General features: G+C 72.0%; 45 protein-coding genes and 1 pseudogene. 19 read left to right on the top strand and 27 right to left on the bottom strand.

Going from position 1 to position 57671, the window contains the following annotated elements; translation table 11 throughout:
* Positions 1 to 174 precede the first annotated feature (174 nt).
* Positions 175 to 585, bottom strand: a complete 411-nt coding sequence (locus tag ACH4LD_RS36680) for a winged helix-turn-helix transcriptional regulator (RefSeq protein ID WP_398058489.1) — start codon at positions 583 to 585, stop codon at positions 175 to 177.
* 151 nt (positions 586 to 736) lie between these two features.
* Between ACH4LD_RS36680 and ACH4LD_RS36685 the strand changes: the two genes are divergently transcribed.
* The gene (locus ACH4LD_RS36685) at positions 737 to 1459 is read left to right on the top strand and encodes an alpha/beta fold hydrolase (protein ID WP_398058491.1); all 723 of its coding nucleotides are present in this window, start codon (positions 737 to 739) and stop codon (positions 1457 to 1459) included.
* A gap of 82 nt (positions 1460 to 1541) precedes the next feature.
* Here ACH4LD_RS36685 and ACH4LD_RS36690 read toward each other — a convergent pair whose 3' ends face one another.
* The 8 genes from ACH4LD_RS36690 to ACH4LD_RS36725 all read right to left on the bottom strand — a co-directional run bounded on the left by ACH4LD_RS36690 (position 1542) and on the right by ACH4LD_RS36725 (position 9473).
* Positions 1542 to 2690 (bottom strand): homoserine O-acetyltransferase, encoded by a 1149-nt coding sequence (locus ACH4LD_RS36690; RefSeq protein WP_398058530.1) that lies wholly within the window; start codon positions 2688 to 2690, stop codon positions 1542 to 1544.
* Positions 2687 to 4048 (bottom strand): bifunctional o-acetylhomoserine/o-acetylserine sulfhydrylase, encoded by a 1362-nt coding sequence (locus ACH4LD_RS36695; RefSeq protein WP_398058492.1) that lies wholly within the window; start codon positions 4046 to 4048, stop codon positions 2687 to 2689. Before ACH4LD_RS36695 ends, ACH4LD_RS36690 begins: the two co-directional genes overlap by 4 nt.
* Positions 4049 to 4778: 730 nt before the next feature.
* A complete protein-coding gene (locus ACH4LD_RS36700) occupies positions 4779 to 5279 on the bottom strand; it encodes a hypothetical protein (protein WP_398058493.1) in 501 nt (166 codons plus the stop codon).
* 165 nt (positions 5280 to 5444) lie between these two features.
* Positions 5445 to 6467: an LLM class flavin-dependent oxidoreductase gene (locus ACH4LD_RS36705; protein WP_398058494.1), complete on the bottom strand. Its 1023-nt coding sequence runs from the start codon at positions 6465 to 6467 to the stop codon at positions 5445 to 5447.
* Between the two features lie 100 nt (positions 6468 to 6567).
* Positions 6568 to 6966 carry a MarR family winged helix-turn-helix transcriptional regulator gene (locus ACH4LD_RS36710; protein WP_103812069.1) on the bottom strand — a complete coding sequence of 133 codons (399 nt, stop codon included), beginning with the start codon at positions 6964 to 6966 and terminating at the stop codon, positions 6568 to 6570.
* A gap of 127 nt (positions 6967 to 7093) precedes the next feature.
* Entirely contained in the window at positions 7094 to 7954 is an 861-nt protein-coding gene (locus ACH4LD_RS36715; RefSeq protein ID WP_398058495.1) for a TIGR03620 family F420-dependent LLM class oxidoreductase, read from the bottom strand.
* Positions 7955 to 8001: 47 nt separating this feature from the next.
* Positions 8002 to 8751, bottom strand: a complete 750-nt coding sequence (locus ACH4LD_RS36720; protein WP_398058496.1) for a glucose 1-dehydrogenase — start codon at positions 8749 to 8751, stop codon at positions 8002 to 8004.
* Positions 8752 to 9026: 275 nt separating this feature from the next.
* Positions 9027 to 9473, bottom strand: coding sequence for an anthrone oxygenase family protein (locus ACH4LD_RS36725; protein ID WP_398058497.1), 447 nt, complete (start codon positions 9471 to 9473; stop codon positions 9027 to 9029).
* 90 nt (positions 9474 to 9563) lie between these two features.
* Between ACH4LD_RS36725 and ACH4LD_RS36730 the strand changes: the two genes are divergently transcribed.
* Complete coding sequence (locus tag ACH4LD_RS36730; protein ID WP_398058498.1) at positions 9564 to 10142, top strand: TetR/AcrR family transcriptional regulator; 579 nt, start codon at positions 9564 to 9566, stop codon at positions 10140 to 10142.
* A 322-nt stretch (positions 10143 to 10464) separates the two neighbouring features.
* Here ACH4LD_RS36730 and ACH4LD_RS36735 read toward each other — a convergent pair whose 3' ends face one another.
* The 3 genes from ACH4LD_RS36735 to ACH4LD_RS36745 form a co-directional block, all read right to left on the bottom strand.
* Positions 10465 to 11034, bottom strand: coding sequence for a DUF3291 domain-containing protein (locus ACH4LD_RS36735; RefSeq protein WP_398058499.1), 570 nt, complete (start codon positions 11032 to 11034; stop codon positions 10465 to 10467).
* Positions 11035 to 11352: 318 nt separating this feature from the next.
* A complete protein-coding gene (locus ACH4LD_RS36740) occupies positions 11353 to 12303 on the bottom strand; it encodes a CU044_5270 family protein (protein WP_398058500.1) in 951 nt (316 codons plus the stop codon).
* Positions 12304 to 12334: 31 nt separating this feature from the next.
* Positions 12335 to 12880, bottom strand: coding sequence for an RNA polymerase sigma factor (locus ACH4LD_RS36745; RefSeq protein ID WP_398058501.1), 546 nt, complete (start codon positions 12878 to 12880; stop codon positions 12335 to 12337).
* Positions 12881 to 13364: 484 nt separating this feature from the next.
* Between ACH4LD_RS36745 and ACH4LD_RS36750 the strand changes: the two genes are divergently transcribed.
* Positions 13365 to 14588, top strand: a complete 1224-nt coding sequence (locus ACH4LD_RS36750) for an MFS transporter (RefSeq protein ID WP_398058502.1) — start codon at positions 13365 to 13367, stop codon at positions 14586 to 14588.
* A gap of 151 nt (positions 14589 to 14739) precedes the next feature.
* Here the strand turns inward: ACH4LD_RS36750 and ACH4LD_RS36755 are convergent, their stop codons facing one another.
* The 5 genes from ACH4LD_RS36755 to ACH4LD_RS36775 are packed head-to-tail and all read right to left on the bottom strand — an operon-like array spanning position 14740 to position 19270.
* Positions 14740 to 15384, bottom strand: coding sequence for an HAD family hydrolase (locus ACH4LD_RS36755; RefSeq protein ID WP_398058503.1), 645 nt, complete (start codon positions 15382 to 15384; stop codon positions 14740 to 14742).
* Complete coding sequence (locus ACH4LD_RS36760; RefSeq protein WP_398058504.1) at positions 15381 to 16529, bottom strand: hypothetical protein; 1149 nt, start codon at positions 16527 to 16529, stop codon at positions 15381 to 15383. Before ACH4LD_RS36760 ends, ACH4LD_RS36755 begins: the two co-directional genes overlap by 4 nt.
* Before the next feature lie 60 nt (positions 16530 to 16589).
* On the bottom strand, positions 16590 to 18197 hold the full coding sequence (locus tag ACH4LD_RS36765; protein ID WP_398058505.1) for an amino acid adenylation domain-containing protein: 1608 nt from the start codon (positions 18195 to 18197) through the stop codon (positions 16590 to 16592).
* A gap of 35 nt (positions 18198 to 18232) precedes the next feature.
* Positions 18233 to 18970 carry a thioesterase II family protein gene (locus ACH4LD_RS36770; protein WP_398058506.1) on the bottom strand — a complete coding sequence of 246 codons (738 nt, stop codon included), beginning with the start codon at positions 18968 to 18970 and terminating at the stop codon, positions 18233 to 18235.
* Positions 18971 to 19021: 51 nt separating this feature from the next.
* Positions 19022 to 19270, bottom strand: a complete 249-nt coding sequence (locus ACH4LD_RS36775; protein ID WP_398058507.1) for an acyl carrier protein — start codon at positions 19268 to 19270, stop codon at positions 19022 to 19024.
* A 318-nt stretch (positions 19271 to 19588) separates the two neighbouring features.
* On the opposite strand from ACH4LD_RS36775, the gene ACH4LD_RS36780 reads away from it, so the two are divergent.
* From ACH4LD_RS36780 to ACH4LD_RS36815, 8 genes are all read left to right on the top strand, one after another.
* Positions 19589 to 20833: an acetyl-CoA carboxylase biotin carboxylase subunit family protein gene (locus ACH4LD_RS36780; protein ID WP_398058508.1), complete on the top strand. Its 1245-nt coding sequence runs from the start codon at positions 19589 to 19591 to the stop codon at positions 20831 to 20833.
* A gap of 144 nt (positions 20834 to 20977) precedes the next feature.
* A complete protein-coding gene (locus tag ACH4LD_RS36785) occupies positions 20978 to 24163 on the top strand; it encodes an amino acid adenylation domain-containing protein (protein WP_398058509.1) in 3186 nt (1061 codons plus the stop codon).
* Positions 24160 to 27345, top strand: coding sequence for an amino acid adenylation domain-containing protein (locus ACH4LD_RS36790; RefSeq protein ID WP_398058510.1), 3186 nt, complete (start codon positions 24160 to 24162; stop codon positions 27343 to 27345). Before ACH4LD_RS36785 ends, ACH4LD_RS36790 begins: the two co-directional genes overlap by 4 nt.
* The gene (locus ACH4LD_RS36795; protein ID WP_398058511.1) at positions 27332 to 30337 is read left to right on the top strand and encodes a type I polyketide synthase; all 3006 of its coding nucleotides are present in this window, start codon (positions 27332 to 27334) and stop codon (positions 30335 to 30337) included. Before ACH4LD_RS36790 ends, ACH4LD_RS36795 begins: the two co-directional genes overlap by 14 nt.
* Positions 30334 to 31479: a MupA/Atu3671 family FMN-dependent luciferase-like monooxygenase gene (locus tag ACH4LD_RS36800; RefSeq protein ID WP_398058512.1), complete on the top strand. Its 1146-nt coding sequence runs from the start codon at positions 30334 to 30336 to the stop codon at positions 31477 to 31479. The genes ACH4LD_RS36795 and ACH4LD_RS36800 overlap by 4 nt, the downstream gene beginning before the upstream one ends.
* A 2-nt stretch (positions 31480 to 31481) precedes the next feature.
* The gene (locus tag ACH4LD_RS36805) at positions 31482 to 34511 is read left to right on the top strand and encodes a condensation domain-containing protein (protein ID WP_398058513.1); all 3030 of its coding nucleotides are present in this window, start codon (positions 31482 to 31484) and stop codon (positions 34509 to 34511) included.
* Positions 34508 to 35812: an MFS transporter gene (locus ACH4LD_RS36810; RefSeq protein ID WP_398058514.1), complete on the top strand. Its 1305-nt coding sequence runs from the start codon at positions 34508 to 34510 to the stop codon at positions 35810 to 35812. The genes ACH4LD_RS36805 and ACH4LD_RS36810 overlap by 4 nt, the downstream gene beginning before the upstream one ends.
* Before the next feature lie 82 nt (positions 35813 to 35894).
* Positions 35895 to 36869: an LLM class flavin-dependent oxidoreductase gene (locus ACH4LD_RS36815; RefSeq protein ID WP_398058515.1), complete on the top strand. Its 975-nt coding sequence runs from the start codon at positions 35895 to 35897 to the stop codon at positions 36867 to 36869.
* Positions 36870 to 37137: 268 nt separating this feature from the next.
* Here the strand turns inward: ACH4LD_RS36815 and ACH4LD_RS36820 are convergent, their stop codons facing one another.
* The 3 genes from ACH4LD_RS36820 to ACH4LD_RS36830 are packed head-to-tail and all read right to left on the bottom strand — an operon-like array spanning position 37138 to position 39958.
* Entirely contained in the window at positions 37138 to 38358 is a 1221-nt protein-coding gene (locus ACH4LD_RS36820; RefSeq protein ID WP_398058516.1) for a cytochrome P450, read from the bottom strand.
* On the bottom strand, positions 38355 to 39734 hold the full coding sequence (locus ACH4LD_RS36825; RefSeq protein WP_398058517.1) for an NAD(P)/FAD-dependent oxidoreductase: 1380 nt from the start codon (positions 39732 to 39734) through the stop codon (positions 38355 to 38357). The genes ACH4LD_RS36820 and ACH4LD_RS36825 overlap by 4 nt, the downstream gene beginning before the upstream one ends.
* Positions 39731 to 39958 carry a ferredoxin gene (locus ACH4LD_RS36830; protein WP_398058518.1) on the bottom strand — a complete coding sequence of 76 codons (228 nt, stop codon included), beginning with the start codon at positions 39956 to 39958 and terminating at the stop codon, positions 39731 to 39733. The genes ACH4LD_RS36825 and ACH4LD_RS36830 overlap by 4 nt, the downstream gene beginning before the upstream one ends.
* Positions 39959 to 40810: 852 nt before the next feature.
* Here ACH4LD_RS36830 and ACH4LD_RS36835 point away from each other — a divergent pair.
* Positions 40811 to 41221, top strand: coding sequence for a hypothetical protein (locus tag ACH4LD_RS36835; protein WP_398058519.1), 411 nt, complete (start codon positions 40811 to 40813; stop codon positions 41219 to 41221).
* Positions 41222 to 41296: 75 nt separating this feature from the next.
* Here the strand turns inward: ACH4LD_RS36835 and ACH4LD_RS36840 are convergent.
* Positions 41297 to 41482: pseudogene (locus ACH4LD_RS36840) on the bottom strand (IS5/IS1182 family transposase); the annotation flags it as partial.
* A 142-nt stretch (positions 41483 to 41624) separates the two neighbouring features.
* Between ACH4LD_RS36840 and ACH4LD_RS36845 the strand changes: the two are divergent.
* Positions 41625 to 42275 carry a hypothetical protein gene (locus ACH4LD_RS36845; RefSeq protein ID WP_398058520.1) on the top strand — a complete coding sequence of 217 codons (651 nt, stop codon included), beginning with the start codon at positions 41625 to 41627 and terminating at the stop codon, positions 42273 to 42275.
* Between the two features lie 308 nt (positions 42276 to 42583).
* On the opposite strand, the gene ACH4LD_RS36850 is transcribed toward ACH4LD_RS36845, so the two are convergent.
* Positions 42584 to 43063, bottom strand: a complete 480-nt coding sequence (locus ACH4LD_RS36850; RefSeq protein ID WP_398058521.1) for a winged helix-turn-helix transcriptional regulator — start codon at positions 43061 to 43063, stop codon at positions 42584 to 42586.
* A 97-nt stretch (positions 43064 to 43160) separates the two neighbouring features.
* Here ACH4LD_RS36850 and ACH4LD_RS36855 point away from each other — a divergent pair, with 97 nt between their 5' ends.
* A complete protein-coding gene (locus tag ACH4LD_RS36855; protein ID WP_398058522.1) occupies positions 43161 to 44582 on the top strand; it encodes an MFS transporter in 1422 nt (473 codons plus the stop codon).
* Positions 44583 to 44821: 239 nt separating this feature from the next.
* Here ACH4LD_RS36855 and ACH4LD_RS36860 read toward each other — a convergent pair whose 3' ends face one another.
* Positions 44822 to 44956 carry a hypothetical protein gene (locus ACH4LD_RS36860; RefSeq protein WP_398058523.1) on the bottom strand — a complete coding sequence of 45 codons (135 nt, stop codon included), beginning with the start codon at positions 44954 to 44956 and terminating at the stop codon, positions 44822 to 44824.
* Between the two features lie 49 nt (positions 44957 to 45005).
* A complete protein-coding gene (locus tag ACH4LD_RS36865; protein ID WP_398058524.1) occupies positions 45006 to 45476 on the bottom strand; it encodes an enoyl-CoA hydratase-related protein in 471 nt (156 codons plus the stop codon).
* A 63-nt stretch (positions 45477 to 45539) separates the two neighbouring features.
* On the opposite strand from ACH4LD_RS36865, the gene ACH4LD_RS36870 reads away from it, so the two are divergent.
* Positions 45540 to 46244: a TetR/AcrR family transcriptional regulator gene (locus ACH4LD_RS36870; RefSeq protein ID WP_398058525.1), complete on the top strand. Its 705-nt coding sequence runs from the start codon at positions 45540 to 45542 to the stop codon at positions 46242 to 46244.
* Positions 46245 to 46283: 39 nt separating this feature from the next.
* Here ACH4LD_RS36870 and ACH4LD_RS36875 read toward each other — a convergent pair whose 3' ends face one another.
* Entirely contained in the window at positions 46284 to 47921 is a 1638-nt protein-coding gene (locus ACH4LD_RS36875; RefSeq protein ID WP_398058526.1) for an amidohydrolase, read from the bottom strand.
* Positions 47922 to 47971: 50 nt separating this feature from the next.
* Complete coding sequence (locus ACH4LD_RS36880; RefSeq protein WP_398058531.1) at positions 47972 to 49390, bottom strand: APC family permease; 1419 nt, start codon at positions 49388 to 49390, stop codon at positions 47972 to 47974.
* Between the two features lie 670 nt (positions 49391 to 50060).
* Here ACH4LD_RS36880 and ACH4LD_RS36885 point away from each other — a divergent pair.
* Both ACH4LD_RS36885 and ACH4LD_RS36890 read left to right on the top strand, forming a co-directional pair.
* Complete coding sequence (locus ACH4LD_RS36885; RefSeq protein ID WP_398058527.1) at positions 50061 to 51242, top strand: adenosylhomocysteinase; 1182 nt, start codon at positions 50061 to 50063, stop codon at positions 51240 to 51242.
* 1281 nt (positions 51243 to 52523) lie between these two features.
* Positions 52524 to 52694 carry a DUF5670 family protein gene (locus ACH4LD_RS36890; RefSeq protein ID WP_011113206.1) on the top strand — a complete coding sequence of 57 codons (171 nt, stop codon included), beginning with the start codon at positions 52524 to 52526 and terminating at the stop codon, positions 52692 to 52694.
* 896 nt (positions 52695 to 53590) lie between these two features.
* Here ACH4LD_RS36890 and ACH4LD_RS36895 read toward each other — a convergent pair.
* Positions 53591 to 54634 carry an SMI1/KNR4 family protein gene (locus ACH4LD_RS36895; RefSeq protein ID WP_398059107.1) on the bottom strand — a complete coding sequence of 348 codons (1044 nt, stop codon included), beginning with the start codon at positions 54632 to 54634 and terminating at the stop codon, positions 53591 to 53593.
* A 291-nt stretch (positions 54635 to 54925) separates the two neighbouring features.
* On the opposite strand from ACH4LD_RS36895, the gene ACH4LD_RS36900 reads away from it, so the two are divergent.
* Positions 54926 to 55252 carry a hypothetical protein gene (locus ACH4LD_RS36900; RefSeq protein WP_398059105.1) on the top strand — a complete coding sequence of 109 codons (327 nt, stop codon included), beginning with the start codon at positions 54926 to 54928 and terminating at the stop codon, positions 55250 to 55252.
* 398 nt (positions 55253 to 55650) lie between these two features.
* Positions 55651 to 56913: an alpha-L-rhamnosidase C-terminal domain-containing protein gene (locus ACH4LD_RS36905; RefSeq protein WP_398059104.1), complete on the top strand. Its 1263-nt coding sequence runs from the start codon at positions 55651 to 55653 to the stop codon at positions 56911 to 56913.
* Positions 56914 to 57671: the final 758 nt, after the last annotated feature.

A 57671-nucleotide genomic window follows, 5' to 3' on the forward strand; every position in this document is an offset into this window, starting at 1 on the left:
GTCCCCCCCCGCCCCGGCCCCCCCCCCCCCCCCCCCCCCGGGGGGCGGGGGGGGGGCCCGGGGGGGGGGCGGGGCCCCCCCCCCCCCCCCCCCCCCCCCCCCCCCGCCGGCGTGTCCTGCGACGACCGGTGCGCGGTACGGCCGTCGTTGCGGTGACCGGCAGCGCGGTACCGATCAGATGCCCGGCAGAGGCTGGGCGGGCGGCGCGTCGGGGCGGGCGTCGTACGCGGCGCGGGCGGCGTCGATGTCTGCCAGGTGCGTGACGCTCCACTCCAGCAGGGGTGCGGTGGCCTGCCGGAGGGTCTTGCCCATCGGAGTGAGTTCGTAGCTGACGTGCGGCGGCATGACGTTGCGGACCGTCCGTGTGAGGATTCCGTCGCGTTCCAGGCTGCGCAGGGTCACGGTGAGCATGCGCTGGCTGATTCCGTCGGTGGCCCGCTTGAGTTCGGTGAAGCGGCGCGGCCCCTGGCTGAGGTTGCGCACGACCAGCAACGACCATTTGTCACCGACGATACCGAGCACTTCGCGGGTCCGGCACGGCTCCTCCTGCCGGCCCGGCCGTGACTCGCTGCCTGCTGCGCTCATGGTCACCTCCAGGGAACCGGGGCACCGGAATGTGCCTTATTGCTCGGGGCATCGTAGGTGCACCACGATGATGTCGGTTCTCGAAGAGTACCGAGGCACGAATGGGAACCGCTCGTTCCCGCGCCTGCGCAGCCCCGAGAGGAAGACTGACATGCCGACATTCCTGCTGGTACACGGTGCTTGGCACAGCGGCCGGTGCTGGGAACGGGTGGTCCCGCTGCTGGAGTCGGCCGGACATCGCGTGTTCGCACCCTCGCTGACCGGCTGCGGCGACAAGGCACACCTGCTCAGTCCCACGGTGGGGCTCGACACACACGTTGAGGACGTCGTCAAGCTGATGCACGAGGAGGACTTGACCGACGTGATACTCGTGGGGCACAGCTACGCGGGCCTGGTCATCTCGTCGGTCGCAAACGAGGTCCCTGAGCGGGTCGCGCAGTTGGTGTACCTGGACGCGATGGTCCCCGAGCACGGCGAGTCCGCCGTCGACGTCCAGCCCATCACCCAGCACCTGATCGACCAGGCCGCGCAGTCCGGCAGCGGCTGGCGCATTCCGCCGCTGCCCGAAATGCCCGCGCCCTACGGTCTGTTCGGTGTCACCGACCCGGTGGAAGTCGCGTGGCTGCGCGCGCTGCTCTCCGACCATCCGGTGCGCTGCCTGCAGCAACCGGTCCGCCTGGACAATCCGGCGATGGAGTTGATCCCGCGTTCGCACATCCACTGCGTCGGTGCGCAACCGGAAGGCATAACGCGCAGGCCCGTCCCCGCGATACAGCCCAATGGTTCTCCCGCACGGGTGTGGGAACTGCCGACCGGGCACGACTGCATGGTCACCATGCCGGCAGAGCTGAGCGAACTGCTGCTCAAGCTCTGATCAGCCAGGCGATTCGCCCTGCTGCCCCCCAATTCGGACTGATCCTTGCGTCCTCCCCTCCACGGCCGGCCACCAAAGGCGCCTACCGAGGGACGAGTTCGCGTACGAGCGCGGCGACCTGTTCCGCTTCGATCAGGAAGCCGTCGTGACCGTAGGGGGATTCGATCACCCGGAGGTGATCTCCCGTGCGGATTCCGGCGGCCAGCTCCGCCTGCTGGGCGAGGGGATACAGGCGGTCCGAGCGCACCCCGGCGACCAGCGTCCTCGCGGTGACACGGCGCAGAGCGGCGCGCGTACCACCGCGACCGCGGCCGATGTCGTGCGTGTTCATGGCCTCAGCCAGCACGACATAACTGCCGGCGTCGAAACGGCGCACCAGCTTGGCGGCATGGTGGTCGAGATAGGACTCGACCTGGTACCGGCCTCCGTTCCACGGATCCTCCGTGCCCTGGGGCGCGCGACCGAAGCGGATCTGCAGCTCCGCCTCGCTGCGGTACGTGACGTGGGCGATACGGCGGGCCAGGCCGAGCCCCGCGTGCGGACCCCGGCCCGTGTCGTGATAGTCGCCGCCGTGCCAGTGCGGGTCGCTGCGGATGGCGTGGAGCTGGATGCCGGCCCAGGCGATCTGCTCCGCGCTCGCCGCCGCCGCGGTGGCGAGCAGCAGGAGTGCGCCCGTGCGCTCCGGATACGACACGGCCCACTCCAGGGCACGCATGCCGCCCATGGAGCCGCCGACCACCAGGGCCCAGCGGTCGATGCCGAGCGCGTCGGCCAGGCCGGCTTCCGCGGCGACCTGGTCCCGCTGTGTCAGTGCGGGGAAGGCGCCGCCCCAGCGCCGTCCGTCGGGACGCTTCGAGGACGGCCCGGTACTGCCCTGGCAGCCGCCCAGCACATTGGGGGCGACGACGAACCACCGGTCGGTGTCCAGGGCGAGACCGGGCCCGACGAGCCCGTCCCACCAGCCGGGGGTGGGGTGACCGGGCTCGGCCGGTCCGGCGACATGACTGTCGCCGGTGAGCGCGTGGAGCACCAGTACGGCGTTGGAGCGGTCCGGTGCCAGGCGCCCCCAGGTCTCGAACGCCAGCCGGACACCGGGCAGTTCGCCCCCTGCTTCCAACGGCAGCGGTTCCTTGCGCACGTGCCACTGGCGGCGACCCGGAGGGTCCCCCTCCCGCCAGGCCCCGGAGGGCGACGGGAGGGGGATCTCGGAGGTCGCCAGTACGGCGCTCAGGACGCGCCCTTCGCCGCGCGGAAACCCGCCTCCAGGTCCGCCTTGAGGTCGGCGAGGTTCTCGATGCCGACCGACAGCCGAACCAGGCCGGGCGAGGCGCCGGTCGCCGCCAACTGCTCCTCGTCCAGCTGGCTGTGGGTGGTGGACGCCGGATGGATGATGAGACTGCGTACGTCGCCGATGTTGGCGAGGTGGCTGAACAGCTCGACGGCGTCGACGAACCGCTTGCCGGCCTCGACCCCGTCCCGCAGTTCGAAGGCCAGCACCGCGCCGGCGCCGCGCGGCAGATAGCGCTGCCCCGCCTCGTACCACCGGTTGGACTCCAGCCCCGGGTAGTGGACGGCGGCGACCTCGTCGCGCTGCTCCAGCCATTCGGCCAGGGCCTGGGCGTTGGCGGAGTGCCGTTCGACGCGCAGGCTGAGCGTCTCCACGCCTTGCAGCAGCAGGAAGGCCGAGTGCGGGGAGAGCGCGGGGCCGATGTCGCGGAGCAGCTGCACGCGCAGTTTGACGGCGAAGGCACCCGGGCCGAGCGCGGGCCAGTACCGCAGGCCGTGGTAGCTGGGGTCCGGTTCGCTGAAGTCGGGGAAGCGCTCGATGTGCGCGCCGAAGTCGAAGGTACCGCCGTCGACGACGACACCGGCGATGGTGGTGCCGTGCCCGCCGAGGAACTTGGTCGCGGAGTGGACGACGATGTCGGCGCCGTGCTCGATCGGGCGCAGCAGATACGGGGTCGGCACGGTGTTGTCCACGATCAGCGGGACGCCCGCCGCGTGGGCGGCGTCGGCCACCGCCCGTACGTCGAGGACGTTGCCGCGCGGATTGCCGAGCGTCTCGGCGAACAGGGCCTTCGTGTTCGGCCGGACCGCCGCGCGCCATGCTTCGAGGTCGTCCGGGTCGTCGACGAAGGACACCTCGATGCCGAACTTGGGCAAGGTGTGGCGGAACAGGTTGTACGTGCCGCCGTACAGGGACGTGCTGGAGACGATGTGGTCGCCCGCGCTCGCCAGAGTCAGGACGGCGAGGGTCTCCGCGGCCTGCCCGGAGGCCACGGCCACCGCGGCGACGCCGCCTTCGAGCGCGGCGACGCGCTGCTCGAAGACGTCCTGGGTCGGGTTGTGGATACGGGTGTAGATGTTGCCCGGCTCGGCGAGCGAGAACAGGTCGGCGGCATGCTGGGTGTCGCGGAAGACGAACGAGGTGGTCTGGTAGATCGGCACCGCCCGCGCCCCGGTCGTCGGATCCGGCACGGCGCCGGCGTGGATCTGCTTGGTCTCGAACGACCAGGCAGAGGTGTCGGGGCCCACCGGTTCGTCCTCGGGGGTGTGGCCGGCGGTGACGGAATCGAGCGGCTGGCTCATGGTTCTCCCTTGTGCGGGGCGTTCAGGGTGCGTGAAGACACCGCGCGGCTGCTGTCCGGGCCGGAAGACGGCAGGGCGGAGGACAGCGCGGTGCGCAGGTGAAGAGGGGGAAATCAGATGCCGGAGCGCGAAAGTCAGCTCACGGCGCGACAACACATGGTGGTGACACGCACGTAGTCAACGTGGCGGCGAGTCACAAACCCGGTCATGCGCTCAGGTAACCACAGATGGTGACGACGCGCCAGTACGTGAGTACACGGCCTCCATGGAAGTCCTGGACCGATTGCGGGACAGCCCCCAACGAGCTCGTCAGTGCTGCGATCGGGTGGGTTTCGCCGGGTCTGTCGACGAGAAGCGGACCGTGGCGGGGACGGGACGGGGGCGGGTGATGAGCGACAACTACCTGACGGTGATCCCGACGGATCCGCACTGGCAGCCCAGTGAGGACGCGGCGGACCGTGCCGTGACCGTGCTGCGCGGAATGCTCCCGGACGACGACGCCCGCCGTGGTCTGGAAGCCAAGTGGCACGACAGCGTGGAGGTGGTCTCCTGCGGCACCAACCTGGAGACGGTCTCCGGCCCGCACCGCGGTGGGGAGTTCGCACTCGACTGGTGGGCGGAGGCCGTCTCGGAGCTCCATGCCCAGGGCTTCCCGACGCTCATGCAACGAGGAGCTCGCCTCCCTCACGGGCGCGCTCGGACACCCCCTACGGCAGATCCTCATCCATATCTAGTGCCGGACCGGTTGCCGTGCCACGCGCCTTGCCTCATCGGCCACCGTGAGTCCCAGGGCCCACCAGCAGTACAGCCGTCGGTCGGAAGCCTGAGCGCGCTGAGCCAGTCCGCCCAGGGCTTCCAGAACCGCGGCCGTGTCCTCGACGCTGATCCCCGTCTGCCGGAGTCCATCGGTCATGCACCACGGTCCGGCAAACCGAACGAGGTCGTCCCGCGTCGCCGTGGCGAGGGCATCGGTCAAGGTGTCCGACAAGCTGACCACGAACGGCGGGCCGTCCTCCGGTTCCGACAGCAGCTGCCCGGACCGCCGGCGTTCGCCGGCCTCCTCATAACCGCAGCCGGTCACGGTGGCTTCGAGCTGAGCGACGGCGACGACCGGATCGATGCTCTTCAGGAAGACCACGTCGACTTCGGCTTGCCCCGGCCCTCCGGGCGTCTGGAGGACCGCGACGGCAGTTCGGTCGTCAGCGGCGGAGAAGTAGTCGCACAGCGTCATGCCGCGGATTCTGCCACCCACGGCTGACAGTCCTGCCGTCACCGCCGGAGCGGTCGACGGCCGACCACACGGGGGCGAGTCTCAGTGCCTTGACGCACGCCGGTGCTCTACTCGTTACCCGTCACCCCGCACCGGTCGTCATCCCGGCTGCCACCCCCTCGGCCGTCACCGCCAGCCCAGCTCCGGTGCCACATGGGTCAGAACGCTGTCGATGACATGCGCGTTGTAGTCGACACCGAGCTGGTTGGGCACGGTGAGCAGCAGGGTGTCGGCGGCCGCGACGGCCTCGTCCTGCGCGAGCTGTTTGACGAGTACGTCGGGTTCGGCGGCGTAGGACCGGCCGAAGACGCTGCGGGTGGTGGGGTCGATGTAGCCGATCTGGTCCTTGGAGGCGCGCTCCTGGCCGAAGCAGGCGCGGTCCCGGTCGTCGACGAGCGGGAAGACGCTGCGGCTGACCGAGACCCGCGGCTCGCGGGTGTGGCCCGCCGCCCGCCACGCCTCCCGGTACGCCTCGATCTGCTTGCGCTGCTGGACGTGCAGCGGTTCCCCGCTCTCGTCGTCCTTGAGCGTCGAGCTCTGCAGGTTCATCCCCCGCTCGGCGGCCCACACCGCGGTCGCGTCGGAGCCGGACCCCCACCAGATGCGGTCCCGCAGCCCCTCGGAGTGCGGTTCGATGCGGAGCAGCCCCGGCGGGTTGGCGAACATGGGACTCGGATGGGGCTGCGCTATGCCCTCGCCCTTGAGTACGTCGAGCAGGGTCTCGGCGTGCGCGCGCGCCATGTCGGCGTCGGTGCCGTCCTTCGGCGGCCGGTAGCCGAAGTACCGCCAGCCGTCGACCGCCTGCTCCGGGGAGCCCCGGCTGATGCCCAGTTGCAGGCGGCCTCCGGAGATGAGGTCCGCGGCCCCGGCGTCCTCGGCCATGTAGAAGGGGTTCTCGTAGCGCATGTCGATCACACCGGTGCCGATCTCGATCCGGGTGGTGCGTGCGCCGATGGCCGCGAGCAGTGGGAAGGGTGAGGCGTGCTGCCGCGCGAAGTGGTGGACCCGGAAGTAGGCGCCGTCGGCTCCCAGCTCCTCCGCCGCGACCGCGAGGTCGATCGCCTGGAGCAGGGAGTCCGACGCGGAGCGGGTCCGGGAGTGCGGTGACGGCGTCCAGTGCCCGAAGGACAGGAATCCGATCTTTTTCATGTTTCCTTCAACGATGAGGGGCCCGGTTCATTCCGCGCCCGCGCTGAGCACCGGGAAGGAGGTCACCCGCGCGGTTCCTCGTACGCCCCGTGCAACGCCGCTACTGCGGGCTGATCTTCTCGATGACCGTGTCGGTGATCTCCGCCAGCAGAACGATCTGGCCGGGCGTGAGGTGGTCGAGGAACAGGCGGCGGACGTCTTCGACGTGCCGCGGCGCGGCCGCCTCGATGGCCGCGCGGCCGGCCGGGGTGACCGCGACATAGGCCCCCCGCCCGTCGTCGGCGCAGTCCTCACGCGTGAGGAGACCGCGCTTCACCATGCGCGACAGATGGTGCGACACCCTGCTCTTCTCCCACCCCAGTACCTTGGCGAGCTCCATCACGCGCAGCTGGTCGTCCGGGGCGCGGGTGAGCTCGGCGAGTACGGTGTAGTCGGTCGCGGACAGCCCGAATTCGCTCTGCAGGGACCGGCCGGCCTGATTGACCAGAAGATCGTGCATGCGCAGGAGTCCGCGCCATGCACGTCCCTCGTCAGGGGAGAGCCAACGGGGTTCTTCAGTCATGGGTCCAGCATAGGAAAAAGTTGACGCTTCAGTCACCTTTCGCACCGCTGTGCTACGGCACCGGTCAGCGGGCCAGAGGTGCGAGCTCCCGCCACTGTGTCCGCGGCAGTCCCGGGTCGGCGCTGATGGCGTGGAGGGCGACGTGGGTGGCGCCCGCGTCGAGGTGGGCCTTGATGCGCTCGTCGACGGTGTCGACGCTGCCCCAGGCGACGACGGAGTCGATGAGGCGGTCGCTGCCGCCGCCCGCGAGGTCGTCCTCCGAGAAGCCCTGGCGCAGCAGACTCTTCGCGTAGTGCCCCATACCGATGAAGGGGGCGAGGAACCCCCGCGCGGTGGCCCTGGCGCTGTCCGGACGGGGATCGACGACCACGGCCTGGTAGGGCGCGAGGAGGGGGCCGGGCCCGAGGACGGCGCGTGCGCCGGCGGTGAAGTCGGGGGTGACCAGGAAGGGATGTGTGCCGGCGCTGCGACGGGCGGCGAGTTCGGTGAGCTTGGGGCCCATGGCGGCCACGAGCCGCTCGCCGGCGGCCACCGGCTCGGGAGCTTGGTCGAGACGGTCGAGGTAGGTGCCGAGGGCGGCCAGGGGACGGTACGTCCCGCCGGCGTGCTGAGCGGCGGCGGCGTCACTGACACCGAGGCCGAGGAGGACGCGGTGGCCGTACTCCTTGCGGAGCCGGGCGTGCCCGGCGGCCATGTCCTCGGCAGGGTGGCGCCAGATGCTCAGCACGCCGGTCGCGACCGTGGTGTGCTCGGTGGCGGCCAGAAGCCGTTCGGTGTCGCCGAGGATGTCACCCCCGCCGAGACCGGGGATCCACAGGGCCCCCCAGCCCTGGGAATCGAGCTCGGCCGCGGCGTCGGCGATCTCACCGCTGTCACCGTGCAGACGCAGTTCCGGACTCCAGATGCCTGTGGTGCCGATGTGCATGACGGTGTTCCTCCGGTACGGGGGTGAGTGCGTCCGCGGTGGTGTGGTCAGACCTGGTTGGCGCCGCCGTCGACGAAGATCTCGGTGCCGGTGATGTAGCTGGACTGGTCGGTGGCGAGGAAGAGGGCGAGGTTGGCGACTTCCTCGGGCCTGCCCATGCGGCCGAGGGGGACGCCGGCGGCGAGGGTGTCGCGCAGCTGCGCGGCTTGTTCGTCGTCGGGGGCGAGTCCGTTGAGGCCGGGGGTGGTGATGGGCCCGGGGGCGATGGTGTTGACGCGGATGGCGCGGGCGCGCAGTTCGTTGGCCCAGGTGCGGGCGAAGGAGCGGATGGCGGCCTTGGAGGCGCCGTAGACGCCGAAGGCCTCGTTGCCGACGCTGCCGGCGGTGGAGCCGGTGAGGATGACGGAGGCACCGTCGTTGAGGAGGGGCAGCGCCTTCTGGACGCTGAAGAGGACGCCCTTGACGTTGGTGTCGAAGGTGGCGTCGAAGTGTTCTTCGGTGACCTGCTCCAGGGTGGCGAATTCGCCGCCGCCGGCGTTGGCGAAGAGCACGTCGATGCGGTCTCCGTGGTCGGCGACGGTGGCGTAGAGGCGGTCGAGGTCGGTGAGGCTGGCGCTGTCGGCCTGGACGCCGATGACGTCACCGCCGATCTCGGCGACGGCCTTGTCGAGGGTCTCCTTGCGGCGGCCGGTGATGTAGACGCGGGCGCCCTCCTCGCGGAAGCGGCGGGCCGAGGCCAGTCCGATGCCGCTGGTGCCGCCGGTGACGACCGCTGTCCTGCCGTCGAGCTGTCCCATGGTCTTCTCCTTGCTGGGTGGTTCGGCAGCTGCTGTTCAGCCTTCCATCACCGTAGGTCTGGGAAGGTGACGTGTCAACTACTTGGATGACATGCCACCTACTGCTGCGGAAGGGGCGTGCCCGCACCGCTGATACGGCGTGATCAGGCGCACTGTGCGTTGATGTTCCCGCATGCCGTGCCTCACTTCACGACCCGGGCCGACCTTCAGGGGTTCCCGGCCCGGGTCAACCTCAATCTCAGGGGTGAACCAGCGCATGTCGGGGCGGCGGTGGATCAGGCGAGGGCGGAGGCGAGCAGGGTGAAGGCGGCGATGATGACGGCGACGCGGACGTAGTGCCAGCGCTGCCAGCGGTTCAGCTGCTGCTTCCAGTCGGCGGGCCGGTTCTCGGGGGTCCAGGTCTTGTTCCGGTTGTTGATCGGGACGAGCAGCAACATCGACATGACGACACTGACGATCAGCAGTCCGGCGGCGGTGACGACGAGTCCGGCGCCGTGGTGGTGCCATCCGACGCCGGCCCAGATCGCGCTGAGGATGAGCGAGCCGATGTACCAGAAGGGCATCAGGGCGCCGAGCATGCGGCCGCCGTGGGCGTGGCCGAGCTGGCCGCTGTCCTCGGGAAGCGCGTCCAGGATCCGGTTCATGATGAAGGCGACGGAGAACTCCACCCCCACCATCAGGCCGACGACGACGGTGGTGACGACCTCAAGCGCGTTGAGCATGACGAACCTCCGTTGAACTAGCGTTGCTAGCTGGCGAAGCAACGCTAGTGCTGCTGCCGCTCGATTGTCTAGCGGTGCTAGTATCGGCTCATGTCGGTACAGGAACGCAAGCAGCGCGAACGGGCGGAGCGCGAGCGCCTCATCGTGGCGTCAGCCCGCGAACTCGCCGAGCGACAGGGTTGGGAGGCGGTCACCACCCGCCGGCTCGCCGAGAGCATCGAATACAGTCAGCCCGTCCTCTACAGCCACTTCCGCGGCAAGCGCGAGATCATCGGCGCCGTCGCCCTTCAGGGGGCCGCCGAACTGGCCGCGGCGGTGCGGGCCGCGACCTCCGCCGCGGACGGCGCGCGTGCCCGGGTCGCCGCCCTGGCCCGCGCCTACCTCGACTTCGCCGCACGCAACCCGGCGGTCTACGACGCCTTGTTCCAGCTCGACGGCGGCCTGGCGTACGCGCAGGAGGACACCCCCGAGCCTTTGAAGGACGCCTTCGCCGCGCTGCTGGAGACGCTCGACGAGGTCGCCGGCGACGGCGTCGACCCGGGGCTGTTCACCGAGGTGTTCTGGGCCGCGCTGCACGGCCTCGCGACCCTGACCCGCGCGGGCCGCCTGCTGCCCGAGGACGCCGAGGCGAGGGTGGAGCTGCTGGTGGACCGGCTCGCCATGATCTGACACGCCGTCCTCATGGGCACGCAGCCGGGGCTTCCGGGCCCCGCCGCTGCATGCCTGCCTGCGGTGACGATCCGCGATGCGACCGAGCTGGTCTCACCGCCGACCGAGGTCTCCGAGACGGACGGAGATGGACGGCGCCGGCGGCCGCCGGATCTGCGGCCGGCCTCTCACCCCGGTCAGCCCCCCACCGCGGTCACCCCCCACCCCAGTAAGCCCCCACCACGGGCCGCCCGCCACCACCCTTCGGCGGCTCAAGTTCCGCAAACCCCTTTCGGGGTTGACGGTGGATGCAATCGCTGCGTTAGACAGCGACCCCAGTCCTTCAGGCTTCTTCGTCAGCGACGTGCTCACTCCTGGGTCCGATGCCCTTGATCCTGGTCGGAGTTCCCTCCGGGGTGAACGAGTGGTGGAAGGTGAAGGCGTGCGGCGCGGAGCCGTGGTCGTGGAGGTGTTCCAGCCGGGAAACCCCGACCTGCCAGGTGGGTGTCACGCCATCGGATACCCACCAGATCACGTGATTCGGGTGCCCCGTCTTCTCGAACCAGTCGTAACGCCTGTTCAGCGCCGCACGGTGCACACCGGTGTAGACGGAGTCGAAGGCGGGGCGCAGGCCGGTCCAGAGTGAGAGGGTCGCGGCCAGGGCGGTGGTTTCCACCGTACGGCCCTTGCCGTACCACATCGGTACCGCGAACTCCCCCCATGCACCCCAGTCCGCCCCGAACAGCAAGCCCCGGTCGCCCTCTGCCGCTTCAGCATGGCCGAGGTACCCGGGGTGCTGACTGATCTTCCGGTAGACGGCCTCACCTATGTCGTAGAACTCGCTCGTGAGAGGCGCGGGATCGGCGAGAGGTGACTTCAGGACGCCGAATGTGTAGAGCGCGAGATGGGTCATGCGTCTCTCCCTGGTTGTGGGTGCCTGGTGTGGACCCGGTTCGGTGACTTACGCCTGAGGGCGAGGATCCGTGGAGCGTGACCAACTCATCCCGTTGCGGGGACGGCTCAGCCCGGGCCCGAAGCAACTCCTCTGCGGCCATGGGCGGTTGCCGACGACACGGCGAAGGTAGCTGCCTCCGCGGGCCCTGTCGAAGTTGCGTTTTCCCTGTCTACGTGGCCTCTTGTACCGGTCGACGCTGCCCGGGGTGGCGCACGCGCGGCCACCCCGCACGGCACACGCTGCCCGTGTCGTGGGCCGGGCACAGCCATGACCGGCTTACGCAAGCCGCTCGGACTTCACGAACGTGACGTATCCGATGACGGAGTACGGCTCGACGTTGAGCTTGCCGGTGTCGTTCAGGATCTGTTCCTCGTCGGCGAGCAGGTTCCCGGTTCGTGGATCGAAGATGAGCGTGCGCTTGTTGGGCAGGCCGCCGAAGCGGTCGGTGAGGGAGAGCGCTTCGCCGGTGCGGCCTGTCCGGTCCTTGACGGTGCCTGCGTAGACGACGCCCTTGGTGTCTGCGAGGACGCGGAGCAGTGCCGCTCGCTGCGCGGGGGAGAACACATGCTCCTGGAAGCGTTCGGGTACGACTTCGTACAGCAGGCCGGGCCCCAGGTCCTGTCCGTTCGCCAGCCACTTCCGCATCCCCTCCTCGGTGGCCGGCGGCTCGGTCACCGGTGACGCCCCGCTGGAGCCGGAGGTGGTCTGCGCGGACCGGCCAAGCGCTCCGGCGTCCTCCCACACCTCGCGCTGCTCACTGTTCTGGAACGTGGGAGGAAGTGTCCTGGTCTTCCAGTGCGTCGAACCGTCAGGCTTCTGCCACGTCTCACGATGCTCTGGAATGACGGCCGACGTCACCTGGATGCTGTCGACGCGCGTGGACAACGACCATGAGTTCCACACGAAGTGCTCCGTCTTCCACGACGCGGGCCTGTCGTCCGGCAACTGCCCGACCCGGTCCGCGATGCCCTTGAGTACTTCAGCCGCCGACCGGTCGCTCCGGTGGTACGCCAGCGGCGCCGGAGTCAGGGCGAAGGCGGGCTGGGAGGCCGTACCGAACGGGTCGACCACCGTGTAGGCAACCGCAGCCGCGGTAGCCGCCGCGGCAGCGGCGAACCACCAGCGCAGCGCCGGCCGTGGCGAGGGACGGGGCTCGGCAACAGCGTGTTGCGGCGTGGCGAGGAGGTTCTTCAACCGCGCCTCGTCGGCAGCCCGTCCCGCAGGCACGGGATTCATCCCACGCAGTGACTGGTCGAGATCACGCATCTGCTCCTCCGAGGATCGCGGTGGCCCGCTGGGCCGGGCCGTGCTGGACGAGGTCAAGGTGATGGCGCAGCCGAGCGCGGGCACGGTGCAGGCGCACATGGAAGGCCGCAGTGGAACAGCCGACGACCTTCGCGGCCTGGCGCGCCGACAGTTCCTCCCAGAGCGCCAGGCGCAGCACCTCGCGGTCGGCCTCGCTCAGCGCTCCGAAGGCCGCTGCCACGGCGAACTGCCCGGTCACTCCCTCCGCGGGATCAGCCGCATGTCCGTGTGGCTGACGCGCCACCTCTTCCATCAGGTCCAGACGGCGCTGCTCAGCCCGGTACGCGTTGGCCAGCGTCCGACGCGCCGTGGCGTACAGCCAGGGCAGTACCGCCCTGCGCGGTATCTCATCCAGCCGCCGCCAGGCGGTCAAGAAGACCTCGGCGACCACGTCGTCACTCGCCGGTGCGCCGCCCGGCCGGCGACGTACGTACGCATCCACGGCTGGATGATGTTCTCGGTACAGCGCGGTGAAGCGCTGCTCATCAGATGAGTCCACATCCCCTCCAGCCCCGTATGTGTGCGGCCGAGGGCGATCCTTACAGGGAACTTCCCGAACCGTGGCCGGGACTACCCGAACGGCGCGGCGGGGGAGCCGAGGCCGAAAACCTCAAGGGCTGCTGGGATATCCAGGCCATCAGCTATTGAAGGAAAAGGCAGGGCCATGTATATCGCCATCGGGCACGTCGGAATCCGGAAATCTGCGCCGGTCAACGCAACGGTCAACGCAATCGTTCCGAAGCCGCACATGCGGACGGTCGCCGTCGCATGCGTGTACGGACATGCGAGTGCCTCAGAGAAGGGCAGTCGACGCAGAGCTCTTCCGGAAAACCTGTGACCTGCAACGACCGTGAGGGCGCGCACGAGCAGAATCACGACATCACCCTTCGGGACAGCAGTGATGTCGCATATCTGCCAGCCCTTGCCCCGCTCCGCCTGCTGAACTGAACACGCAACAGCGCACACATCACAGGACGGAATCCATGGCTGCATCCACCACCGCCACGCGCGACCCTGGCGGGCCCGAATCGCCGCCCCGCTCCCCGGTGATCGGATGGCTGGCCGTCGTCGCGGTGATGCTGGGTATCTTCTCCATCGTCACCACGGAAATCCTCCCCATCGGACTTCTGACCGAGGTCGGCGCAAGCTTCACCGTCTCCGACGGCATGGCAGGACTGATGATGGTCATGCCCGGCTTCCTCGCAGCGGTCGCCGCCCCCGTCGTCACCGTCCTGACCGCGCGGATCGACCGCCGCCTGATGCTGTGCGTCTTCATGGTCCTGCTCGCCGCAGCGAACTTCCTGGCAGCAGCAGCCCTCGACTACTGGCTGGTCCTGGTCTCCCGCGTCATCGTCGGCATCGTGATCGGCGGCTTCTGGTCCATCGGCGCCTCACTGGCCGAACGCCTGGTACCCGCCGCGTCCGTCGGCCGGGCCACTGCAGTGATCTTCTCCGCAGTACCCTTGGGCTCCGTACTGGGCGTGCCGGCCGGCACACTCATCGGCGACCTGGCCGGATGGCGCACCGCGTTCATCGCCATGGGTGGCTTCACCGTGGCCGTACTGATCATGCTGTTGATCGTCACGCCGCCACTGCCACCTCACCAGGCCACCCGCCTGCGCGTACTGCGCGGCGTGCTCAACAGCGTTGCCACCCGATTCGCCCTGCTCCTGACCGTTCTGATCGTGCTGGCGCACTTCGGCACGTACAGCTACGTCACCCCGTTCCTTGAGCAGGTGACCGACGTCGGCTCCGGGCTCATCACCGTCTTCCTGCTCATCTACGGAGCAGCGGGCATCCTCGGCAACTTCCTGGGCGGCTCTCTGGTCACCCGGCATCCTCGGGCCACCTTCGGCACCGCCGCCGGCATGATTGCTGCCGCCACCTTGCTCCTGCCCGTTTTGGGGCATGGCACGGCCGAAGCGATCGCCCTCCTCATCGTCTGGGGCCTGGCCTACGGAGCAGTCCCTGTCTGCTCCCAGACGTGGTTCACCAAGGCGAGCCCCGACACTCCCGAAGCCGCTTCCGTCCTGTTCACCGCGTCGTTCCAGGCCACGATCTCCCTCGGCGCTCTGTTCGGTGGACTCGTCGTGGACGCCAGCTCACCTTCGACAGTCATGACCCTGGGCGGTATGACAGCCACCCTCATGTGCATCGCTGCACGGACCCACTACGCCCGGCGCCTGACATGGCCGGACAACGCCTGACCCGCCCCGGCCGGCCGACGACCCGGCACGCCCGGAGCTTGCCGTACCGCGAGAACCTCGCCGCCTCTTCCGTCCGCTCCCGTACCGCCGGAATCACGGAAGACAGGGGGACGCTGATTCCGCGGGGGAGTTTGCGGCGCGGGCGGACCGGTCAGACCCGCGCCGCGAGCAGTTCGGGCAGTGCCCTCATGTCCCCGAAGACCCGGACGCGCCCCGAGCACCGGCTCTCCTCCGGTCGGCCGGGCCGGTACCAGTGGACGCGCAGGCCCGCGTCGTGGGCGGAGCGCACGCCGACCTCGCTGTCCTCGACCGCGACGACGGTCTCGGGGTCCAACCCCAGTGTGTGTACCGCCTGCCGGTAGAGGCCGGGGTCCGGCTTCCACGTGCCGAGTTCGTACGCCGAGAAGTGGGGTCCGGTGAAGAAGCCGTCGAGGCCGGTGCGGCGCAGGCGGTCCTCGATCATGCCGAGCGGGGAGTTCGACACCACGTACGCGGGTGCCGTGATCTCCCGCAGGGCCGCGGCCACCCCGGGAGTGGCGCGCAACCGGGTCGCCAGGTGCCGCTCGGCGATCTCCCTGACCCGCTCCACCGCGTCGTCCGGCAACGGGGCGTCCGTGTACTGACCGATGATCGCGACCGACTCGCTCATCCGGCGGCCCGCGACCCGCTCGGCGAAGCCCTCGGCCGGGACCCGGGCGTGCACGCTCCCGGCGAACTCCAGCAGGGCCAGTACCTCGGCGTCCTGGCTGTCCACGAGCACGCCGTCGAGGTCGAAGAGCACGGTGCGCGCGGTCATGCGCCCAGTCCGTGCCGGCGCAGGAAGGCGTCGTAGCGCCCGGCGAGTTCGGTGGCCGCGGAGCGGGCGTCGGCGACCTTCAGCTCGGTGCAGTGGTAGCCCAGCATCTCCCGCATCACCGCCATGCGTTCCTCGGTGAACTGGACCGTTCCGTTGGCGGCCACGCGCTCGATCCCGTCCAGGAGCTGGCAGCGCCGATTGACGGCCTCGGCCGCCGAGGGGGTGGTGCCGGGCGGCAGGTCGAGCCGTACGCCGTCGCGCGACACCCGTACCGGGTAGCCGCCGGTCATGCCGCCGGGGGCGGGCGCGTGCAGGGTGTGCTCCGTTCCGGACAGCAGCGCGAGCAGGAGACGCGCGGCGGAGGTGGCCGTCAGCTGCTGGCCCTCCTTGCCGCCCTGGCGCCGCAGGCCGCCGGCCAGCCGGGCGTACGCCGCGTCGGCGTCGACCGTGGCCGGCGTCCCCGCGACGCGGACGTCGAGCAGGTGAGGGATGCCGCGGGCCTCGCCGAACCGGTGCACGTGGTGGCTGAAGTAGTGGTGCCCCACGGCCTTCACCTCGACCTCGGCCGGGGAGACGCCCAGTTCCTCGGCGGCCGCCCAGGTGATGCCGGGCACGATGTTGCCGATGTTGCCGATCCCGACGTCGGGCGCCAGGTCGAGGGCCGCGAGGGCGGGGCCGACCGCGTCGGGGTAGGCGCCGTTGACGACGACGGCCCGCGACTCCGCGAGGCGTACGGCCTGCATCAGCTCGTGCACGAGCGTGAGGTGCATCGGCAGCCAGGGGCCGAGCTGTGCCTCGTCGAGCCGTCGGAACAGGTCCTCGGGCAGGTCCATGATGGCGCGGGCGGCCTGGATGGAGGCGCCCATGAAGATGATCGTCGGTCGGATGCGCCGCAGTTGCTCCGCGGTGCGGTCCACGTCGGTCATGTCCATGGCCACCGCCTCGACCTCGCGTATCCGGCCGAGGTTGGCGGCCGCCAGCTTGGTCAGGTTCGCGAAGCGGGTGGCGCGCTCCGCCGAGCGGCTCGCGAGGACGAGCCGCGTCTCCGGTTCCGCGCTCGCCAGCAGATGACCCAACCGAATGGTGAGGTCACCGGAACCGATGAGGAGGATCTTCGGTACCTCACCGGTCGTGGTGCCTGACATGTCTCCTCCGCAGCGGGTCGAAGTGGTGGTGGGCGCGCGCACCCCGGCCGGGCGCGCGGCTCAGTGCGGTGTCCGTCCGAGGTCGGGGGCCGGCAGCGAGCGGCGGTCGATCTTGCCGTTGGTGTTCAGCGGGAACGACTCCCGGTGCAGGAAGCGGCTCGGCAGCATGTAGACCGGGAGCCGTTCGCGGAGGAAGCCGGTGAGTTCGGCGGGCGGGGTGACGGTACCCGTGTAGTGCGCGACCAGCGTCGCTTCCGACCCGGCGTGGTGGGCCACCACGACGGCCTCCCGGACCGCGGGGTGGCGCGCCAACTGCGCCTCCACCTCGCCCACTTCGATGCGGTGTCCGCGCACCTTCACCTGGTCGTCCAGCCTGCCGAGGAAGACCAGTCCCTCGCCCTCCGCGCGGACCAGGTCGCCGGTGCGGTACCAGTCCGTGTTGCGGGGTGTCTCCCCCGCCGGGAGGACGAGCGCGGCCGCCCCGGGCCGGCGGCGCAGGAACCGCCCCTCGTTGTGGGCCGGGTCGAGGTAGCCGGCGAACCGCTGGGGCCCGCGCAGACACAACTCGCCGGTCGCGGCGGGCTGTCCGTCCTCCCCGAGCACGACGCTCTCCAGGTGCGGCAGCACCTCGCCGATGGGCATCGTCCCGTTGGAGCCGGCGGGCACGAGCCGGCCGGCGCCGCCGAGGTCCTTGTGCACGCAGACGACGCTCATCTCGGTCGGCCCGTACATGTTGTGCAGTACGGCGTTGGGCGCGGCCTCGGCCCACTGCCGGGCCTGTTCGGCGGTGAGGCGTTCGCCGCCCAGCATGACCTTGGTCAGGGTGGGCATCGAGCCGGGGGCGAGCGCGCCGGTGCGCTCGGCGAGGCTGCCGAGGGACGGCACGCAGAACCAGTGCGTGATGCGATGCTCGTTGACGAACCGGGAGGGCCGCAGCACGTCGTTGGCGCGGGGCACGACCAGCGCGGCGCCGGCCGCCCAGGTCACGAACATCTCGTAGACGGCCACGTCGAAGGAGAACTCGACGTTCTGGGAGGTGCGGTCCTGGGGGCCGAAACCGCAGGCGTCGACGGCCCAGTCGATGAACGGCACGATGTTGGCGTGCCGGACGGGCACACCGCGCGGCGCACCGGTGGAGCCCGAGGTGTACAGGATGTAGGCGATGTCGTCCGGCCGTGGCGGCGCGGCGACCGTTCCGCCCGGCCGGTCCCCGCCGTCGTCGCCCTCCGCCGCGCCGGTGCCGTCGGCCGGTTCCGTCAGCGACGCCTCGTCGACGAGCAGCCAGGGCACACCGAGGTCGGGTCGCGCCCGGGTGCCGTCCCGCGTGCGCGAGGGCGCGCCGACGACGAGGTCGAGGGTGCCGTCCTTGACGACGGCCAGCTGCCGGGCGGGCGGGTGCGCGGGGTTGATCGGCACCGCCGCCGCGCCCAGCCGCAACGCGGCCAGATAGCCCGCGTAGGCCGTGAGGCTGCGGGCGGCCAGCAGTCCCACCCGTGCGGGGCGGCGGCCGGCCCGGCGCAGGATCAGTCCGGCCAGCCGGTCGGACAGGCGGTCCAGTTCCGCGTAGCTGAACGTCCGGCCGTCCACTTCCAGCGCGGTGCGGTCCGGATGGTGTGCGGCGGAACGGGCGAACAGCTCATGGAGGGTCGCGGGGGCGGCCGCTGCCACGGGCGGCTCCTTTCGTTGCGTACCGGGGGTCGTCATCACACCAGCTTCGCGACGGCGCGCAGCACGGCGGGCCAGGACTCGGTGAGGTACATGTGGCCGCCGGGGAACTCGACGGCCTGGAAGTCCGCCGAGGTGTAGGCCGCCCAGTCCCGCCAGTCGGCGGCCGGGACGGAGGCGTCGGCGGTGCCGCGAAGGGCCGTGAGCGGGACCGGCAGCGGGCGGTGCGGCTGCGGGCGGTAGTCCTCGGACATGGCGATGTCGGCGCGCAGGGCGGGCAGCAGGAGGTCGCGGATCTCGGGGTCGGCGAAGGCGTCCGGCTGCCCGGTCAGCTCGCGCAACTGGGCGACGGCCCGCGCCGGATCGTCGGACAGCTTCTCGGGGCGGCGCCGCCGGGGGCTGAGGGAGCCGCTGACCACCAGGTGCCGGGGTGGGGGACCGCCGGTCTCCAGCAGGTGGCGGGTCGCCTCGTAGGCGAGGAGGGCGCCGAGGCTGTGGCCGAAGAGGACGTAGGGGGCCCCGTCGGCGTGCCCGGCGACCCGGCCGGCGACGTCCTCGGCGGCCGCCCGGACCGTCCGGTGGAACGGCGCCGGGAACTCCTCCTCGCGCCCGGGGAGTTGGACCGGCACCACGTCGAGGTGGACGTCGGGTCCGGGCCGCCATCCCCGGTACACGCCGGCGCCCGCCCCCGCGTAGGGGACGCACATCATCCGGAGGGTCCGGGGAGCGGCCGGTTCAGGGAAGGGCGTCTCTTCCGCGGCACGCGGAGCGGACACGTGTTTCCTCCGATCGCGGATTCTCGTTTCCGGGGCCTCCGTCCGAACGCGTCAGGACGAGTCGGTCGCGGAGCGCACAAGGTCGCGCAGCGCGTGGGCGTTCTCGCTTTCCAGGATGTCAAGGAAATCTATCTCGACGCCCGTCTCCTCGTGGATCATGGTGGAGAGGGTGAGGGCCCGGAAAGAATCCCCACCGTTCTCCAGAAAACCCAGATTCGGGTCGGAACCCGCTCCGAGGACTTCTGCCCACAACACCGGAATACGGTCCGCACCGTTTTCCGTACCGGGGGACTGGTTCATCCTGGCTCCTCACCTCATCAAACGCACGACGATTCCGAGACCGACGCGGACCAACGGAGGGGATTGGGCTGCCAACGCTATGAAATTGGTCGGCGCCTCATGTGGTGAAACCTTTCGCCAGTGAATGTGACGCAGCTCACTCCGTAATTTCCGGCGAAATCACCCGGGAAGTGATGGCTGGAAACCGATCATTGCCGGGGCCCTGGTCAGTGGCTATGCTTCTGCCGCCTCTCATGTACACAGACGCCTTTCTCGCCGTGTGGACCCCGCTGTGGCCCGGCGAGAGAACCGTCGATCACTTGGGAAGGACCACCCCACTTGAGTGATTCACCGGTACTCCTCGCCGTCTACGACATCGGTAGCCTCGCGCCGCTCCGTCTTTCCCAGGTCGCCCGCGACAATGGCTGCGAAGTCGCATTCGTGGCCGCGGACTCGGCACACGCACAGCAGATGATCCCGGTCCTCGGCAGACTGGGCCGGGTGGTGAACGCGGCGGGCCGCACCGAAGCGTCGGTCGTCGATGACATACGCGGGCTGAACCCCGCCGGAATCATCACGTTCAGCGAATTCCGTATCGCCGACACGGTCCGGCTGGCCGCCGCGCTCGGTCTGCCCTATCACTCACCCGCCCTGCGGGAAGCGGTCACCAACAAAGACCGCCAGCGCGAGCGGTTCGCCGAAGTGGGCCTGGACACCGTGCGGTTCTGCACGGTGACCGCCACCGACCAGGTGGACGCGGCCATCGCGCGGGTGGGACTGCCCGCGATCGTCAAACCGGTCGTCGGCGCGTCGAGCCGCAACACCACCGCCGTCGCCACGGCGGACGAGTGCCGCGCGGTGGTCGCGGCGGCGCTCGGCGGCATCGGCGGGCCGGCCGAAACCGCGGTCGTCCTGGAGGAGTTGCTCGTCGGCATGCCGGTAGAGGCCCCCTGGGGCGACTACATGGCGGTGGACTGCGTCGCCCGCGGCGACGACGTGCGCCCGGTCTTCGTCAGCAGCAAGTTCGCGCTCGCCGAGCCCTTCCGGGAACGCGGCGCCTACGGCGGGCAGTCGGTGGTGCCGGACGACCTGGTCCGGGAGGTGGCCGACCTGGCGTGCCGGGCGGTCGGCGCCCTCGGTGTGCACGGGGTCGCCGACGTCGAGATCAAGCTGACCCCCGACGGCCCGCGGGTCATCGAGGTCAACGGCCGCCTGGGCGCCTGGGTGGACGACCTCGGCGTGCGCGCGGGCAGCAGCGTGCCGGCCGACATCGCCGTCAAGGCGGCGCTGGGACGCCCGTACACCACCCCCGACCCGGTGGGGCGCGGCCCCGCCGTCTTCCACTATCTGATCGTGCCGCCCGTGGGCGCCACCCGCGTCAAGGCGATGCGCGACCTGACCGGGCTGCGCCGGCTGCCGTACGTGGACCGGGTGGTGCCGCTGGTCGAACCGGGCGCGCCCGTCGACTGGCGGATCGGCGCGGCCGGCAACGTGGCCGCGCTCAGCGGGTCCGCTACCGATCCGGCGGCGCTCGCCGAGACCGTGGCCGCGATCGAGGCCATGGACTGGATCGACTATGAGTGAGCCGGTCTGCGCGGGGCCGCACACACGGGACGGCGGACACAGCCGTACCGGCCGGCCCCGGGCGACCGGCCCGCGGTCCGCGCCGCCGCCCGCGCCGCGGCCCAGCCCCTCACCAGCAGGACACGCACCGACTGGAGGCATGCCGTGACCGACCGCAGTGGCGGGTCCGTGGGGCCGGGCCCGGACGACGGCGCAATCGACGGCGGCGACCCGGCGGGCGCCGCCCGGCCGGCCGGGGCCGACTGGCCGCTCGCACCCAACCAGGTCGGCGTCCACCTCGCCGACGCCCTGGCCGAACAGCCGGGCCTGCACACGGTGGTCGCCGCCTACCGCCTCACGGGCACGTTCGACGGCGAGCTGCTCGCGGAGCGGTTCCGCGCCCTGGTGCGCAGGCATCCGGCGTTGTCCTCGCGCCTCGTCGACGACGGCCCGGCCCTCGGCATGGCGCGGTCGGACACCGCCCCCGAATGGCGGGACGAGACCCTCCAGCCGTCCGCGGCGGACGATGACGGCGCGGCCCGGCGCCTGGCGGAGTGCCTGCGCCCGATCGACACCCGGAACGGACCGCTGATGCGCGGGGCGCTGCTGCGCCGCCAGGACGGCAGCGCCGATCTGGTGCTGACGGCCAGTCACCTCGTCGTGGACGACCAGGCGATGGAGACGGCCGTCGCCGAGGTCCTCACGGGCGACACCACACGGTCCCCGGGCGACTATCCGGGCTGGGCGACGGCCGCGGCCGGGGCCGCCCGGCGCGGGGCGGGCCGGGCGGCCGCCCGCCGCGCCGAACTGTCCGCCCTCCCGCTCGGCTCCGGATCGGGCTGGGGGTGCGGCGACGGCGACGCGGCCGACGCCGACGGCGGCCAGCTGCCGTTCACCGTCCCGGACGACGTATGGCGGAAACTGGCCGGCACCGCCCGCGCCCTGGGCATCTCCCGCCACTCGGCGCTGACCGCCGCGGCGGGACTCGTACTCGCCCGCAACGGCGGCACGGACGCCTCGCTGGTCGGCAGTTTCGTCACCCGCCGGCCGGCCGCGCAGCGGCACACCATCGGCTACTTCAGCAACACCGTCCCCGTTCCGGTGCGCCTGGCGGAGGACGGCACCGTGGCCGGTTTCCTGCGCACCTGCCACCGCCAGTGCCTCGCCGCCTACCGCGACGCGGACCTGCCGCTCTTCGACGTGCTGCCCACCGGCCACCAGTCGGGCCCCGGCCCACTGACCGCCGCGGTCGCCCCCCTGTGGACCCCGCCGTCCCTGCGTCTGCCGGGACTCACCGCGCGGCCGCTGCCCCACCCCTTCGCGGGCGCCGCGAAGTTCCCCCTGCTCGCGTATGTCGACCTGGCGGCCGAGGGCGCCGCGCGGGGGCTGCTCCAGTTCCGCCACCGGTGGTTCTCGGCCGACCAGGCGGCGCTGTTCACGCGCCAGCTCGTCGCCGTACTGCGCGAGTTCGCCGAACGGCCCGACGCGCCCCTGGCCTCGGTGACCGTCCTCGACGACGCCGACCGGCAGCGGGTCCTGGACGCCGGACGCGGCGCCCGGCTCACGCCCGAGGAACTGTCCGTGCCCGCGCTGTTCACCCGGCGCGCCGGACTGTCACCCGACCGCATCGCCGTCAACGACGGGCACACCGCGCTGCGTTACGCCGAGGTCGAGGAGCGCTCCGGCACGGTGGCGCGCGCGCTCGCCGAGGCCGGGGTGCGGGCCGGGGACCGGGTGGGCGTGCGCATGGAACGCTCCTGCGATCTGATCGTCGCCCTGCTGGGCGTGCTGAAGACCGGAGCGGCGTACGTACCGCTGGACCCCTCCTACCCCGAGGCGCGGCTGGCCCTCGTGATCGGCGACGCGGACGTGCGGGTCGTGGTCGGCGACGCGGACTCCCGGCCGGCGGACCTGCCGGAGCACATCGACTGGCTGCCGGTGCACACCCGGCCACGGGACCCGGCCCGGCCGCTGCCCGCCGTCGACCCGGATCTGCCCTGCTACGCCATCCACACCTCCGGGTCCACCGGCCGGCCCAAGGGCGTGCTGGTGACACACCGCAACGTCACTTCGCTGCTCAACGCGACACGCGACGACCTCGGCCTCGGACCGGACGACGTGTGGTCGCTGTTCCACTCGTTCGCCTTCGACTTCTCCGCCTGGGAGATCTGGGTCTGTCTGCTCACCGGCGGCCGGCTGGTGATCGTGCCCCGGGCGGTCTCGCGCAACCCGGAGGAGTTCCACCAGTTGCTGGAGGACGAGGAGGTGACCGTCCTCAGCCAGACGCCGACCGCGTTCGGGCTGCTGCTCGCCACCGACCGGCTGGCGCGGGGCCGCCTGTCGGTGCGCCTGGTGGTCTTCGGTGGCGAACCGCTCGACACGCGCACCCTGTCGCCCTGGTTCGAGCGCTATCCCCGGGTCCGCGTGGAGAACATGTACGGCATCACCGAGACCACCGTGCACAGCACCACCCACACGGTCACCCCCGAGGACGCCCGTACCGGCAGCCGGGTCGTCGGCCGTCCGCTGCCCGGCTGGGAGATATACGTCCTGGACGCGCGCGGCCGTCCGGTGGCGCCCGGTGTCGCCGGAGAACTGCACGTGGGCGGCGCGGGGGTGGCCCTCGGCTACCTCAACCGCCCCGAGCTGACCGCCGAGCGCTTCACCACCGACCGCCACCCGCGGGTACCGGGGGGACGGCTCTACCGCAGCGGCGACCAGGGCCGGCTGCTGCCCAGTGGGGAGCTGGAACACCTGGGACGGCTGGACGACCAGGTGAAGGTGCGCGGCTTCCGCATCGAACTCGGAGAGGTCCGCGACGCTTTGCTGCGGGACCCGTCGGTCACGTCCGCGGCGGTCGTCGTGCACGGCGCCGGCACCGCCGAGGCACGTCTCGACGCCTACGTGGTGCTCGCGGCCGGCGGCTCCACCGACGGGCTGCTCCAGCGGGCGTCGGCCCGGCTGCCCGAGTACATGGTCCCGCAGACCGTCACCGCGCTCACGACCCTTCCGGTCACCGCCAACGGCAAGCTCGACACCGCGCTGCTGCCCGCCCCCGAGCCGGACGCGGACATCCCGGCCGGCCCCGCCGGCTCCCCGGACGCGTCCGGTGACGTCCTCGACCGGGTGGTCGGGGTCTGGCGCGACGTGCTGGACGTGCCCGTCGCCCCGGACGACAACTTCTTCGACCTCGGCGGCACCTCCCTGCTCGCGCTGCGGCTCAAGACGGCGCTGCGCGGCGCCGGACTGCCGGAACTGGCCCTGAAGGAAGTCATCCGCCATGCCACCCCGGCGGCCATGACGGCACTGCTGCGCGTCAGGGCCGGCGCACGTCCGGAGAACGCCGGATGAGCCGCCCCGACACCCGCCCGGCCACCCCCGGACAGCTGCGGTTCTACCTGCTGGACCAGCAGGACGGCGGCGCCGCCCGCACCCTCGTCAAGCGGATCACCGCGGAAGGGACGGCCGATCCCGAGCGGCTCCGGGACGCGCTGCGCGCGGTGGTCACGGCCCACCCGGCGCTGCGCACCTCGCTGCACCTCGCCCCCGAGGGGCTGCGCCGGCGGGTGCACGCCCCCGACGCCGTGGACCTGGTCGTCCGGACGACCGCGGACCCGGACGCGCTGCTGGCGGCGGAGTCCGCACTGCTGGCGGTGCCGTTCGAACACGGCGGGGGCCCGTTGTGCCGGATCAGGGCGCTGGTCGGCCCGCGGCGCACCCACTGTCTGATCGCCGTGCACCACGCGGTCTTCGACGACGATTCCACGGCCCTGCTGCTGTCGGCGCTCACCGGCGCCTACGCCGACCCCGCCACGACCGGACCGGCCGCCGGCGACCGGGACGACGAGCCGGCACCACGGGCGGACGGGGAACGACTGCGCGCCTTCTGGCGGCGGTACCTGGAGGGCTGCCCGCAGCGGACCGAGCTGCCCTGGACGCGGTCCGCGGCCGGCCGGCGCAAGCGGACCGTCGTCCAGGACCTGCCTGCCGCGCTCCGCGACCGGATGCGGCACCGCGCGCGGACCACCGGAGCCAGTCCGTTCGCCCAGTTCCTCGGTGCCGTAGCCGCGGTGACGGCCTGGTACCTGGACCGGGACGACGTCGTCCTCGCGGTCCCGGTGAGCGGCCGCGAGGACGACGGCGACCGGCGCATCGACTGTCTCCAGAACACCGTCCCGGTCCGCGTCGACCTGGCCGGGGCGGACACCTCGACGGTGGTGGACCGGGCCGTGGACGCCCTGTTCGACGCGCTCGACCACGCCGGACTGCCCTTCGAGGAGATCCTGTCCGGCGTGCGCGCCGTACGCGAGCCCGGCCGCAAGCCGCTCGCCCAGATCCTGTGCACCGAGACCGCACCGGTGCCGGCGGTCGAGGCGGGCGGGCTGCGCTGGACGATCGGCGAGACGGACACCGGGGAGGCGGAGTACGACTGCTGCCTGGCCCTGCGCCATCTGCCCGACGGCGGGATGCGCATCGAACTCGTCCACCGCGAGGGCGCCTTGCCGCCGGAGCGGGCCCGCAACACCGTCGCCCACGTGACCCGTCTCCTGGAGCGGCTCACCGAGGACCCGGTGCGCCCGCTCGCCGCCGTCGACCTCCTCGGCGAGACGGAGGAGGCCGAACTGACCGTCCTGGAGGGCGCCCCGCTGCACCTCGACCCGCGGCCGGTGCACGCACTCGTCCTGCGGCACGCCCGTACGACCCCGGAGGCCGTCGCCGTCACCGACGGGGACCGGACACTGTCCTACGCCGCCCTGGAGCGGCGGTCGCGCGCGGTGGCCCGCGCGCTCACCGGGCGGGGGGTGCGGCCCGGGGACCGGGTGGGCATCTGCCTGCCACGGGGCACGGACCTGGTGGTGGCCGTGCTCGCCGTCTGGCGGGCGGGCGCGGTGTACGTGCCACTGGATCCCGAGTACCCGGCCGACCGGCAGCGGTTCATCGTGGCCGACACCGCCCCGGCCGTCGTCCTGGGCGACCGGGCCCTGCCGGGGGCGCTGCGGGACACGCCCGGCGTCCTGCCCCTGGACATGGGCGACGCCGGGGCCGCCGTACCGGCCGACGGCGAAGAGGGCGATGCGGCGCCGGCGGACCCGGCCGGGCGCGCCTACATCCTGCACACCTCCGGCTCGACCGGCCGGCCCAAGGGCGTCGTGGTGGGACACGCCCAGCTCACCGCGCTCTTCGACGCGTGCGACCAGGCCCTGCCCGAAGCACCGTTGACCGTCGCGGGCACCAGCCTGTCCTTCGACATCAGCGTCCTGGAACTGCTGTGGCCGCTCACCCGGGGCCGCACCGTCCTGGTGACCGGGCACCGGCAGGCGGCCGAGCAGGACGTGCCGGCCGGGGCGCTGTACCAGTGCACGCCCACCATCGCCCGGCTGCTGCTCGCCGACCCGGCGGGCCGCGCCCTGCTGGGCCGGCTGGGCGCCCTGCTGGTGGGCGGCGAGCCCCTCGCCCCCGACCTGGCGGAGGAGCTGGCCGCGACCGTCCCGGGCCCGGTCGTCAACTGTTACGGCCCCACGGAGACCACCGTGTGGTCCACCACCTGGCGGGTCGTCCGGGGCGCCGCCGTCCGGATCGGGCTGCCGCTGCCGGGCGAGTCCTGCCATGTGCTGGACGGGCTGGGCCGGCGGCTGCCCCCGGGCTGCCCCGGCCGGCTGGTCATCGGCGGCCTCGGGGTCGCCGAGGGGTACTGGCGCCGCCCGGAGCTGACCGCCGAGCGGTTCGTGTCGCTCGGCGGGGGACGCGGACGCGGCTACGACACCGGGGACCTGGTCGTCCTCGACGGCCCGGACGGGCTGCGGTTCCTCGGCCGCCGGGACGGACAGTGCAAGATCCTCGGTCAGCGGATCGAGGTGGAGGAGGTGGAGGCCACCCTGCGCGCGGGCGGCGCGCCGGAGGTCGCCGTGGCCCCGAACGCCGACTCGACCCACCTGGTGGCGTTCCTGCCGGACGGCGTCGCGGCGGACGGACCGCCCGGCCCGGCGGCCCCCGACCCGCCGCGGGAGCTGCGCGCCCACGCCGAGGCCTGGCTCCCCGCAGCCGCGGTCCCCGGCGCCTGGCTGCGCGTCCCCGCGCTGCCGCAGCTGCCCAACGGCAAACTCGACCGCGACACCCTGGCGCGCTGGGCGGCCGACCGGCGGCCGGCCGCGCCCGCCGGGCCGCCCCCGGCGGACGGGTCCACCGCGGCGCGTCTGTGCCAGGTGTGGGAGACCGTCCTCGGCCGTCCCGTCCAGGACCACGACGCGACCTTCTTCGAGCTCGGCGGGACCTCGCACGGGGTGCTGCGGGTACTGGCGGCGCTGCGCACCGCCCACCCCCGGCTCACGGCGGCCGAGTTGTTCCGCCACACCACCGTGCGCGCCCTCGCGGCACACCTCGACGGTGCCGCCGCGGCCGACGGACCCGCGGCGCAGGGCGCGGCCCGGGGCCGCGACCGCTCCCGCGCCCTCAGCGGCTGGCGCGCCGGCCGGCGACCCTCATCGACCCTCCAGGTACCAGGAATCGAGGCGGACGCAGATGCACGCACCTGACAACGCGGTGGCGGTGATCGGAGTTGCCGTCCGAGTGCCCGGAGCCGCCGACCCGGACACCTTCTGGGCCGACGTGGTCCGCGGGCACGTGGCACTGCCGGGGGAGCTGCCCGACGGCACCCTGGGCGTCGGCGGGATCGACCGCGTCGACCGGTTCGACGCGGAGCTGTTCGGCATGAGCCCGACCCAGGCCGCGGTGACCGACCCCCAGCAGCGGATCATCACCGAGGTCGCCTGGCAGGCGCTGGAGGACGCGGGCGTCGACACCGAGCGCGACCCGGGCCGGGTGGGAGTCTTCCTCGGCTGCGGCGACAGCGGCTACCGGCACCGCTACGTCGACGCGGACCCCACGCTGGTCCGGGCCGCGGGCCGCCAGCAGATCTCCCTCGGCAACGACAAGGACTACCTGGCGACCTCCCTCGCGTTCCGGCTGGGTCTCACCGGCCCCGCCCTCACCGTGCAGACCGCCTGCTCCACCTCGCTGGTCGCCGTCCACGTGGCCCTGCGCAGCCTGCTCACCTACGAGTGCGACCTCGCGATCGCGGGCGGTGTCACCGTCCAGCTGCCGCCGGGCGCGGGCTACACCTACCAGGAGGGCGACGTGCTCTCTCCCGACGGCCGCTGCCGGCCCTTCACCCGGGGCAGCCGGGGCACCGTGCCCGCCAGCGGTGCCGGGGTGGTGGTGCTGCGCCGGGCCGAGGAAGCCGGGCGCGGTGCCCGGACGGTGCTGCTGGGCAGCGCGGTCAACAACGACGGCGCCGACCGGATGAGCCTCGTCGCGCCCAGCCCCCGGGGCCAGGCGGCGGTGCTGGAGGAGGCGCTGGCGGTGGCCGGACGCAAACCCGCGGACATCGGCTTCATCGAGACCCACGGCACCGCCACCGAACTCGGCGACCAGGTCGAACTGGCGGCGCTGACCCAGGCGTACGGCGACGCGGCGGAGCCGTGCGCGCTCGGCGCGGTGAAGGCCGGCATCGGGCACACGGACACCGCGGCGGGCGTGGTCGGACTGATCAAGGCGGTGCTCGCCGTCCAGCACGGGGTGATCCCGCCGGTCCCCGCACAGCCCGGCGACGGCCCCGACGCACCGCTGGGCGCGGACCGCTTCCACCTGCCGCGCCAGGCGATGCCCTGGCCCGGCGGGCGCACCCGGTACGCGGCGGTCAGCTCCTTCGGGCTGGGCGGCACCAACGCCCATGTCATCCTCGCCGAACCGGCCGTCGCCGCGGGGCCGCCGGAGCCGCCCGCGGGCCCGCCCGGACGCGGGCCCGCGGTGCTCTCCGCCGCGAGCCCGGACGCGCTGGAACGCACCGCGGCCCGGCTCGCCGCCGCGGTGCGCGAGGGCACCCGGCCGGTGAACGACGTCCTCGGCACGCTCTGGCACGGCCGGCGGCGGCTGCCGTACCGCTGGGCCTGCCCGATCGAGGCGACGGACGAGGCATCGGCGCGCGCCGCGCTGGCGGACGCGCTGGAGTCGGCGTCGGCCCAGGCCAAGGCGGTGCCCGAGCCGACGGTGGCCGTGCTCCTGCCGGGCCAGGGGGTTGCCCTGGCCGGTACCGGGCGCGGACTGCTCGCGGCCGACGAGGGGTTCGCCCGGGAGTGGGCCGGCACCCGGGCCCTCGTCCGCGCGTGCGGCGGGCCGGACCTGGAGGGCTGCTGGACCTGGCCGGACGACGACCCGCGCTGGCTGCGCACCGACGTCGTCCAGCCGCTGCTGTTCAGCGTGGAACTCGCCCTGCTGCACGGGCTGCGGCGGCACGGTGTCACCCCGTCGGTCCTCCTCGGCCACAGCGTCGGGGAACTGGTCGCCGCCACCTGGGCGGGCGTGTTCTCCGAGGCGGACGGGGCGCGGGCGGTGGTCGAACGCGGCCGGCTGATGAGCCGCACGCCGGCCGGTGTGATGGCCGCCGTCCTGACCGGGGAGGACTCGGCGCGGGAACTGGCGGCGGGCCTGCCCGTGGACGTCTGCGCGGTGAACGCGGCCGACACCGTGGTCCTCGGCGGGGCGGCGGAGCACATGGCGGAGGTGGAACGCCGCTGCGCCGCCGCGGGGGTGAAGGTGCGCAGGCTGGCCACCGCGCACGCCTTCCACTCCCCGTCCATGGCCGAGGCCGCCGAGGCGTTCACCGAGGTGGTGGGCAGCCTCTCCCTGCACGCGCCGCGCGAGCCGGTGCTGTCCAACGTCACCGGGGCGCCGCTGGACGCCGCGCAGGCCACCGACCCGGCCTACTGGGGCCGTCAGCTGCGCACCACCGTCCGCTTCGCCGAAGGGGTGCGGGTGCTGCTCGACGCGGCACCCCACGTGGTGCTGGAGGCCGGTCCGGGGCGGACGTTCGCCTCGCAGCTGCGGCGCGCCACCCGGGGCGCGGAGCACCGCCCCGTCATCGCCGAACTCCTCGGCGACGGCAAGCGCGACGAGGCGACGGTGCACCTGGCCGCGCTCGGCGCCGCCTGGTCGGCGGGCTGCGCCACCGACGACCTCGTCGCCCCGCCGACCGCCCCGGTCCGGATGCCCGGCTACGCGTTCGCCGACACCCGCCACTGGCCGGCCGCCGATCCGGACGGCACGCCCGCGCGGGGTGCGGCCTCGGGGGGTGCGCCCTCGCAGGGTGCGGCCGCGCCGGGTGTCCCCGAGACCGTGCCGGCCCGCTCGGGGCAGGAGGAGCCGGGCGCCGACGACGCCCCCGACGACGCGGACACGCGGTCCCTGCTGGCCGCCCTGTGGCAGGAGTCGTTCGGTGGCCCGGCGATCCGCCCGCAGGACAACTTCTTCGAACTGGGCGGTACCTCGCTCCAGGCGGCGCAGCTGATCTCCGTCGTCAACGACCAGTTGCTGGTCGAGGTCCGCCTGCAGGACCTGTACGAGCACTCCACGTTCGACGACTTCGCGGCGCGGGTGGACGAGATCCTCGGCGAACGCGACGACGCCGAACTGCTGGAGCTGCTCGCCGAGATCGAGGGGCAGGGCGCACAAGAGGAGGGACAGGCGTGAGCGACATCGGCGAACGACTCGGACAGCTGACCCCCGAGCAGCGCGCGGCCCTGCGGCTGCGGCTGCGCGAACGCGCCCGGCAGGCCCCGGCCGCCGACGGGCCGCCGGACGCGGCGCCGCGGGTCCGGCTCAGCCTCTACTTCTTCCCACAGGCCCGCGCGCTCGCGGCCCCCGACTACTACGCCATGATGCTGCGGGCCTGCGAGTTCGCCGACGAGCGGGGATTCCACGCCGCGTGGTTCCCCGAGCGGCACTTCGTCGACTTCGGCGGCTCGCACCCCAACCCCTCCGTCCTCGCCGCCGCGGTGGCGGCCGTGACCCGGCGGCTGCGGCTGCGGGCCGGCAGCGTCGCCGCTCCGCTGCACCATCCGGTCCGCATCGCCGAGGAGTGGGCGGTGGTCGACAACATCTCCGGCGGCCGGGTGGGCGTCTCCTTCGCGAGCGGCTGGCACCCGGACGACTTCGTATTGGCCCGGGAACCGTACGACGAACGCAAGAAGACGCTGATGCGCACCGTCGAACAGGTGCGGCGGCTGTGGACGGGGGAGGAGCTGGCCTTCCCCGGCACCGCGGGCACGACGGCACGGGTGCTCACCCAGCCGCGCCCGGTGCAGCCCGAACTACCGGTGTGGATCACCGCGGCCGGGCACCCGGAGACCTTCCGGGCCGCGGGCACCGCCGGGTACGGCGTGATGACCGCGCTGCTCGGCCAGACCCTGCCCCAGCTGAGGGAGAACGTGGCCCGGTACCGGGCCGCCTGGCGGGACGCCGGGCACGCCGGGCGCGGTGACGTCGTGGTGATGACCCACGCGCACGTCAGCGACGAGCCCGACGTGGAGGACAGGCTGCGGCCCGCGCTGCACGACTACCTGTCCTCCTACCGGGCGCAGACCGGTGGCGGCGACGAACCCGTCCTGCTGGAGGCCGCCTTCCAGGACTACCTGGCGGGACCCTCGCTCCTGGGCACGCCGGCCAAGGCCGCCCGGGTGCTGGCCCGGCTCGCCGAGGCGGGCGCCGACGAGGTGGGCTGCCTCGTCGACTTCGGGCTGCCGGCCGGGGACGTGCTGGCGGGCCTGCCCCGGCTGGCCGAGCTGCTGCCGGCCGACCGACCCACCACCGCCGACGCCGACAGGAGCCAGTGACCGTGACCCGACCGCACACCGTCGCCGACCGGCTGGCCCGGCTGACGCCCGAACAGCGGGCGGCCCTCCAGCGCCGACTGCGGCACGGGGACGAGGGCTCGGCCGCCGAGCCGGAACTCACCCGGCGCCCCGGCGACCGCTCCGTCTCTCCGCTGGGCCTGGACCAGGAGCGCATCTGGATCCTCGACCAGCTCGATCCTGGCCGGCACACCTACAACATCAGCACCGGGCTGCGGTTCAAGGGCGCCTTCGACGAGGAGGCGTTCCGGGCGGCCGTCACCGCGCTGGTGCGCCGCCACGAACTGCTGCGCTCCCGCGTGGAGGTCCGCGACGGCCTGCCGGTGCTGCGGGTGAGCGAGGAGTTCGCGACGCCGGTCGAGTTCTTCGACCTGCGGGCCGAGCCGGACGCCGTCGCGGAGACCGTGCGCGCGCTGGTGCGGCGGCCGTTCGACCTCGCCGCCGGCGGGCTGCTGCGCGTGGTCGTGGTGCGCGCCGCGGACGACGAGTACCAGGTGATCGAGACGATGCACCACTCCGTGACCGACCAGTGGTCGTTCGTCCGCCTCAACCGGGAACTCCTGGAGCACTACCGCGCGGCCCGCGAGAACCGCCCCGCACGGGTGCCCGAACTCCCCGTGCAGTACGGCGACTTCGCCGTCTGGCAGCGGCGGTGCTTCACCGGCGACCGCCGCCGGGCGCACCGCGACTTCTGGCGCGCCCACCTGGAGGGCGTGCCGGCGCATCTGCCGCTGCCCTACGACGCGCCCCCCGAGGGCCGCGGACACGAGGGCAAACACCACTACTTCCGGCTCGACGACGGGCTCAGCGCCGCCTTCCTGGCGATGTGCCGCTCCTCGCGACTGACCCTGTCCGACGCGCTGCTGGCCGTCTACGTGGGCCTGCTGCACGAGGAGACCGGATCGCGTGACATCGTCGTCGGCCTGCCGAGCGCGACCCGCGGCCGGCCCGAGACCCACGATCTGATCGGCTTCCTGCTGACCAACGTCCCGCTGCGCGCCAGGCTGCCCGCCGACCCGACGCCGACGCAGATCCTGCACGCGGTGCGGCAGGCCTCGGCCGCCGTCGCCGACCACCGTGAAGTGCCCTTCAGCGAGATCGTCGACGCGGTGTCACCCGAGCGCAGCCTCGACCGGTACCCCCTGTTGCAGACCATGCACCTCGTGCTGGACTTCGACGACACCGTGGTCCGGGTGCCCGACGCCGAGGTGCACGGCGTCGAGGTCGAGGACGGCGTGTCGCCGATGGACATCACGGTCGGCTGGTGGCGGGCGGGTGACCGACTGTACGGGCGGTTCGAGTACCGCACCGAACTGTTCACCGACGCCACCGTCGACCGGCTCGTCGGGCGCCTCCTGGAACTGGTGCGGGTCTTCGTGGAGCGGCCGGACGAACCGTTGCGCACCCGCGCCGAGGCTCCCGCGCCCGTCCCCGCGCGGGCCGCCGCGTCGGCGCCCGCGGCCCCCACTGCCGTGGACCCCGCCGAGCTGCGCCGGATCGCGGAGGTCTGGCGGGAGGTGCTGGGCACCGAGCCGGGCCCGGACGACAACTTCTTCGAGTGCGGCGGCACGTCCCTGACGGTGATCCGGCTCGCCCACGCGCTGCGCCGGGCCGGGTTCTCCCTCACCGCCCGGCAGCTGTTCCGCGCCCCGACCATGCGTGGTCAACTGGCCCTGGTCCAACCGGAGTCGGCCATGACCCGAGGCGGTGCCGAGCCGGCGGAAGGGGCGGTCAGCCCCGAGCAGGAGGATCTGCTGGAGGGCGGCCTGCCGTACCCGGAGCTGTGGGCGCACAGCCTGGTGCTCACCGCCGCCCGGCCGCTGGACCCCGAGTGGCTGGCCGTGGTCGTCAAACGGGTGGCGGCCGCCCATCCCGGCCTGTGCTCGGCGTTCCGGCGCACGGACACCGGCTGGCGTACGGACGCCACGGACCGCCGGCTGTGGCGCGTCGAGGCGCCGGGCGCCGCTCCGGCCCGGGTGGCGGCCGCCCACCGCGCCGCCTTCGACCTGCGCGAGGGACCGCTGTTCGCGGCCTCCCTGATCCCCGGCGAGCCGGACCGGATCGTCCTGACCGCACACCACCTGGTCGTGGACGGCCTGTCCTGGCAGATCCTGGTGGACGACCTCGACCGGGCCTACCACGGCGCCAGGCCGGCCGCCGAGGCCCGGCACCCGTCGGTGTACGCGGCCGCCTGGCGCGACCACGACGTGCGGGACCAACGCGACTACTGGCGAGACCAGTTGGCGGGCGCCGCCCCCCTGGGCTGCCGCACCGGCGGGCCGGACCGGATCGGCGGCGAGACGGCGTACCGGGTGCGTGCGGCGATACCGTCGGGCGCCGGTGCCGCGGACCGGCCGGCCGTCGCGCTGACGGCGGTCGTCCGGGCCACCCGGCCCTGGTTCGGCGGCGGGGACGTCGTCCTCGACCTCATCGCCCCCGGACGGGAGGTGCCGCTCGCGGACGGCTGGGACCCGGCCCGCGCCGTGGGCTTCTACGCCACAAGCCACCCGCTCCGCCTCCCCTTCGCCGACGACCCCGGCCGTCACCTGCGGCAGGTGGGCCGCGCCCTGGACGCCGTACCGGACGGGGGCAAGGGCTATCTGGCGCTGCGCTGGTCCGCCGACCCCGAGGTACGTCGCGAGACCGCCGGCTGGGGACGGGCCGAACTGTCCTTCAACTACCTCGGTACGCTGCTCGCGGGCGCGGAGAACGAGCGGCTGTTCACCGTCGGCGAGCAGATCGGGCCTTCGGGCAACGACGACGCCACGCGCTACCACGCCGTCGCCGTCCTCTTCGAAACCGACGGCGAGGACGCGGTGTTCACCTGGAAGTTCGACCCGGACGCCGTCGACGGGGCGGCCGTGCGGGCCGCGGCTGCCGACGCCGCCCAGGAGTTCACCCGGCTGACCCGGCGGCACGGCGCCCAGCCGCCCTCGACGACGGGCATGTCCCTGCACGAAGTGAACCGCATGCTCGCCGAACTGACCCGAGAGAAGAAGAGCCCGTCCACATGACATCGACGACCACCCGTGACAGGCGCCCCCTCACCGCGCTGGTGACGGCGAACTACCTGTCCTGGATCGGCAACACCATGACCTTGGTCGCGGTGCCGCTCTACGTTCTCCAGATCTCGTCCAGCGCCACCGAGGCAGGCGCGGCGGGGTTCGCCAACGCGCTGCCCATGATCGTGGCCGGCCTCGCCGGGGGCGTGATCGCCGACCGGGTCGGCCCCAAGCGCACCAGTGTGGTCGCCGACCTGGCCGCCGGGGCGTGCATGACCGCGGTGCCGTTGCTGCACGGCACGGTCGGTCTGGCGCTGCCGGCGCTGATGGCGCTGCTGTTCCTGCGCACCCTCGCCGACGCGCCGGGCGCCGCGGCCCGGCTGGCGCTGCTGCCCCGGGTGACCGCCCGCGGGCAGGTGCGCTCGGAGACCGCCAACTCGCTGTTCGCCTCGGCCCAGCGGGTGGCGTTCGTGGTCGGCCCGCCGCTCGCCGCGTTCATGGCGGGCCTGACCGGCCCGACCACCGTGCTCTACGTGGACGCGGGCACGTTCCTCGCGTCGGCCCTACTGATCATGGCGGTGCCGGGCGGGGAGCCGGCCCCGCGGTCCCAGAAGGCGGAACCGGGCGACGCGGGGGAGCCCGCCGGGGCCCGTCCGGGCCTGCTGCGGGAGGTCACCGAGGGCGCGCGCTACATCCTGCGCACCCCGGTGCTGGCGGCCATCATCAGCGTGGTCGTGTGCACCAACTTCCTGGACGACGCACTCACCCCGGTGGTGCTACCGGTCTACAGCCGCGAACTGCTGGGCGGCGAGCGGGCGGTGGGACTGCTGCTGGCGGCCAACGGCATAGGCGCGGTCGTCGGATCGTTCGCCTACGCCCCGGCGAGCCGCAGGCTGCTCGCCAACCGGTGGGCGACCTTCGTAGGCTGCTTCGCGCTGATCTGCGCCGCCCGGCTGGCCATGGTCGCCGAACCCGGGCTGTGGATCATGCTGGCGATCACCTTCGCCATCGGACTGGCCAGCGGACCGGTCAACCCCCTCGTCACCGGCGTGGTGGAGCGCTCCACCCCGCCGGAGGCACTGGGCCGGGTCTGGGGCGCGGTGATGGCCATGGCCTTCGCCGCCGCGCCGGTCGGCATCTTCGCCACGGGCTGGCTCGCGCAGAACATCGGCCTGCGCCCCACCCTCGGGCTGTTCGGCGGTCTGTACGTGCTGCTCATCTGCTACGTGGTCCGGAACCGCCCGCTGCGCGGCCTCGCCGAGCCCGCGGAGGCGCGGACGCCGGTCTCCGAGGACGCGGCGACGGCGGGCTGACGCCCTGCCCGAACCGGGCGGGACGGTTTCGCCACACGCGCAAATCACACCGGCCGGCGGGGCCTCACCCTAGCCTCCTGACATGCAGTCACCGATCCTTTCCGTACAGGCCCAACCGCGAGACGCCGCCTCCTGGACCGCGCTGGCCCGGCGCGCGGAGGCAGGGGGGTACGACGCGCTGCTCGCGGCCGACCACCCGGGCACCGCCGCCTCCCCCTTCGTCGCGCTGGCCGCCGCGGCGGCGGTCACCGAACGCCTCGGCGTGGGCTCCTACGTCTCCCACGCGGGGGTGCGCGAGCCGCTGCTGCTGGCGTCGGACGTCGCGACCCTGGACCTCGTCTCCGGCGGACGCGCGCGCCTGGCCCTGGGCGCGGGCCACACCCCGGCCGAGTGGGAGATGCTGGGCGGACAGCGACCGGACGTGGCGGGGCGCGTCCGGCGCTTCCAGGTCGTGGCCGAAGCCTGCCGCGCGCTCCTCGCGGGCGAGACCGTCACCCTCGACGGCCCCGAGGCGCGCGCCCGCCAGGCCCGGCTCACCAGGCCGCGCCCGGTCCGGGGCGATGTGCCGTTCACCTTCGGGGGCGGCAACACCGCGCTGCTGCGCTGGGCGGGCGCGCACGCGGACGTGGTGGGCCTGAGCGGGCTGGGCCGCACCCTGCCCGACGGCCACACGCACGAGACGCGCTGGAACGCCGAGGACATCGACCGCCAGATCGACCTGATCGAACAGGGCGCCGCCGGCCGGTCCACCGCCCCGGCGCGCGAAGCTCTGGTCCAGATGGTGGAGGTCACCGACGACGCCGAGGCCGCGGCCCACCGCATCGCCGGGCAACTGAACTGCTCCCCGGCCGACGTGCTCGCCTCGCCCTACGCGTGGGTCGGCACGGCACGGGAGATCACCGCCGCGCTGGACGAGCACCGGCGCCGCTGGGGGATCACCCGCTACGTCGTCCGCGAGTCACACCTCGACGCGGTGGACCGCCTGCGCGCCCACTTCCCGGACGGCGGCGGCGCGGCCGCTACCGAACGCGAACAGAAAGCGATGAACAACGCGTAGCCGAACGCCATTCGAAGGGATGTAGGGACACAGCAGAGGCGTCAGACCGGCCCGCGCGAGCGGACGGCGGCCGGGACCACGCCTCTGACACCCCCGTGGGGGACTCGGATCACGACCACTCGCCGTACCGCCCGCTCCGTCGGCCTGGTGACCGTCTGGTCGATCAGCGGCCCCCAGATGCCGCCGTGGAAGTACGGTGCGGGTACACGCGGCGCCGCCCCGTCCGGCCCGGCAGTCGCGGTCGTACCGGAGGGCCTCGGCTGCCGCGTCAATCCTCACCTTGCTCGACGTGCAGATGGATCGGGCCCCGGAGGATGGGGCTGGGCCGGTACGGCGGCGGGTCGGCGACCAGCCTGGGGCGGTGGAGTCGGCGGACCAGCTCGGTCAGCGCGATCTGGGTTTCCCGCCGGGCCAGCGGGGCGCCGAAGCACGAGTGAATGCCGCTGCCGAACCCCAGGTGCTGGTTGTCACGCCGGTCCGGGTCGAAGCGGTCGGGATCCTGGAAGCGCTGCGGATCTCGGCTGCCTGAGGCCAACATGAGCATGATCCGCGAGCCTTCGGGGATGACGGTGTCCCCGACGGTGATATCGCTGTACGCCGCCCGCCAGGGAATGATCTGTACGGGCGGTTCGTAGCGCAGCAGTTCCTCTACCAGCGGCACGATGAGATCGGGTTCGTGGCGCAGTCGCCTCAGCACCTGAGGGTGGCGCAGCAGCGTCAGCATGCCGTTGGTGATGAGGTTGACGACGGTCTCATGGCCGGCGATGAGGAGCAGCTTGGCGGTGGCGACGATTTCGGTGTCGGTCATCCGGCCGTCGGGCCCATCGTCGTTGGCCAGCCGTGAGAGCAGGCCGTCGCCCGGCCGGCCGTGGCGCTGTTCCACCAGTTCGCCCAGGCGCTGGCGCAAATCCTTGCGGGCCTGTACGCCCTTGTCCAGCTTCTCCTTCGGGTCGGTCTCGGGGTCGTAGTCGATCGAGTTCATGATGTCGTTCACCCAGAGGTGGAACCGCGGTTCGTCCTCGCGTGGGACGCCGAGCAAGTGGCACGTCACGGTCACGGGCAACGGACAGGCGAAATCGTCGACGACGTCGATCCGCTCCCTGCCCGCGACATCGTCGATCAGGCTGCCGACGGTGGCGGCCAGGTCGCCTTCCATGCCGGTCACCAACCCCGGCGAGTGCGGGGGGCCGAACTGGCGCATCGCCATACGTCGCAGGCGATCGTGCTCGGGCGGGTCCCTCTTGATGAACGCCGTCGTGACGCCTTCCTCAAGTGCGGGTATCGGACGCGACAGACTGCGCATGTCGGAGCTCAGGTGCGGGTTGTGCAGTATGTCTGTGATCTCGCGATAGGTGCTGATGACGTAGCTGCCGTCCTCCTGCCGGGCCACCGGCGTCTCGCGCAACTCGGCGTACAGCGGGTACGGGTCGGCCCGCGCGGAGTAGTCGAAGATCCGTCGCAGCGTGCCGCGCATCTCGGTCGTGGTCATACGGACCTCTTCCTGCCGGTGCCGGTGCCGGTGCCGGTGACGACCGCGGTGGCGCCCTGAGCGAGCAGGCCGGGGCCGGGGAGGCCGACGGGTACCGGTCTGGCGTCGGTCGGCTGGTCCGGCGTGGGGGAGCGTGGCGGGAAAGGTGCGGACGTCTCGATCAACCGTCGGTAGTGGTGCAGCCACTTCGCGTCGTCGAAGCTCACGGCAGCCGTGACACGGCCCCGGTAGCCGTATGCGGCGACGAAACGATGGTCGCCCAGCGATCCCTGGGTGACGACCACCTCGTCGGCGAAGGTCGGCACGCCGACGGACTTGATGTTGACGCCGAACTGGATCGACCAGAACAGCGGGATCGACAGATACGGCCGGCGGTCCGACGGGGCGCTGACCATGTTGTGGGCCGCGACCTCGGCCTGCTCCACGGCGTTGGCCCAGTGCTCCAGTGAGATGAGCCGGTGTTCGTAGAGGGGGTGCGGGCAACGCGCCACGTCTCCTGCGGCGAAGACGTCGTCGGTGGCTCGGCCATCGATGTCGAGGGCGCGGCAGTCTGTGTCGCAGACGATTCCCCACACGCCCGCCGCCAGTCCCGACTCCCGTAGCCACTCGGTGTTCCGGATGCTCCCGAGTGCTACCACCGCTACGTCGGCGTCGACCGTACTGCCGTCGTCGAAGTGAGCACGGCGGAACCGCCCCTGTGGGTCGCCCTCAAGCCGGGTGACGTTGACACCGCACCGCAGCTCGACGCCGTGAACGCGCTGCAAGTCCGCCGCGACCCCACCGATCACGGCACCCAGCGCCCCGGCCAGCGGAGCCGGTCCGAGTTCCGCGACGGTCACCGGCAGTTCCCGCGCTCGGCAGACGGAAGCGATCTCGGAACCGGTGAATCCCGCCCCGATGACCAGAACGCGGGAAGGCCCGGCGGCGAGGGCTCGCTGCAGGCTCTCGGCATGTTCACGCGTACGCACGACGAACACCCCGTCCATGGCCGCCTCGGACTCGACGCACCACGGCCGCGCCCGGACCCCGGTGGCGATCAAGATCCGGTCGAAGGGAACCTCGCGTCCGTCGGCGAGTCGTACGCGGTGCGTCGTGAGGTCCAGCCCACTGGCGGGCACGCCCAGCAGCCACTCCGCATCGATGCCGCGACGGCGGGGCAACGTGGTGCGCCCGGCCGGCACCCACCCGCTCATCACCTGTTTGGACAGGGGAGGCCGGTCGTAGGGTTCGCCCAGCTCGTCACCGATCATGGTCAACGACCCGGTGAAACCCTCGGCGCGCAGCGCCTCCGCAGCCCGCAGCCCCGCCAGTGACGCCCCGACGACCACGACACGGCCATCGCGCTTGAACGCCCGCAGAGTGTCGGCACTGGTCACGGCGCCGGTGCCTTTGCCAGGGCGTTCCGTCCCTCCAGCCAGTCGACCAGAATCGCTTGGACCGGGCAGGCCGCCGCGGCGCGTAGCACCAGGCCGCGCTGGGCGTCGTCGGGGTTCGGGTCGTACATCAGCGCTTCCTCACCGTGCATCCGGAACGCCTCCGGAGCCAGGAACGCACACTGTGCATACCCTTCACATCGGGAAAGATCAACGACGACTCTCATCCCGACCCTCCACGGGGAGTGCGAACTCCAGACCCTCAAGCCGGCGTCGCTCCGGCCTGGGACAAGCCCCGAAAGGGCTACTCGATCGCTGCCTGCCGTGCGATGTGCGAGGGGCACCGCACCCGTCGGTCTCCATGAAGACGCTCGATCATCGCGGCCAAGGCAATCGACGTTCGAGCACACTACAAAACTCATGGTATGGCCCAAAATCCCAGCCGGGCGCACATCACACGCACTGCAGAAAGGGGGCCCGCCGACTGGTGCCGAAGCCACGGACGGCCGGGACCCGGCGGCACACGGCTGATCGACGCAATCCCACCGCGCCGGGCACGCGGCCTCAGCCTTCGAACGGTCATGTGCGCGATGCGTACCGGGCGACGGCCTACCAACCACTCGACCGACGGTAAACCCGTCCCGCCCAGGCCAACTGGACGACGCGGCTCCCACCGCCGCACCCCGCCGTCGCCCCCGCCGGAGGCGGCCCGGCCACTGGCTGGCCGACACGCCACAGGTCGTCCACGCTCCGATGTCTTCGCGTTGGACGACGAGGTTACCGGCCGTCTCAGGCGGGGTGCCGCCGGCGCGGGTGTGGGTGCGGGCGAGGGCGAAGCCGCGCTGCCATGCCACGTCCCATCCGAGCGGGAACCTGGCAGCTGCGCCGGCCGACTCGCCCTCGGCCTCGCCCATCACCAGGTCGTTGGGCACCGCAGGGTCCCGTACGCGTCCGGGGTTGGGGCTTCGCCGGCAGCAAGCTCGAAGACGTCGACCGCGTCGAGCGGAACAGACCCGGCCAGAATAAGATCCTTCGTCTTCCCGTCCCAGGGATCAGCGCTACCGGTTGGAGAACCTCTCATGACGGACGTCGCCCCTCTGGGAATGTTCGGCAAGATCGCGAGCCAGTCCACCTGGTCAGGAAATGCCGACATGCTTCGTCGGCGAGTGGGTGAAATTCCCAAGGAAGAGCGGAAAGCAATCGTCGAGTATCTCCGCTCCGGCACGCCGATCATCGCCCTGATGGGATTCTCGGAGGACATTCTTGGCAACAAGTTCTCCCGGGCCGGCGGCACCGCCCTCATGAGTGACGGCCGCTTCTTCTGGCGGCTCGACGCGGCCGACTACGTGGAGCATTACGGTATCGGCCTCCCAGAAGAGTTCATCGCCTACGGCATCGCACGTCAGTGGATCGCTCCGACCCTTTCCCGCGACGAGGTCGTTGAGGTGGACGACCGCCTCGTCGAACTGAGACGAGCGGGGGTCTTGTGACCTGAGCCTCTCCGCCAACGCCAGTGCCGTCGCCGCCAGGCGTCAGGAACAGCGGGGCGTGCTGCCCCAGCGTCTGGTGCGCCGGCAAGCGGCGATGAGCAACACCCGATCCTCCAGCGGTAGCGACCACGGGCGTCCCGGCCGCAGCACTTCGGCTCCCTCGCGGCGCAGCATCGTGATCAGCGTGCGGAATGCGCGCGGGTCGAGCCCGGTGAGCGGGGCGATCCAAGACGGTTTCGACGCCGTGATCACCACTGGCACATCAAGCGTGATCACTGCTTGCACATCAAGATCGTCGCACCGCCCCGGATCCCGGACTCGCGGAGATCTCCACGTGCCGGAATTTCGGTGGGCGGTCTCGTCTTCGGCCGATACCGTGCGACGTAGAACCAAGGAGGATGAGTTGGTGCGCCCAGTGCTGTTGGTGGATGTGGACGGACCGCTCAATCCGTATGCCGCAAAGCCGCATCTCCGGCCCGAGGGCTGTCAGACGCACCGCCTGCTGACGCCTCGCCGGGAGGCCGTCGAGCGGCGTCGGCTGACGGGGTGCGGGCTGCCGAACAAGCCCGTGAAGCCGCTGCGGGTGTGGCTGAACCCGGATCACGGCCCGGCGCTGGATGCCCTTCCCTTCGACCTGGTGTGGGCGACCACGTGGGAGGAGGAAGCCAACGTTTTCATTGCGCCGGTTCTGGGATTGCCCGAGCTGCCCTTCATTCCCTGGGCCTCGCCGCGGACCCAGCCCGGCGGCGGTGTGTTCTGGAAGACCCCGGAGATCGTCACGTGGGCGAAAGGCCGTGCGCTCGCCCGGATCGACGACGAGATCACAGAGGCCGATCGTGCCTGGGTGGAGGAACACCACGACGGTCCCGCCCTAATGCACCGAATCGACCCCCGATGCGGCCTCGCCATCGATGACTTCGCGGCACTGACGGCATGGGCGACCGGCCTGGACCGATGGGGCGCTGCCCGGTCACCTCGACTCCGTTCATCGACGTCACCACCGGCGTCGGCGTCGTCACGAAGGCTTTCGGGCCGTCCGCGCGGCAGCGGTTGATCAGCGCGGAAGCGATGAAACTGTCGAGCTCGTCGAACCCTTTGAGGTGACCACGGCTACCTGCGTCACGTCTCCTTCAGTCGCGGGACGAGACCTGCGCTCTTGCCTGGCGCGTCGTTCCGGAACGAGAGCCGGCACCCTGCGGCCGTGCGACACCGGCGCGGGTGCCGGCTGCAAGCTGGAGTCGGTCACGGTTGATGGAGGAGTACTCGTTCGGGACCGGGATCGACGCGATGAGATCCATGGCGTCGCGCCGGCGGTGCGTGCGATGAACGTCGGGTTCAGGAACGGTTCGTGCTCACTGCTGTCTACGGGGCCGGTACCGGACCGGAGCGGTCCCAGCCAGGAGTCGTCTCTTCCCGGTGTACGTCCTCGGAGTGGACCGACTCTCCGCAGGTCGCGCACACGGTATGGGTGACGAGTTCGTGGTCCCGGTGAAGCAGGCGGACAGGTGGCGAGGTGACGGCCCAGCGGTCGCCCCAGCCGATGAGCTCGCGGGTGATGCCGGCGAGGTCGCGTCCTGCCTCGGTCAGGTAGTAGCCGCTGTGGCGTGTGTCGTCCGGCAGCGGGCGCCGTTCGAGGACGCCGCTCTCCACCAGCGCCTTCAGACGTGCCGCCAGGCGGTCCGTGGGGGCGCCGGTGTTCCTGGCGATCTGCCGGAAGCGGTGGTTGCCGAGCATGACCTCGCGGATCGCCGGCAGAGCCCATCGGTCGCCGACGATCTGCAGGGCCGCGGCGAGCGAGCAGGGGCGTCCGGCCATGTCCTGGGGATCGATGCGTGTGGTCACGGACCAAGTATCACCTCACGATGGTTTGATTTCCAAACCACCCTCATGCTTCACTTGCGCCATGTCCACGACGCTTGGATTTCCAAAGCACACTCGCATGGCCACCGTGGTCGTCCTGGTGGCCGTCTTCATGACCAACCTGGACCTGTGGATCGTCAACGTGGCCCTTCCGGCCATGGGAGCGAGTTTCTCCGGGGGTGGCAGCGGCGTGACCCTCGGTTCGCTGTCCTGGGTCCTCAACGCCTACGCGATCACCTTCGCCGCGCTGCTCGTGGTGGCCGGGCGCGCCGGTGACCGCATAGGCCAGCGCCCGGTCTTCCTCACCGGCATCGCCGTCTTCACCCTCGCGTCGCTGGGCTGTGCCCTGGCCCCGAACCTGGGGGCACTCGTCGTGGCCCGGGTGGTGCAGGCCGTCGGAGCGTCCGCCCAGATCCCGACGTCCCTCGCACTGCTGCTGGCGACGGTGCCGGCCGAACGCCGTACCCACGCCACCCGGAACTGGGCCGCGGTCGGCGGACTCGCCGCGGCCGCCGGGCCCGTCGCCGGCGGACTCCTGGTCGAGGTGGACTGGAGGTGGGTCTTCGCGGTCAACGTGCCCATCGGCATAGCCGCGCTCGTCGTCGGCCGATCGGTGCTGCCGGAGCCGGCCGCGCGGGAGGCGGGTCCGCTGCCCGATCTCCTCGGCGCCCTGCTGCTCATCTCGTCGGTCGGGGCACTGTCCGGGGCGCTGGTGCAGGCACCCGACTGGGGCTGGACGAGCGGCGGGACCGTACTGCTCCTGGCCGTTGCCGTGATCGGCGGCGCCACGTTCATCCTCAGGTCCCTGCGGCACTCCCACCCGCTGTTCGAGCTGCACCTGCTGCGGCTGCCGCGCTTCGGAGCGGCGAACGCCGGCAGCCTCGTGTTCGGTGTCGCCTTCGCGATCATGCTGCTGGCGAACGTGCTGTGGTGCCAGGACGTCTGGCACTGGAGCGCGCTGCGCACCGGCGTCGCCCTGGTCCCCGGTCCCGCCCTGGTGCCGGTCGTCACCCTTCTGACCGCCCGCGCCGCGCAGCGCTTCGGACACGGTCCGCTGGTCGCCGCGGGCGGGCTGCTGTTCACCGGCGGCATGCTCTGGCGCGTCTGCTTCGCCTCCGTCACGCCGGACTATCTGCGTGACCTGCTGCCCAGCCAGTTGCTGACCGGCACGGGCATCGGCCTGGCCCTGGGCACGCTGGTGGCCGCCGGCGTGCACGCCCTGCCGGGGCACCGCGCGGCCACCGGGTCGGCGCTGGTCAACTCCGTCCGCCAGATCTCCGCCACGATCGGCGTGGCCGTCCTGGTCGCGGTGGTCGGCTCGCACGTCGGTGCCGCCTCACTGCACGACTTCCGGATCGTCTGGGGCCTGGCCGCCGTACTGGGCCTGACGACATCGGCGTTCGGCGTGCACCTCAGCCGCGGCGGCGGACCCGAGCAGCCGGCGTCCACCGCATCGCAGAAGCCCGAGGCGGATGCGCGGTCCCTGTCGGATGCATCCTGACCGATCACCGCAACGCGCGGCGGCAGTCGTGGCCGCCTCGGCGTTCGGACACGACGGGCGCCAGGAGGAGCCAGACGCGGTCAGCGCAGTGACCGCCTCCCTCGGATTCATCAGGGCGGACAGCTCCCCCGCCCCTACCTGCCTCCGGTGAGGACGGCGGACGCACTGCGCCGCGCGACACGCAGGCTCGGCTCCGCCACACCGCAGGCCGCGTCACGACCAACCAGTAGGGCCTCTTCCTACCTGTTGTCCTCGTCCCAGCCGTCTTGGAAGACGAAGAGCGGCTTGGTGCCGTGCGCCGGTGCTTCGGCGAGGGCGACGGCCTCGGGGAAGTGTTCGAGCGGGAACGGTCGGCCCTGGGGGATGGTCAGCACCCCATCGGCGACGAGACCGCGTACCTGGGACAGCGCGTGCAGCGTGTCCTCAGGCGAGGCGGTGCCGAACCAGCGGTTCAGCCAGAAGCCCCGGACCGTCTTGGTCTCGTATATGACCGAGCGTGACTGGAGCGGGATCGTCAGCGCCGCCGGGTAGGTCTGCCGGTGGTGGAGAGCGCGCCGTAGCCACGAGCTCCCGACCGCCGCCGATCACCGCGCCCTTGAGCGCGGCCACCACGGGGACGCGCCCGCCCTCGATGGTGTCGAAGACGCGGTGCCACATGAGCGAGTGCTCCAGTGCTTCCTCGGTGGAGCGCTCGGTCAGCTCGCCGAGGTCGAGCCCGGCCGAGAAGTGATCACCCTCGGCGTCCAGGACGACGGCGCGGACGCCTGCGCCAGGCTTCCGGAAGAACTCCTCGAAGCTCAGCACGGTGACGTCGTCGAGGGCATTGCGCTTGGCCGGGCGACGGAGCGTCAGAATCGCCACGCCGTCGCGGTGTCCGATGGAAAGCGGGCTCAAGGGAAGGCTCCTCAACTATCGGGAATCTGTACTACGTCAATTGCGTTGTCCTACGCTGCGGGGATGAACGAACGCGTAGTGCCCGAGCCCCAGCGGCGCCGTCGGCGGCCGACCAAGCAGGGAGTGGTGCTCTCCCGCGAACTGATCGTCGACACGGCGCTGCGGCTGGTCGGGCAGCACGGTGCGGAGGCGCTCACCGTCCGCCGGCTCGGCACCGCGCTGGGTGCCGATCCCAGCGCGGTCTATCGCTACTTCCACAGCACCGACGATCTGCTGCTCGCCATCGCCGAGGAGCTGATCGCCCGCGCCCAGGACGGCTGGCAGGCCACCGGCAACTGGCGGGACGACCTGCGGGAGATCGGCCTGCGGATCCACGCCGGCTACCGGGCCCACCCGCAGGCCGCGCTGCTGGCCGCCCACCGCACCACCGGGCGCACCCACGAGATCGCCGCCGTCGAGGCGATCCTCGGCATCCTGCGCACCGCGGGGTTCCCCGACCCGGAGGCGGTGCGGATCTACCACGCGTTCGTCGACCAGAGCCTCGGATTCGCGGTGCTGGACGCCGCCGCGCTCGCCCTGCCGGCCGCGGCGCAGTCGGCGGACCAGCGGGTCTGGCACGCCTCCTACGCCAGGGTCGACGCCGGGACCCACCCGCACATCGCCGCCACCGCGCACCTGCTCGCCGCCGACATGGGACGCAGCGCCTACCAGTTCGCGCTGGACCTGCTACTGGACGCCGCCGAGGCCCGGCTGGCGGCGGCGCGCTGAGCGGTGCGCGCCGCCGTCGGCTCGGGGCCGCGGGTGGGATCAGTCGGCGGCGTGGACCAGTTCGCCGCCGACATACGTCCGCAGCACCCGGGCCGCGGCGATCTCCTCGGGCGGGCCGGTGAGGATGTCGCGGTCGAGGACGACCAGGTCGGCCAACTGCCCAGGGGCGAGCACGCCGGCGTCGTCCTGGCCGTTCACGAACGCCGACCCGGCCGTGTAGGCGGCGATCGCGGAGGCGAGGTCGAGCCGCTGCTCGGGCAGCAGGACCCGGTCGTCGTCGGCGTCGGGCCGGCGCCGGTTGACGGCCACGTGCAGGCCGGCCAGTGGGTCCGGGCTGCTCACCGGCCAGTCGCTGCCCGCCGCCAGCGTGGCGCCCGCCCGCTGGAGCGCGCCGAACGGGTACTGCCAGGCGGCCCGCTCCGGGCCGAGGAACGGGATGGTCAGCTCGTCCATCTGCGGCTCGTGGGCCGCCCACAGCGGCTGGATGTTGGCGATGGCGCCGAGCCTGGCGAAGCGCGGCACGTCGTCAGGGTGGACCACCTGGAGGTGCGCGAGGTGGTGGCGGGTGTCGCGCCACCCGTTGGCGGCGCGGGCTGACTCGACCGCGTCCAGCGCCTCGCGAACCGCCCGGTCGCCGAGTGCGTGGAAGTGCACCTGGAAGCCCAGCGCGTCGAGTTCGCTGACGTGGCCGCGCAGGGCGAGCGGATCGACGAAGCTGAGGCCGGAGTTGGCGGTGGCGCACCCGCAGCCGTCCAGGTAGGGGCTGGTCATGGCGGCGGTGAAGTTCTCCGCGATGCCGTCCAGCATGATCTTCACCGAGCCGGCCCGGAACCTGCCGTGCGTCAACTCCACGCGCCGCTCGACGAGTTCGGGGATCTGTTCGGCGCCCCGGGCGCGCTCCCACCAGAGAGCGCCGGTCACCCGGGCGGTCAGCGCGCCGGAGCGGGCGGCGGCCAGGTACGCGTCGGAGGGGTCGGGCATGCCGTTGAACTCGCCGAGCAGGGCGTCCTGCCAACCGGTGACACCGAGCGAGTGCAGCAACCGCTGTGCGCGCAGCAGCCCGTCGAGGCGGTCGGCGGCGGTGACGGGCGGGATCAGCCGAGCGACCAGGGCGGTGGCGCCTTCCTGGAGCATGCCGCTGGGAGCGCCGTCCGGCTCTCGTTCGATCCGCCCGTCGGCCGGGTCGGGGGTGTCACGGTCGAGGCCCGCGAGCTCCAGGGCCCGGGTGTTGGCCCAGGCGCCGTGGTGGTCGCGGTTGGTGAGGTAGACCGGGCGGTCGGGGACAGCGGTGTCGAGCAGGTGCCGGGTCGGCAGTCCGCCGTCGAAGCTCTCCATCGACCAGCCGCTGCCGGTGATCCACTCCTGGTCGGGGTGGGCCTCGGCATAGGCGCGGATCCGTGCCAGGCAGTCGGCGGCGCCGACGGTGCCGGTGAGGTCACAGGCGGCCAGCTCGGTGCCGCCGCCCACGGCGTGGATGTGCGCGTCCTGGAAACCCGGGAGCAGCAGCTTTCCGGCGAGGTCGACGACCTCCGTGCCCGGACCGATCAGTTCGCGGACCTCGTCGTGGCCGACGGCGGTGATCCGCCCGCCGCTCACGGCCAGGGCGCTCGCGCGGGTGCGGGCGGCGTCGCCGGTGTGCACGGGCCCTCGGGTGAAGACCAGATCGGCCTTGGTCATGGATGGTGCTCCGTTCTCGGGTAGTACGGGATGGTGCGAGGCGCCCGCGACTAGCGGATGTCTCCGAGGAAGTACGGTGAGCGGCGCCGCCAGCGGGCCCAGGCCGCCGCCGGCAGACCGCTGACGATCATCAGGACCACCACGGAGAGTTCGAACCAGCCGTTGTCGGCGGCGAGTCCGAAATGGTCGGCGGAGTCGTAGAAGGTCCAGGCGAGGTAGGCGCCGACGGCGAGCAGTGCCGCGGCGCCGAGCAGCGGACCGACCACCGCCCGCAGGCCCTCCAGCGGGCTGGTGCGCAGCAGGTGACGGAAGCGGACGGCGGCGGCGACGGCGGTGAGCGCGTAGTACAGCGCGACGATGATGCCGATCGCGTTGACGGCGGCGGAGATGAGGTCGTTGACGGTCGGAATGGCGACCGCGCACAGGGCCAGGGCGACCGAGACGCCGGTGATCAGCAGGGTGCCCGCGGAGGGCGTCCGGTGGCGGGGATGCAACCGGGTCCAGACGGGGCCGAGCACGCCGTCGCGGCCCATCGCGTACAGGCCGCGGGCGGTCGGGATCACCGAGGACTGGAGCGAGGCCACCGCGGAGAACATCAGCGCGATCAGCGGCAGCGCGGCCAGCGGCTGCGAGGCCAGCCGGGCCCCGAAGTAGGTCAGCCCGTGCGCGCCGTTGTCCGCCAACTCGTCCAGCCGCAGCACCCGTTGGAAGGCGGTGCCGGCGAGCAGGAACAACAGCAGCATCACCACCAGGGCGACCGTCCCGGCCCGGGAGGCGTCGCGCGGGTCGCGGACCTCCTCGCCGACGCTGAACACGGACTCGAAGCCCCAGTAGCAGAACACCGCGAGCACCATGCCCTGAGCCAGCGCCTCCAGGGACGGGATCGCGAAGGGGTCGTACCACTGGAGCGAGAACGGCTGGTCGCCGGCGAACAGCCCGTACCCGCAGAAGGCCAGCAGCACCGCGTACTCGAAGACCAGCAGCGCCTTCTGCAGCCGTGCGGCCAGGTCGAGCCCGCGTACCGCGACCAGCGCGGCGCCGACCAGGACGGTCAGGCCGATCAGCGTGCACTGGACGGTCGAGTCGGCGTCCAGCCGCAGGCCGGCGACGCTGTGCAGGTGCACGAGGTCGAGGAGTTGGACGATCGACGAGCCCGTGACGGTCGTGGTGTACGCCATGAACACCACCGTGCCGACGGTGTTCACCCAGCCGGTGAGGAAACCGAGCCAGGGGTTGAGCGTGCGGCCCACCCAGCGGTAGCTGCTGCCGGCGTCCGGCTCGGCGGTGTTCAGCCGGCCGTAGCCGCCGGCGATGGCGAGCACGGGGAGGAACGCCAGCAGCATGATCGCGGGCAGGTGCAGCCCGACGACCCCGGCCATCAGGCCCAGGCCGATGCCGATGCTGCTGGTCGCGGCGGTACTGGAGGCGGCGATCGCCACGCCGTCGAGGAGGCCGAGGGACCGGTGCATGGAGCGCTGGGGGTCGCTCGCGCCGGTTCTCGGACCGCTGCCCGTGGCCTTCTCCGTCGATGCCAAGGGATCACCGCCTTAGGGGTGTGGGGTGGGGAAGTGCGAGCCATGAAACCGGGCGGGCCGAAACAGGTCAATGCTGTTGTCATAAGGGGCCGGCCGCCACGAACTCGGCCGCAGCGGCGTCCAGGATCTGCGCTTGGTGCCTTCGGTGTCCCACGCCGCCCCCGCCCCCCCTCCGCGGCTGGCGTGCACGTCACCGGGATCACCGCCGCGCTGTCCGTCATGGATCCGGCGCTGTGGGCATCGGCCGGCGCGCTGCACGCGGACACCGCACTGCGCAGCCCTGGTCACGCAGCGCTCCTCGCTGCGCGCGCCGACGCGTGGCGGGCAGCAGGGCACGGGGGCACCTCTTGCCCGGCAGGGGTTATGCGTATAACTTGCGCCCTGAAAAGTAGTTTCCCCGAGTCGCCCCGGTACGGAGAGGAGGTCACTGATGCACACGAGCCGGCGCAGCCGCCACCTGTGGATCTTTGGTGACCACTCCTTCCGCAGCGATTTCTACGGCTGACGAGCAGTTCCGCGTCGAGGGGACACATGTGCCCTCGATCCCGGCCCCACGGCACCCGAGGTGCCCTGTCTCCCTCCTTCTCAGCCAAGGAACTACACCATGCCTCAGCTCACCCCTGCCCGCTGCCCGATCCCGCACGACGGCACCCAGTGGGCCGCCCGCCACATGCCGATGCTGGCAGCCACGATGCGGACGCACGCGTCGGCGTTCGCGGGCCGCCGGATCGGCATCTGCCTGCACATCGAACCCAAGACCGCCGTGCTGGTCGGCCACCTCGCCCAGGCAGGCGCCGACATCGTCCTCACCGGGTCCCCCGGTACCACGCAGGAGGACACCGCGGACGCGCTGCGAGACTACGGCGTCACCGTCGTCGGCCACCGCTCCGACACCCTCGCCCAGCACCGCGAGAACATTGCGCGCGTCCTCGACGCACAGCCCGACCTCATCCTCGACAACGGTGCCGATCTCATCGAGGGCGTCCTCGCCCGTGGTGGCCTGTCCGGACTCCTCGGCGCCACGGAGGAGACGACCACCGGCGGCCTGCGCATCCGCTCCTGGGACAGCCGGCCGGACTTCCCCGTGATTGTCATCAACGACAGCCGCCTCAAGCTGCTGGTCGAGAACGAGTTCGGTGTCGGCCAGAGCGTCGTCCAGGGCTTCATGAACGCCACCAACCTCATGATCCCGGGAGCCCGTGCCACCGTCGTCGGCTACGGCCCCTGCGGACGCGGCGTCGCGGACACGCTCGCTCACCTCGGCGCCCGTGTCGCGGTCGCCGACACGGACCCCTACCGTGCGCTGGAGGCGGTGATGGCAGGCCACCGGGTCGGCGCACTCGCCGACCTGCTGCCCCGCACGCAACTGCTCTTCCTGGCCACCGGCCACCCCGGCGTCATCGGTGCCAAGGAGCTAGGGGTGCTGCGGGACGGCACTGTCGTTGCCGGAGTCGGACACATGCCGTGGGAACTGGACGCGGACGCGCTCGCCGAGCACACCGCCTCCGTGCACCGCTCCGGGCCCAGCGGACAGGAACGCGCCGTGCACCGGCTGCGCGACGGCCGCGAGATCGTGATCCTCGCGGACACGAAGATGATCAACCTGACGGCGGCCAAGGGCAATCCGATCGAGGCGATGGACCTGGGTCTGACCCTCCAGGCCCGCAGCCTCGCCGCGATCGCCACGGGCCACAGCCCCGCACTCACACCCGGTGTGCAGGCGGTACCGGCATCCATCGACAGGCAGGTCGCCGCCCACCTGGTCGACACTCTGAGCCGTATCTGAGTTCGTCCGGCTCCGTGAGCGTGCCGCCGGACACCACCAGGCCTTGCGGACGGCCGTACCCCGCGCTCCGCGGAGCTGATCCGGCCCACCGGGTACGAGCGGACTCGGGGGCGGTCGGCCGCACGGGAACTGACGGCCTGGCGCGACCGCTCACCGCCCTGTTACCACCGACGTCCTGGCTGCGCTCGGCACCCTGGGTGCCCTGCTCCGCCTCAACGCCCGTGTTCCTGGGGGCGTTTCGCTCACCGGCTCCGAAGTAGCGGAGAAGATCCCGGGGCGGCGCTCGGGCCGGGCCGGGCCGGTGGGCCGGGCAGGGAGTGGCGGTCGCCGGTGGCTGGGCGTGCCCATCGGCAGCGGACCCGGTCGGGCGGGCGCGGCCTGCGGGGCGCGTGCTTCATGAGACCGGTTACATTGCCGGCCGCGTCATGCCCCGACCGTCGACAGTGACACCGCCAGCCCCATGGCGGTGTCACTGTCGACGGTCGGACACGTGTGCGTGCCGGCGGGGCCGAACGGGCAGCTCGCCGCGACGGAGAGGACGACTCGTCGTGCCGCAGTCCCCCGCCGGCACCACGTCACCGGTCCACCGTCCGCACCCGGCCCTTCCTGACCCGCGGACCAGCCGCGCGCCATGCCGGGGCCACCTGCCGCCGGCCGGGCCTGCGCGGGCCCCGTCCGCGCCCACCGCGCCCGCGCCGCCCCGTCCTGGCCGCGTCGGCCCCCGAGCTGTCCGGCGTTCTGGCGGCCCGCCCGCGCCGCGCCATGACAGGCCGCTGTCCGGCCCGTGCGACCCACCGTCCTGCACCCGACGCTGTCCGTTCGGCAGCCCCCGCCCGCGCCCACCGCTCTACTCCCCGCGCCTGCCGTTCTGCCACCCTCTGCCGCTCACACCGTGCTCACGCCGTGCTCGTGCCGTGCCGCCATCCCGCCGCGGCACCATCCGCCCGCGGTGCCCGCCTGTCCTTCCGCGCCCGGCCGTGGTGCCCGCGCCGCGCTGATCGGGCTCCCTCCGCTCCGACGTCCGGCCGCGCCGCCGCCGTCCCTTGGCGGCCCCCGGCCGCCCGGCTGTCTCCGAGCCGGGTCTCGCCCTCGGCATCCTGACCACAGGCTCGGCGCCCCAGCTGATGAGACCGACCTGCGGTGCGTGAGGAGCGGAACTGGGGGAACCAGGCACGGCGCTCGGCGCCCGCACCTATGCCCCGCACCGCTCGGAAATAACTCCCGCTTTGTGGGCTTGTCGACCTGAGGTAAGGGCATCCGGTGGCCAGGAGGTTGATAACGATGGTTCCCCTGCTTCTCGTTCTTCTGCTGGCTCTGATCCTCTTCGGTGCGGGTTTCGCGCTGAAGGCGCTGTGGTGGATCGCGGTGATCGTGCTCGTCGTGTGGCTGCTGGGCTTCGTCGTCCGTACGGCGGACAGCGGTGGCCGCAAGGGCCGCTGGTACCGCTGGTAGCCGATAGACGCCAGGCGCGATGAGCGTGCCACGCGAGAGGTGAGTGGGGCCCGGCCGGATACGGCCGGGCCCCACTCGCGTAACAAGCCTTCTTGCGAGCGGTTGGGAGGGATCGGGCGTATCGGGCGCATCGCAGGGTACGTGGGTGATGCACCGGCCCCGCAGACCCAGCAGTGGAACCCTGCTCCTCCTGTCTGCGGGGCCGCTGCGCACGGCTCATGCCGGACCCGGTCGGCGTGCAGGCCGGACAACCCCGAGCGGTCGGCAGCGAGTCAGGGCTGTACCAGGCGGTGCAGAGCGAGTCGGGCGAGGGGCGCGTAGACGAGCAGGACGAGCTGTGGGCCGTGCATGGTCAGACTCCTCGTAGTGTCGCGGCCCTGTGGCTTGACCTCGTGATGCAGCGGACCATCCGAAGTGGTTCGGGACGGACAATGCCGCGCGCCGCTGCGGGTCGCCCGCGCCGCCGTGGGCGCGGCCACCGGAGGCCTGCCGGGCCCGAGCCACTTCGCGCACCGCACCGCGGCCCCCTCCTCATCTGACCTGGAGATCTGATGGGAACTGCCCGGCCACGCCGGAGAAGTGCGGCTGCAGGCTGTCGCGATGCACCGGCCGCATCAGCTCCGCGCCACCTCGCGGCCCCTGGGGCGGCGCGATCAAGCGATCCGCAGGCCTCGCTGCCAGCCCCGCTGCGCCGCGGTGTCACACGGGTCTGGGGAACGCCCACGACGGTGGCCAGGGCCGTCGAGCTGCGAGCAACCCGCCGATCGCCGGCACCCTGCCGGGGAAGGACCTGGCGATGGTGGCACTGCGGCGGGCACACGAGGACGCCCGCCGCCACCGCTCCAGCGACCGGGCCGATACGGCCGTCCAGGCGGCGCTGGAACGTTCAGCACGGCCTAGCCCGAGGCGCGGCGGTCGTTGACGACGGCGCGTACGGCGCGGTCGCCGCGAGGGTCGGCCATCAGGCGGGCGATGTCCCACCACCGCAGCAGCAGCGCCGGATAGTGCGGCGGTATGGCGTCCATGAACTCCCGGTCGAACCGTGCGCGGACGCTCTCGTGGCGCAGGGCGGCGCGGATGTCGTCCATGGACGGTGGGAGGTGGCGGATGGCGGGCGGCAGCGTGGCTTCGTACTGCGGCGCCAGCTTGCGGCCGGGCTGGACCATGATGTTCCCGCCCAGCGCAGCGGCGACGTCGTCCTCCAGTTCCTCCTGAGCCCGCACGGCACGCTCCCACCAGTAGTCCCGGAAGGCGGCGACGGCCTCGGGATCGGACAGGTCGAGGGCGTCGCGCTGCTCGTCGAACTCCGCGCGCTCATCGTCGGGCAGAGCGTCCCGGATCGCGCCGGGAGTTTTCGCGGGATGGCGCGGCGGGGCCTGGCCAAGGTGGCGCACCCACTTGTCCCTGTGCTCCTCGCCAGCTGGGGGTCCCCACACCAGGGCGCCGCCCATCATGCCGGGCTTCTCCGGGCCGGCCGCCGCCAAGGGGGCTTCCAGGCTGACCGCCATGAGTTCCAGGTAGGCGGGCAGCGACTCGTACTCCCGCTCGCGCTCCCCGAACTCGGTCCACTTGCATACTTCCCCGGTCTCGCCGTTCAGGTAGAGGCCGTAGACGGTGTCGTCGGGGTGGAGGGAGCAGAACGGTATCCAAGATGGCTTCCACAGCACCAGGGCGTCCTCATCCTCGCCGTCCTCCTCCTGGAACCGCATCTGCATCTGATGGACCTCGATCACGGCGTCGAGCGGCATCAGGGCCCAGTTGCCCAGCATGAGCCCCGAACCGGCCACCCCTTCCTCACCAGCGGACAGCCGCCACAGTGCCTTCAACTCCTCCGGCACGCTCACGCCGAGGGCTCTTTCGAGAGCCATGATCCGGTCGTCGGAGGCGCCGGGCTTGAGGGCCGCGTGCGACGGCGGGGCGTATTCGGCCAGCCATTCCACGATCCGGTTCCATGCCCGGGTGACTCGCACATCCGCTGGTGTGTCAGTGGTCATAGTCACCACGCTCGCATTGCGTTCCGACCCGTCACACAGCGGGGCCCGAGTGCCATGCAGGGAACCGTCAGACATGGCGGTGGTGAGCAGTGAGCGGCCACGTCCGCCCCGCCGTAGGCTTCAGCTGGGCCATCCGGACACTGTCACCACAGCACTCCGTTGGGCTGCCTCCCGCGGCGCCGACAGCACAGCCAACTAATCTCGCAACCCGCGCTGCTGGGCCCTCATCATGGATGGGTGACCTCATGGATGCGCTGCTACTGGGACGAGGAAGACGTCTGGTTCTACTTCGAGCTCGATGCGGAAAGCTGGGTGATTCGGCAGGTCGAGCTCCAGGGACCGGAGCTGACTCCGATCGCGGCCGCCTCCCTCCTCGAATGGCAGCAGGCCCGCGACGCCGGTCGCCTGGCCGAGTACGACAGCGTGTTGGGGGGCACGGCGGAGCGGTCGGCCTCAGAGTGGGAAGGACACGATCCGCAACCGCTGACCTGTGAGGAGTTCGAAGAGGTCTGGGACACTGCCCGCCGACAGATCACAGATCGGCCGGCACGGAACAGGTCTTGAGGAAATGCCACCCGCCGTGAGACAGGAGCCTTTGGACGCGGCGTGAGACAGCACCTTCACCGCCACCCGCCACATGGGGAAGGCGCATTCAGCCGCCGGAACCTCGGGGACATCCGAGTCGATGCGGATGCCGTGTGGTCGTCGGCGAGCCGTAACCCTTGCCTGGAACGACCGTCACGAACGACGCCCTGCACGCCGTTCAGCTCGGTTCCATCCAGGAGACGCCGCTCATGCCGCTGGCCGTGTGCGCTCCGGAGGACGTCGAGAAGCGCTGTTGCCACGGAGTCCGCGGAGAGCCCCGCGCCCTGCTTCTTCGTCGCCGAGGGCGCGCTCGTCGCCGTCGACACCTGTTCTCGAAGTCTGCTGCACAAGCGGTACTGGCAGGGAGTCAGAGGGACATGCAGACGCGCTGGACGTGGTCCTGCGACACCCAGAGCTCCACCGGCCAGCTGCCCATGGTCGTCCCCCTCGGCAAGGGCGGATTCGGCTACGACCACACCCCCGGCTGGAACGCCGCGTGGAAGGCGGTGCCCGCATGGGACTCGGCGTACTTCGTCATGCCGTGGGAGCTGTACACGTACTACGGCAACAGCAGCCTGTTCGCCGAGCTGTACGACCACCGGGACAGGCTCCTCACGTACGACGAGACCCTGTTCACCCCCGAGAACGATTACACGTTCGAAGCCTCCCTCGGCGCCTACTCCGGAGCGGAGAGCCCTGGCAGCAACGCTGTCATCAGCCTCGCCTTCTACGTCCACTTCTGCGACTACATGGACAGGGTGGGGCGCTTGATCGGCCGCGAGCGGCGGGCGGCCCACTACGCCCGGCTGGCGCGCCCACTGCGCAGCGCGTTCATCGCCCACTACTGGGACACGTTCAAGGGTCACTTCACCCAGGGCAGCATCTCCAGCGAGAACGCGCTGGCCATCGCCTTCGACCTCGTACCCGGCTCGGACCTGAAGCCCGACGACCCCCGCCACCTGGTCGGCACGAAGACACTCGCGGAGAACAAGAAGGCCCTTGCCAGGCTGCTCGCCGACCGCATCATGGCAGCGGACCACCACATCCAGAACGACATGTACGGCTCGCGCTACGAGTTCAACATCCTCAGCGAGTACGGCCACACGGACATCGCCCTCAAGGCCGTCACGCAGACCGGACAACCCGGCTACGTGTACCAGATCGCCAGGGGCGCCATCTCACTGTGGGAACAGTGGACCGACCGGCTCTCGGTCAACCACCACTACCGCTCCAACGTGGCCACCTGGTTCTACCAGAGTCTGGCCGGCATCAGGCCGACCTCACCTGCCTACGAGTCGCTGCGCGTCCGCCCGTACATCCCTGCGGTCGCGGTCAACAGCCGCGTACCGAACGACACGCAGGACACCGACCTGGCGCCCGCGACACTCGACCACGTCAGCGCCTCGATCGACACCGTGCGGGGCAGGGTGCGCTCGGAATGGCACCGCCGACCGGACGGCAGGATCGACCTCACGGTCACCATCCCGTACAACACGGAGGGCGAGATCTGGGTCCCCACCCTGGACAGGCCCGTCACCGCTCCCCGGGGCGTCTCCCACGTCCGTGACGACACCTCCGGCGGTGCACCGTACAAGGTCCACCGCGCCCGGGCGGGGTCCTACCGTTTCAACGCCGGTTGACCCCTGTGCACAACTCCCTGCCCCGCGCCGGGTTGTCGACCTCGGCGCGGTGCGGCCGTTGATCCGAGAGCGGCCGCGTGACGCTTCTCCTGATGAAGTCGTGCCAGGTGGCCCGGTGCGAAGGCAGCGCGAGCACGACGCCGGCGAGCTGGAGCACGGGGAACACTACGGCTGCGTCAGCCCGGAGCCAGGCGTAGGGGACGGCGAGCAGCATGCCAGCACAGCCCCGATCACCCCGTGAAGGGCTGCTTCCAGGGTCAGGCATGCGCCTTCCCGTGCCGACGGCTGACCGCAGGGTCTTGAGCGCGTCCGCGCGGCCCTTCTCACCGGCGACCGTGTCCAGGTCGGCGAGGTCGGTGAGGACGCTCGGGTTGAGCGGGCGGCTACGACCAGTGCCACCACCTTCACCTCGGCGGTGCGGGCGTCGCGGGTGAGGGTGACGGTGTCACCGAGGCCCCTCCCAGCCGCTCCCGCGCGGCCGGGCCGCAAACTCGGCCCGATCGTCCCTTCCGCGGGCAGCGTCCAACGCGCATGGCTCAACCCCATGCGCGACGTGTACTTCTCGCGGGCTGACACGGCACTCAGCCGGGCACCGTCACAACGCGGCGACCGCGGTGCTCCGTGGCGAACTCGGTGAAGGCAATCTGACCATCAGTGGCTTCCGACCGTGAGCCGCGGCGCCGGACCGACCGCGGACCGAGCGGGAGCCGCGCGGCCGGAGCACGCTCCACTGGCGGCAGGCGCACGTCACGGCACGC

Source organism: Streptomyces sp. NPDC017676 (assembly GCF_044329325.1).
In the GTDB taxonomy this organism is placed as follows: domain Bacteria; phylum Actinomycetota; class Actinomycetes; order Streptomycetales; family Streptomycetaceae; genus Streptomyces.

Bases quoted from the DNA above. Each gene is read 5' to 3' on its own strand.
- ACH4LD_RS36680 (WP_398058489.1), bottom strand. From the start codon at position 585: ATGAGCGCAGCAGGCAGCGAGTCACGGCCGGGCCGGCAGGAGGAGCCG.
- ACH4LD_RS36685 (WP_398058491.1), top strand. From the start codon at position 737: ATGCCGACATTCCTGCTGGTACACGGTGCTTGGCACAGCGGCCGGTGC.
- ACH4LD_RS36695 (WP_398058492.1), bottom strand. From the start codon at position 4,048: ATGAGCCAGCCGCTCGATTCCGTCACCGCCGGCCACACCCCCGAGGAC.
- ACH4LD_RS36700 (WP_398058493.1), bottom strand. From the start codon at position 5,279: ATGACGCTGTGCGACTACTTCTCCGCCGCTGACGACCGAACTGCCGTC.
- ACH4LD_RS36705 (WP_398058494.1), bottom strand. From the start codon at position 6,467: ATGAAAAAGATCGGATTCCTGTCCTTCGGGCACTGGACGCCGTCACCG.
- ACH4LD_RS36710 (WP_103812069.1), bottom strand. From the start codon at position 6,966: ATGCACGATCTTCTGGTCAATCAGGCCGGCCGGTCCCTGCAGAGCGAA.
- ACH4LD_RS36715 (WP_398058495.1), bottom strand. From the start codon at position 7,954: ATGCACATCGGCACCACAGGCATCTGGAGTCCGGAACTGCGTCTGCAC.
- ACH4LD_RS36720 (WP_398058496.1), bottom strand. From the start codon at position 8,751: ATGGGACAGCTCGACGGCAGGACAGCGGTCGTCACCGGCGGCACCAGC.
- ACH4LD_RS36725 (WP_398058497.1), bottom strand. From the start codon at position 9,473: ATGCTCAACGCGCTTGAGGTCGTCACCACCGTCGTCGTCGGCCTGATG.
- ACH4LD_RS36730 (WP_398058498.1), top strand. From the start codon at position 9,564: ATGTCGGTACAGGAACGCAAGCAGCGCGAACGGGCGGAGCGCGAGCGC.
- ACH4LD_RS36735 (WP_398058499.1), bottom strand. From the start codon at position 11,034: ATGACCCATCTCGCGCTCTACACATTCGGCGTCCTGAAGTCACCTCTC.
- ACH4LD_RS36750 (WP_398058502.1), top strand. From the start codon at position 13,365: ATGGCTGCATCCACCACCGCCACGCGCGACCCTGGCGGGCCCGAATCG.
- ACH4LD_RS36755 (WP_398058503.1), bottom strand. From the start codon at position 15,384: ATGACCGCGCGCACCGTGCTCTTCGACCTCGACGGCGTGCTCGTGGAC.
- ACH4LD_RS36760 (WP_398058504.1), bottom strand. From the start codon at position 16,529: ATGTCAGGCACCACGACCGGTGAGGTACCGAAGATCCTCCTCATCGGT.
- ACH4LD_RS36775 (WP_398058507.1), bottom strand. From the start codon at position 19,270: ATGAACCAGTCCCCCGGTACGGAAAACGGTGCGGACCGTATTCCGGTG.
- ACH4LD_RS36790 (WP_398058510.1), top strand. From the start codon at position 24,160: ATGAGCCGCCCCGACACCCGCCCGGCCACCCCCGGACAGCTGCGGTTC.
- ACH4LD_RS36795 (WP_398058511.1), top strand. From the start codon at position 27,332: ATGCACGCACCTGACAACGCGGTGGCGGTGATCGGAGTTGCCGTCCGA.
- ACH4LD_RS36810 (WP_398058514.1), top strand. From the start codon at position 34,508: ATGACATCGACGACCACCCGTGACAGGCGCCCCCTCACCGCGCTGGTG.
- ACH4LD_RS36815 (WP_398058515.1), top strand. From the start codon at position 35,895: ATGCAGTCACCGATCCTTTCCGTACAGGCCCAACCGCGAGACGCCGCC.
- ACH4LD_RS36820 (WP_398058516.1), bottom strand. From the start codon at position 38,358: ATGACCACGACCGAGATGCGCGGCACGCTGCGACGGATCTTCGACTAC.
- ACH4LD_RS36830 (WP_398058518.1), bottom strand. From the start codon at position 39,958: ATGAGAGTCGTCGTTGATCTTTCCCGATGTGAAGGGTATGCACAGTGT.
- ACH4LD_RS36835 (WP_398058519.1), top strand. From the start codon at position 40,811: ATGACGGACGTCGCCCCTCTGGGAATGTTCGGCAAGATCGCGAGCCAG.
- ACH4LD_RS36855 (WP_398058522.1), top strand. From the start codon at position 43,161: ATGGCCACCGTGGTCGTCCTGGTGGCCGTCTTCATGACCAACCTGGAC.
- ACH4LD_RS36870 (WP_398058525.1), top strand. From the start codon at position 45,540: ATGAACGAACGCGTAGTGCCCGAGCCCCAGCGGCGCCGTCGGCGGCCG.
- ACH4LD_RS36875 (WP_398058526.1), bottom strand. From the start codon at position 47,921: ATGACCAAGGCCGATCTGGTCTTCACCCGAGGGCCCGTGCACACCGGC.
- ACH4LD_RS36880 (WP_398058531.1), bottom strand. From the start codon at position 49,390: ATGCACCGGTCCCTCGGCCTCCTCGACGGCGTGGCGATCGCCGCCTCC.
- ACH4LD_RS36885 (WP_398058527.1), top strand. From the start codon at position 50,061: ATGCCTCAGCTCACCCCTGCCCGCTGCCCGATCCCGCACGACGGCACC.
- ACH4LD_RS36890 (WP_011113206.1), top strand. From the start codon at position 52,524: ATGGTTCCCCTGCTTCTCGTTCTTCTGCTGGCTCTGATCCTCTTCGGT.
- ACH4LD_RS36905 (WP_398059104.1), top strand. From the start codon at position 55,651: ATGCAGACGCGCTGGACGTGGTCCTGCGACACCCAGAGCTCCACCGGC.